Here is a 57671-nt window from a genome sequence, read left to right on the forward strand (position 1 = left end):
GTTGCCTATCCATAAGCAAGGCGCGATCCCTGCCTTTTTTGATTTATTTATCGATGTGCCAGATGAGCCTGGCGTTATTGCAGAAGTAACTGGACTGATCGGAAAAGCGGGAGTTTCTTTGATTAATTTGAAGATCCAAGAGACGCGAGAAGATATTTTAGGGATACTGCAAATCAGTTTCAAAAATCAACAGGATTTGTTACAAGCAAAAAGAACCATTTTGTCTAATACCAGTTATCATTGCTGGATCAAATAGGAGGCTGGATAAATGCGATTATTACAACAAATACATGGATTAAGAGGGACTGTTAGGATACCAGCAGATAAATCGATTTCTCATCGCAGCATCATGTTTGGAGCAATTGCTGAGGGAACGACGACTATACAAAATTTTTTGCGCGCAGAAGATTGTCTGAGTACTTTACATGCCTTCCAACAATTAGGCGTCGAAATCGAAGAAGAGGAAGAGGTGATCAAGATTCATGGTCGCGGTAGCCACTCCTTTGTCCCACCAACTGAACCCATCGACATGGGAAACTCCGGTACGACGAGTCGTTTATTGATGGGTATTTTGGCTGGTCAGCCTTTTACAACGACTCTGTTCGGTGACGCTTCATTGTCTAAACGTCCAATGGGGCGAGTAATGGAGCCTTTACGCGAGATGGGTGCTGACTTGCAAGGAAATGAAAATGACCAGTGTTTACCAATCACTGTGACAGGAACCCACTCTTTATCACCTATCCGATACAATATGCCTGTAGCTAGTGCACAGGTCAAATCTGCTTTGCTGTTTGCGGCACTACAAGCAGAAGGTACATCCGTAATCGTTGAGAAAGAACGTTCCCGTAACCATACGGAAGAAATGATTCGTCAATTTGGTGGAAGGATCACAGTGGAAGATAAAACAATCATGGTGACAGGACCGCAAAAATTAACCGGTCAGCAGATCACTGTTCCAGGTGATATTTCATCAGCTGCTTTCTTTCTAGCAGCAGGACTTCTTGTTCCGGAAAGCCAGCTGTTGTTAAAAAATGTCGGGGTCAATCCAACAAGGACAGGTATCTTAGATGTGTTGGAGGAGATGGGCGCAGCGATTACCCAGACGAATCACAATAAACAGAACCAATCGGCTGATTTAAGTGTCAAGACGAGTCATTTGAAGAAAGCGACGATTGATGGAGAAATCATTCCGCGTCTGATTGATGAACTGCCAATTCTAGCTTTAGTGGCTACTCAAGCAGAAGGAATCACGATCATTAAAGACGCAGAAGAATTAAAAGTAAAAGAAACCAACAGAATTGATGCGGTGGCAGAAGAATTGCAAAAAATGGGAGCAAAGATAAAAGCAACAGCAGATGGTTTGATCATCCATGGACCAACACCTCTGCATGGCGCAAAAGTTTCTAGCAGAGGCGATCATCGAATCGGGATGATGCTGCAAGTAGCTGCTTTGATAGCTGATGGACCTTGCGAACTAGAAGGAGCCGAAGCCGTTTCAATCTCTTATCCGGCATTTTTCGATGATTTAGCAGAACTTGTGTCAGGAGGAGAAGCTCATGGCTAGCATTTTGCTGATTGGTTTCATGGGCGCTGGAAAAACAACGATCGGTAAAGGGTTAGCTCAACGTTTACAAAAAGAGTATGTAGATTTAGATACAAAGATTGAGGAACATATCCAATTGTCGATTGCCGAATATTTTCACTATTACGGTGAAAACAGCTTTCGAAAAGTGGAGTCAAAGGTTTTAAGAAAGCTGTCAAATGAAGATAAAATTATCGCGACTGGTGGAGGAATCGTCCAATGTGCTGCCAATCGGCAATTTTTACAAACACAGCCAATTGTTCTTTACTTAGAGGCAGAAGCAGATTGTCTAATCGATCGTATCCAACAAGATAAAACGTCTATTCGACCGTTAGCTCTTGGAAAAACAAGAGAAGAAATAAAAGCCTTATTGGCACAACGACTTTCCTGGTATGAAGAGAGCGCGACACTTCGAATCAACACGACCAATGAAACACCAGAAAAGATCATCGATACCATTATAGAGAGGATCAAAAGCATATGAATGTCAGCTATCTAGGGCCAGAAAGTTCGTTTACTTATCAGGCGGCTTGCCAGCTATTTCCTACAGAACAATTGACTGCGTATGCTTCGATTCCTGCTTGTTTGCGCGCTTTGTTTCGCAAACAGGTCGATCTGGCTGTCGTTCCTGTAGAGAATTCATTGGAAGGATCTGTTCATCACACAATCGATCTTCTTTCCAAACATCCAGAAGTCGAAGTTAAAAGTGAAATCGTTCTTCCTATCAAGCAGCAGCTTTTAGGCAATGCAGCAACAAAGATTACAAAAATCCTTTCTCATCCCCAAGCACTAGCACAATCACAACAGTTTTTAGAAACGCATTATCCTAATGTTCCTTTAGTAGCAACAGAATCAACAACTGCTGCAGCAATGTATGTAGCAGAACATCCGAAAGAAGACGCAGCAGCGATTGCTTCATTAGAAACAGCACAGCACGTTGGATTGGAGATCTTAGCTGAGAATATCCAAGATAATGAGTTGAACCAGACACGTTTTTGGATCGTCGGTGACCGAAAGATGACCAGCCAGCAGCCAGCTCCAGTAAAGATGAGTGTCATCTTGACACTGCCTGCTAATCGGCCAGGGATGCTTCATAAAATGCTGGCAGCTTTTGGCTGGCGGGAGATCAACTTAAGTAAGATTGAATCTCGACCATTGAAAACTAGCTTGGGAGAATATTTTTTCGTAATCGATTTGTTATTGGACCGCCCAATGGCATTAGTAGAGAATGCGCTCCAAGAAATCAAGATGCTCGGAGGAAAAAGTCAAATATTGGGCTGTTATCCAGTATTGACAGTAGAATAGACGCGTAGATGAAAGTCAAGAATACTGATTGATTTATTTAACTTAAAATAAATCAATCAGCGCTTGGCTATTCTTTATTTTTAATATTCTGATTGATTTTTAGAAAGAAGCGGGAGACAAATCGTTACAGTCGTTCCTGTCCCAATCACTGATTGGATCGTTATGCCATATGCATCTCCATACATTAGGCGTATCCGCTCATCTACATGACTGATGCCGATTCCTGAGAAATGATCATTTTTTTGTTTGGTATTTTCAGTATCGAAGCCATCGCCGTTATCAATCACTTCGAATAAAAGAAGCTGATTTTTTGTTTTGCCGTACACCGTGATGAATCCTTGCGTTTTATTGTGAAAAGCATGAAGATAGGCGTTTTCGATAATTGGTTGAAGGATCATATTCGGCATAGATAATGTCTGCAGTTCATCAGGAATCATTATTTTAGCCGAGATTCTTTCGCCATATCGCATACTCAAAAGATCAATGTAACTTTGTACGCTTTTGATTTCTTCCTTGACTGGAATCACTTCTTCTTTTTTTCCAATCGTACTTCTTAGTAAAGTAATGAAACTGTCGATTCCCTGAACTGCTTCATCTGTTTTTTTCTGCCAAATCAAAAATTTCAAGCTAGTCAGCGTATTATAAATGAAATGGGGCTGTATCTGTGCTTGCATAGTTTGGATTTCAAGCGAACGTTTCTTCTTTTCGTCTTGGATGGTCTGTTCATAATGATGCTGCGCATTACTTAGCAATTGATTGATCGTATTCCCTAGCAATTGGACTTCATGGCTTCCTTGTACAGGAACAGTAGCTTTTAAGCCATCTTCCTCTAGCCAGTTTAGCGAATCAATCAAGCGGTAGATCGATTTTGTGTGTCGATCCAAATACATAAATGCCAATGAGCCAGCAAAAGCAAGTGTCACGATATTATACAAAATAATGGGGAAAATCACGCCCATTTGGTTAGACAAAGAATGAAGATCGACTTGACTGAGTAATGTACAATCCTGGCGGTACAGGGGAAGACGGGTCAACTGCTGTCCATTTGAAATCGTTGTTTCACCTACTGTTAGTTTTTTGAAAATCATTGATCGGCTCCCAATTCTATTTTCTTCATTTGATGCGATGATCGTCTGTTCTTCGTTCATGAAGGAGATCTTCGATATCTCAGGATTTACTACAGATTGAAAAAGATTCGCTAGTTGCTGAGATGAGATCGATAAAACAGCATATCCGTAAATGTGATTCAATGTGTTTTTCAGTTTTTTGACAAAGAAGACGCTGGGTGCTTTCTTATCGCGAAGAGTCAATCCGTATTGTGCAAAAAGCATTTGTGTATCAGCAGCACGTTCATTCACTCTCTGGGCAATCGCAGATTGAAAAAAAGAATCGGCAGATACGGCAGTGAGCATGTCGTTTCCGACAAAAGTTCTTCCGTTTTCTCCAAAGATCAACACATCGTAATCGATCATTGGATGGATTTTTGAAAGAGAGTCATTCATTTTTTGGATCGTTCTTAGCTGCTGAAGCTGTTCCATATGTTGGACTGGACCATTGGAAAAATAGCTTTCGACAGCTGGGTTGGAATCAAAAGCGGCTAATGTATTCTCGATTGCATCATTCAAGCCTTCAAATTCAGATTGGATCTTTTTTAGTACCACATCATTCGATTGATTGAACAGCTGGATATAGGCATCCCTTGATCGATGATAAATAAACAAAGAGATGACGATGGCCTGCAGAAAAAGACCGATGAACAAAATGAACAGAAGTTTGGTAAAGAGTTCATGCTCTTTGATTTTTTTTCTCATTTTACAAAAGTTCCTTTACGGTATTGAGAAGGTGTCATTCCTGTCTCTTCTTTAAAAACTCTGGAGAAATAACCCAGTTCGGTATAGCCGACTTTCTCACAGATTTCCGTCAAAGTAAGCCGTGTTTCCGTTAAAAAGAGCTTGGCTTTACTAATACGGACTTTTTTTAGATATTTTGAAAAGTTGATGCCAAATTTTTCAGTAAAGATAGCTGAAAGATAGCTATATGAAAAATGATATTTTTCGGATAGAAGTTGTAAATTGATTTCTTTCTCATAATTTTCCTGGACGAACTCGTAGATCAAAGTCAAGATATCGAAATTGTCTTTTATTGCATTTGCAGAAAAGTGGGTGAGTTTCTCAAGTGTTTCTTTGACAAGAATAGAAAAATCTTCCAAGTACTCAGCATCGGCTAATAAAGAAGGAAGGGCGATCTTGAGCAAAGAAAGTTCTTCATTCCCAACATATTCGTCAGCCAAAGCGTTGAGTAATGCATAGAAACGATTGATTGCCTCATGTTTCAAATAAGCTGGATCAATAGGCTGTTCCAATATTGTCGTGAAGAAACCCTCAAGTTCTTTGACAGCTAAAGCGTAGTCTTTATGAACGATTTTTGTTAAATAGCTACTTGCTTGCTGCTCGTGGTTGGTTGATAACGGAAGAAGTTCATGCTGATAAGCAAGGTTCTTTCCCTTATGATAGAAACGTTGTCCTTTGGTACAATTTCTGATTTCTTGGAATATTTCATTGATATCTTGGATTGCAAAAGAGTCAGAAACAACAAAAAAATCACCTGGAAAAATTTCTTGACGAAACTTTTGAACAAACTTCCTAAGCGTATCTTTGGAATCAGTATTGATCACATAGCCGGATTCTTCCGAAAAGGTAGAAAAGGGATAAATAGTAAATGAATCGTCGCTATCCATCAACGAATGGATGATCGACTGTTTTTGTTTAGAGCCTTGTTTTGAACTGAATGGCCGATTTTCGGTATATACCAGAAAAAACAAGGTGTGTTCAAAAAGAAGAGGGTCAAGCAATGGACGAGTTTGTCCAGCAATCTGCTGTGAAAGATTCTCGCAGATCTGCTCATAACGATCGGTGATTGGGCTTTTGTTGGGCTTTTTTTTGATTTTTTGTGAAACGGCAATTAAGGAATTTAGAAAAAAATCAGGACTCAATCGAGGCTTTAAAAGATAATCAGCGACGCCATATTTAAAAGAATCTTTAACCATATCAAATTCATCATAGCTAGAGAGGATAAGAATCTGTGTTTCAGGTTGTTGCTGTTTTAATAGCCGCGATAATTCGATCCCATTTAGTTCAGGCATCATTACATCTGTGACCACGATATCGATTGCATGTGCCAAAGAAAAGTCAAGCGCTTTCAACGGGCTGGAAAAAGTTCCTATTAATTGAAACCCGTGCTCAGACCAATTGATCAACTGTTTCATTCCGTCTAAAATCGTCTGTTCATCATCGATAAGAATTACGCGTATTGGCATTTTTTTACCCGCCTTAAGAATAGTCTTGTAATTTAAAAATACTTATTTCTAGGAGAAAATGCAAGGATATTTTTATTTTAAAGAAACCTCCACCCTTTCGATCTTTGGTCTAGATGCTAAGATTATTCCTTTTGTCATAGTTAATTTGTATTTTTTTATTATTTTAGGAGAAATTTTTGAAGTATCTGAATAACAAAGAAACCGTTTTCAAATTTTGGTATGATGAATGTAGCAAACGTAAACAACTAAGGATGGAAAAGGAGCGGATAAAAATGAACATCAGAAAGTTAATTGCTGGAGTCGTTTGTTTAGCGGCAGCATCAGGTTTCTTAACAGGATGCGGAAGTGCTAGTAGCACAGCAGACAACGAAGAAAAAGTCACTGTTTGGGCGTGGGATGAGACATTCAATATCAAAGCAGTGAATGAAGCAAAAAAAATTTATGAGAACGAAGAAACAGAGATAGAAGTTGTTACGATGTCTCAGGATGATATCGTTCAGAAACTGAACACCGCTTTAGCAAGTGGGAATACAGAAGGATTGCCCAATATCGTCTTGATTGAAGATTATAGGATACAAGGCTATTTGACTTCTTATCCAGATGCATTCGCTGATTTGTCTGCTATTGTAAAGGAAGATCATTTTGCACCGTATAAATTTGCGGTAAACAAAGTAGGAGAAAAAATATACGGTGTTCCTTTCGATTCGGGCGTAACAGCAAACTTCTATCGTACGGATCTGATGGCTGAAGCAGGATATACAGAAGAGGACATGGAGAATCTGAGGTGGGACGAGTATATTCAAGTGGCGCGAGATGTCAAAGAAAAGACGGGAAAGAAAATCGCTGAAGTCAATCCTTCTGATCTTGGTCGAGTAAGAATGATGATGCAACAAGCGGGAGAATGGTATACGTCCAAAGATGGGGAGACGGTCACGATCCAAGACAATGCATCTTTAAAGTATGGTCTTGAATTATTTGCCACTCTTTTGAAAGAAGACCTAGTCGAACAAACCTCTGACTGGAATGCTGGAGTAACTGCGATACAATCAGGAGCAGTAGCTTCTAGCCCAACTGGCGCTTGGTATTCTTCAACGATCCAAGGAGCAGAAGACCAATCTGGAAAATGGAAGATTGCGCCAATACCTGCACTGCCAGAAAGTTTACAAAAAGCGCAAGCTTCTAACCTTGGCGGCGCTGGCTGGTATGTGCTCAAAGGAGTAGCTGGAGAAGAATCAGCGAAAGATTTCCTCGAAGCAACGTTTGCATCGAATGAAGAACTGATGGGCACTCTTGCGAAAGAAATCGGACTGGTGTCTACGATGCTTAGTGCAAATGAACAAGAAGCTTATCAAGAAGCTTCAGAATTTTACAGTGGCCAAAAGGTCTTTGATGATTTTTCCAAATGGACATCAGAAATTCCAGAAGTGAATTACGGACATGAGACCTATGCAATTGAAGCAGTCGTAGCCGAAGCTCTTCATCGAATCATCAATGGAGAAGAGACAGACAAGGTACTAGCAGATACACAAAAACAAGTAGAAGCACAGTTGGCTAATTGATTGGTGATAAAAAAGCAAATTTCTTTGCTTTTTCATCAGACAACCGAAAAGACAAAAAAGATGGCGGCTGCCTTACAGACGTTGTCTTTCTTGTCTTTTCAATTAAATAATCAATGATAGAATTGGAGGGAAAAGAATGAAGCAGAAAGATTTATTCAAAAACGGGCATGCTTTTTTAATCTTGCCAGTCATTTTGATATCGATCATGGTTTTTATTCCGATGGTTTTGGCTTTGATCACGTCTTTTCAAAGTGGTCCCCCTGTCAATATGAGATTTAACGGATTAGGTAATTATCAGCGGATGCTGACAGATGCTACTTTTAAAAAAGCTTTTTTCAATACGTTCCTATATTTACTAGTTCAAGTACCAATCATGCTGTTTCTAGCGCTTTTTATTTCCAACCTCTTAAATGATAAAAAGCTGAAATATAAAGGGTTGTTTCGAACAGCTATTTTTCTTCCGTGTATCACTTCGATGGTCAGTTATTCTCTGATCATGAAAAGTCTATTTTCTCAATCTGGCCTTGTAAACAACTTGTTGTTGGGCATTGGTATGATTGATACACCGATTGGCTGGCTGACTCATCCAATTTGGGCGAAAGTTCTGATCATTCTTTCGATCACTTGGCGTTGGACTGGATACAATATGATTTTTTTCCTTTCAGGCATGCAAAATATTGATTTGGAGATTTATGAAGCAGCATCTATTGACGGTGCTTCTAAATGGCAGCAGTTTATCAAAGTGACGATCCCGAATTTAAAACCGATCATTTTGTTTACTTCCATTACTTCGACGATCGGGACATTGCAGCTTTTTGATGAAGTACAAAATATTACTGGCGGGGGTCCAGCAAATGCAACGACCACCTTGTCTCAATACATCTATAATTTGAGTTATAAATTCACGCCTAATTTTGGATATGCGGCAGCAGTTTCCTTTGTTATTGTTGCCTTTATTGTGATATTGTCGATAATCCAAACGAAAGTAGGAGGAGAGAGTCGATGAAAAGCATGGTAGAAAAAGAACCGATCGAACATCCCAACGTCAAAAAACAAGCCTTAGGACTTCGTTCGGCAATTGGGTCAGCATTAAAGTATACAGCATTAAGCATCCTATCATTTATTTCCATTTTCCCTTTTGTCTGGATGATTCTGGGAATGACGAATACACCCGTGGATATCACATCGGGAAAAATAAAGATTGGCAGTAACTTGATCATCAATTTTCAAAATTTGTTTTCCAATGAACTGAATTTTACTCGTTCCCTTTGGAATTCAGCAATGATCGCTTTAGTGACCACTGTGTTTGCATTGCTGATTTCCTCAATGGCAGGATATGGGTTTGAGATTTATCAAAGCAAGCGAAAAGACTTGATTTTCAATATTCTACTGCTATCGATGATGGTTCCTTTTGCGGCGTTGATGATTCCTTTGTATCGAATGTTTTCACAATTGAACGGAACGATTTTGGGAATCAATAGTTTCTTAGTTGTAATCTTACCATCTGTCAGCACTGCTTTTTTGATCTTCTTCTTCCGACAAAATGTTAAATCCTTTCCAAAAGATCTAGTAGAAGCCGCTCGATTAGACGGTCTAAAAGAACTAAGTATTTTTTTTAGAGTATATATGCCGACGGCTAAAAATACCTATGCAGCGGCAGCAATCATCACATTCATGAGCAGTTGGAACAATTATTTATGGCCCTTAGTGGCTTTGCAATCTCCTGATAAACGGACGGTTCCGCTTGTTTTATCTGCTATGGGTGCTTCCTATACGCCAGATTATGGAATGATCATGGCTGGATTAGTCATTGCTACTTTACCAACTGCCATCGTATTTTTTGTTTTGCAAAAGCAATTCGTTCAAGGAATGATCGGCTCTGTAAAATAAAAAACAATAGCAAGTGCGTCCCTACAAAGTCATCTTTTCCAAGTAAACATTATTTTATATGATTTATCATGAAAAACCTTGAATATCAATGTTTAAAAAAATCTTTTTTGTACACAAAAAAAGAAAATATCAGTTTGGTTCTCAAAATGTTCTCACGCCTAATATAAAAATAAGACAAGGAGTATTATCAGATATGATAGTACTCCTTGTCTTGTTTTTATAGTTAGAAAGTTAAAATTACGATACTCTTGGAAATATGATCCTAATACTATAATAAAACTTTTTACTTTAATTCTACTTTTTTGAGGAACTTATTACTTTATTGATATCTATAGTAAGTATAGTATATTAAAATAATTTTTCGTATATATATCTAGTAGCATAATTAGTGTATAATAATTTTATACAATATTTTTCACTTTTAAATGGAGGCACTAATATGGGTGAAGCTTTAAATCAAGAAATACATTTTATTAATACTCTATCCTATTATTCAGATTATATTAATCTAAATGATCTTTTAATTGAGTTACGAAGAATTAAGGATAAACATAAAACCACAGTATTAGATCCTATTTTAACTGTGGATCGATTCTCTGAAATTTCAAATTTTATGAAGAAAACAGCCATTCCGCTTGGCATACTTAGAGATTTGAATGATTCTTTGGTTAAACATATTATTTATCATAGTGTTTCTCATATCTATATGTATAATATAAACACACCATTAACAATAGAAACTATTGAGAAAAAATTAGTAAACAATATAGATAGTTTAACTGGGAATTGGAGTGATACGGCTCAAGCAAATATAGCAGAGGGTGATATGTACTATAATTTAATTGATAGCATTGCTCCTTCTCATGGCAATGAAATTTATTATCCTGCATTTTTTAAAACTTCATCTAATATCAATCTTTTTTCAGTATTTCGAGCTGTTACTAAAACAGGAGACTCTATTATCATACCATCATTGGCAGTGCTAGATACCAATAAATCAATTCTTATGATTTTAATACCCAATAAATTTAGAGGAAGAAAATCTGATGATGTAGTAATTTGGTCTCCAGAATCATACTGTAAAATTTTAATAAGTAAAATTTCGATGATATGTGATATTAGCATAAAAAAAATAGATGATAGCTATGAAAGGGCTTTGAAAAAAAATCTATTCACTTCTTGTGTAAAAATGAACAGAAAATTAGTAGAAGATTATGAGGATCAGCTTTTAGAAAAAATGCCCCCAATAAAAAAACATATAAATAATATTATAACTAATATTGGTAAAGTAGTTTGCCTTACTAGAAAAGATAAGGAAAAAATCGAAAAAAAAATTCTTTCTACTTGTGTCAGTGAGTATATGACTAAAGCAGTTAAACCAACTGATTTACAAAAAAAAGCTTTGGAAAAAGGTCTACAAGGATATCCAACAAAAATAAAATTTGATGGTTTAGATTCTTCAAGTGGCGGAACAAGATCAAGTAGTAGAAATTCACCACTACCAATACATGAAATTTTTCATTCTATAAATACAAGTTTTGTATATTTTGGTACTATAAAAGAATGCCGAATTGCATGGTTTAATAAATATCTTTTCCCTGATAAAGAAGAGTTTATTAATAAATCTAGTGTGAGTCAAGCCAATATTAAAATTTCATCTGATAGAGTATTTATTAATATCATGAGTAAAACAAATAAAAATGAGGTAATGATTAATTATGTTATTAGCGAAGTTATCAAAATTATCGATTTTGTATGATGAATGTAAAAAAGATAAAATTGCATCTACATTCTATGACCTTATGAATGAATTTTGTATGACAGATCAGAAGTTACGATATGAATATTATTTTGAGATGTTAGATAATAATATAAATGACCCGGAGACTTTTTTTATAAAAATGAAAAATGATAATTTTTTTTTCATTGAATATCAATATAAATGTGAAGAAGAGACCGAGGTATCTAATTTTTTAGATTCTACTTGTGAATGTGGAAAAAAAGTAAACCAGCATGCTTCTGTAATTGAGTTATACCAACTATCTAGTGATTTCAAGAAATTCATAAGTGATATGAATAAAAGTGCTTTAGATTATAATGGAACTTCTTGGGGGAAAAACAAGCTGATTTTAGAAGAATTAATGAGTGTCTATAACTTGGTACCCTTTTTAGGATCGGGACTGTCAAAACCTTTAGGATTTCCTTCATGGCCCGAACTCGTAGTACAATTTCAAGAAGGGTGCTCGGAAACAGCCTTACATGGTATTCAATATTTTTTAAATAAAAAAGATTATTTGGAATGTTTCAATATTATCATTAGTGATGAAGAAAACCAAAATATTAAAAATGTTGAACAGTTGAAACAAAAAATTTCGAGGTCATTTATGTCAAAAAAATTAGATGATGATAATAATTACAAAGATGTAATAAATCTGAATCTGCCATTAATTATTACAACGAATTATGATGATAATATTGATATAGCAGGGAGAGATCGATATTCATCCATATTATTCAAAGATATTGAAGACATAAGAAGTGTTGAAAATGACAATGTAATAATTCATCTTCATGGATATGCAAAAAATATTGCGAAATCTTCTATGGTTGTAACAAAGGAAGACTATGAAGAATTGTATGAAGATGAAAAAAGTATGAGAAAACTTCAGAGTTTACTTGGAAATAAAGCTATACTATTTATTGGATACTCGCTAGATGATTATTATTTTATGGATGAACTTATAAAAATATGCGAGGCAAACAAAGGTTTCTCAGAATATTACGCATTTATGATTAATGTAAGTCAAACTGAATTAAAATCTTATATGCCTGATTATTATAACATGATTAAAATTATATCAATTGATATATCAGAAACGGACTCAGGAAAATTTAATGAAGAAGTTATTAATCGTATAAGAAGTTATTTAAGATATATAAATAATAATCTATATCTAATGGATATTTAAGAGCGAGAGTAATTGCCATACTTAAATTTATGAAATTAAACTTTTTTAATGATTGTACCTCAGTTTAGTCAACAAAAAATCTTTGACAACGAGTATTTTTTTAATGTTTTTTGTTTATTATGCATAAATTTTACTAATAATTTGCGGGAAGATTTTAAAATATATGTTTTATGAAAAGAACTCTTGAATTTAAATTACGTAAAAATCAGCAAGGTATTTTGCGATTGATAGAGAGGGTTCCATAATGCCGTTTTCATAGTTCTCTATTTGGTCAATTGTAAATAACTGGCTGTCTGAGTATCTGCTGTTTAGTTGTTCTACTAGTTGTTCAACTGTCAAATTTCTTTTTAATCTATATTTTTTAAAATTATTGCATAGAATAACTTGATAATTCGATTTTAGATCAGATTCTTGATTAGGTTCTTCTATTCCTAATATAGCAAGAGGGGATATCGAAAGTGCATTAGATAGTTTCATGATTTTATCACACTCCATATTTTCAATTATACCGTTTTCCCATTTTCTAACTTTTGATTTGCCAACTCCAATCATGTTTCTAGCTTCTTCTAGAGCTAGCCCTTTGTTCATGTTTTTAGCGTAAAAAGACACTTTTGGGACGTGTGTTATTTTATGTTGAGAAAAATTAAATGATAACGTTTTAAGTTTATACTCGAAAACTCTTTCATTTTAAGGTAAACTTAAAGAGTAAAGGAGGAGGATACATGCTAAAAAATTTTAAAGAAGTGATTGCTGCCATATTGCCGATGACCGTCCTGATTGTCATTTTAACGTTTGTTTTTGCGCCGTTAGAAGGAGAAGACCTCGCTTCATTCTTGGTAGGTGCGGCTATCATGATGATCGGAATGACGCTCTTTTTGTTTGGGGCAGACTATTCCATGATGGAAGTCGGAGATCTAGTAGGGAAATATATGATTAAAAAGAAAAGTTTGGCTGTTTTGGTCAGTTTGGGGTTTGCTATCGGGATCGTGATCACGATTGCCGAACCTTCCGTGCAAGTTTTGGGACAACAAGTATATGATATATCTGACGGAGAGATTGGCAGAGTGTTGCTGATTGGGATCGTCAGCGTCGGCACTGGAGTATTTCTAGCCTTTGCGCTGCTTCGGGTCGTATTCAAGCTATCCTATTATCAATTGATGGCTATAGGCTACATAGGCGTTTTGATCGCCTCGTTCTTCACCAGTTCCGAATTCATGCCGATTGCTTTTGATTCGGGGGGAGTGACTACTGGTCCAGTAACTGTTCCATTTATCTTGGCCCTTGCCGGAGGGATGACTAGTATGATCAAACAAAAGAAAAATGAAAATGACAGCTTTGGAATGGTTGGTATTGCTTCATTAGGACCAATTCTTGCCGTAATGATTTTGGGGGTGATCTTCCAATGAATTTCTGGCAGCAAGTGATAGATGGTATCGAGATCGTTACTATGGAAGTTATTTTAGCAGTGGCCCCTATCGTGATTCTATTTGTTTTGATGAATATCATTAGTTTTCGTATGCGCAAGAAGCGTTTCTTTGACATTATGAAAGGCTTCTTGATAACGACTATTGGGTTGATCCTTTTCTTGCACGGAGTCAATATGGCTTACGTTCCGGTAGGACAGCATTTAGGTAGTACGATCGCTGGATTGCCCTATAATTATATATTGGTTCCACTTGGCTTTTTGATGGGGTTCCTAGTAGGGTTTGCTGAGCCGGCGATTCATGTAATGGTCAAACAGGTTGAAGAATTGAGTGAAGGGAGGATCCGGTCGAAAGTCATGCTGATGGTGATTTCGATTGGGATTGGCGCAGCAGTAGGATTGTCTATGTGGCGTTTGCTCGTCGGATTCTCTCTTTATTATTTCTTGATCCCAGGATATGGGCTAGCATTTATTTTAGGACGAAAAGTGGACAAGATCTTTTTAGCAATGGCTTTTGACAACGGTGGAGTAGCAACGGGTCCGATGTGTTCGACATTTATTTTATCAATGAGCGTGGCGATCGCTGCACAAATTGAGGGAAGAGATCCGATCATTGATGGGTTTGGTGTGGTTGCAATGATTGCATTGACACCAATATTATCCACTTTAGTACTAGGATATATTTATAAACGAAAAGATGAAAAAGACAGAATCGAAAAAGAAAGATTGCAAAAATTGGGGGGAAGCAAATGAAAGATCTTGTAGCATTGAATCTTCACATGATTGTGACGATCGTGGACGGAGGAACAGGTGAAGATGTCATCGACTTTTCAAAAGAAGCAGGTGCAGCTGGCGGTACAATCTTGCATGGTCGTGGTTCTGGTGTACATGATTCAGGGAAATTTTTAGGTTTGGACATCTCGCCAGAAAAAGATGTTGTTTTGACATTAGTACCAGATAGTTTGACGAATCAAGTGATGGATGCGATTGGTCAAGGTATCAACATCGATGTTCCAGGTAACGGGATTTGTTTTAGTATTGATGTAGATAAAGTAATTGGTATCACTAAGATTCATCAGTATCGGGAAATTATCGGGATGCAGGAACTTTTGGATGAAACTAACGATAGAGAAAATCCTGAATCATAGACAAGCATTTGAAGAAAAAATAAACCTAAATAAGAAGGCGGATGAACGTTATTTCCGCTTTTTTGTTTAGGTTTTTTTCGTGAATACTTATGAAATAGTAAATTTTTATGAAATTCTTCTCTAAGCATCAGACATTCTTTTCAAAATATGCTATTTTAAAAATGATGAAAAAAGGGGGAGAAAAATGAATTTTTTAGTTGTTTTAAAAGATACTCTGATTGAGCGGTCTACATTTCTATATGTTCAATTGCAGGAAAATAAAACATTGCTGCATTTTTCACCAGAGTTCCATCTAGAGGGACTAACATTAGGAGAAATTTATCAAGCAGAAGGACTATCGGCTGTTTTGCACTTTTTTGAGGCAGAATTGGAATTACCGGTAAAAGATTATATCGAGCTTTCTCTCGAATCTTGGGATCGAGCAGTCGTTGAGCTATTCCCAGAAGGTTTGATGATCGATACGAATGATGGGAAGATTCATTTGACTGCAGCAGAACTACAGAAACAAATGCGTTATCAAATAGATGATGAAAATTCTTTTTCTATTTTTAGACGTCAGCAAAAGATTCTAAAAAGCTTTTTAAAAGTAATCAGTAAAAAACGGAATTTGATCAAAACGACTCAACTGTTGAAAAAATATCCAAATCTGCTTCATACGTCCATTCAATTCCCTCAATTGATTACGATGATCCATCGATTTATACGTATGCAACAGCTACCATCTAAGAAGCTGTTTTTGCCATTGACGGACACATTCCGTGTAGTCAACAGAGAAGATAAAAAGAAAGTGATTGTGATCGACTTTACCAGAAATCGGAATGTCCTTCATCAAGTCGCAATGGAAAAGGCCAATTAAGGCTTTTTCTTTTTTGTTTTTTTTGTCATAATGAATGATAGATGATGGAGGAGATAATAGGATGCAAACATGGTTAGAAAGACTGATACGGTTTCAGCAGAACTATCAAAAACTTATGCAGGGAAGATATGCAAAATTTGATCAATTGAATCGGGTTCTATTGATTATCGCACTTTTTTTTAGTTTACTAAGTCGGTGGTTGCCATTTAGAATCGGGCAATTGTTGTTCATCGTCTTTTTCGGATGGATGCTATTTCGTTTTCTATCAAAAAAAATCTATCCTAGACTAAATGAAAATCAACGTTATTTGGAATATTTTGATAAAGTCAAAGAAAAATATCATCAGATGAGAAACAAAAAGCAAGCTAAAACGGAACGAAAAAGCTATACTTTTTTTGAGTGCCCGAATTGTCATCAAAAGCAGCGTGCGCCTAGAGGAAAAGGACGAATACGCGTGACATGCAAAACATGTGGCATAAAATTCGAAACGAATGTTTAAGGGAGAAAAAAATGAAATTAGTATTATTGCGTCATGGCGAAAGCGAAGCAAATTTTGAAAATTACTGGACAGGGTGGCTAGATGTCGCCTTAACAGAAAAAGGAAAAGAACAAGCAGCAGTAGCCGGTCAAAAAATGTATGAAGCCGGTCTTCAATTCGATGCGGTTTACACCTCTGTTTTAAAACGCGCGATTCTTACCGGTCAAGTCGCACTAGAAGAAATGGGGCAGTTGTGGCTTCCTATAGTAAAAACATGGCGTCTGAATGAACGGCACTATGGGGATCTTGTTGGTAAAAACAAGGATCAGATGAAAGAAATATACGGAAAAGATCAAGTAAAGAAATGGCGCAGAGGATATACAGAAGTTCCGCCGCTAACCGCAGAAAACCGATTTGACCGCAGATATGATCATTTGGATCCACATTTGATTCCGTACGGAGAAAGTCTAGAAATGACAGTGAATCGGATCATTCCTTTGTGGCAAGATCAACTAGCACCAAAACTGAAAGATCGGAAAGATTTACTAGTTGTGGGTCATGGGAATAGCATCCGAGCACTGACAAAATATTTAGAAAATGTTCCTGAGGATCAAATGGATACAATTGATATCCCGAACGCACAACCAATCCAATATACATTAACAGACGATTTGACGATTCTAGAGAAAACAATACTTTAATCAACGTATTTATCTATAATGAAAGATAGAAAAAAGAAGCAAAGGAATGGAACAAAAAACGTGAGAAATTATATATGGGACTTTGATGGGACATTGTTTGATACGTATCCCGCAATGGTAGATGGTGCTCAGCAAGCTCTAAAAGATTTTGGTATCAATATGGACAAAAAAGAGATCTACTTCAAAATGAAAAAATATTCCACCAGTTATTTGATCAATGAATCAAATTTGGACGCCAATGAGTTTAATGAATGGTTTCATCGGTATGAGAAAAAAAGCAAGGAAGCTTCCCGTCCATTTCCAGAAACGAAACAAGTACTTGAAAGGCTAAAAATCAATGGAGGACGTCACTTCATCTTGACCCACCGTTTGACAGAATCGACATGGGAACTGCTGAAAGAGTATCAATTAGCCCATCTGATTGAGGAAGTAGTAGGGATTGATCAGGATTTTCCTCGTAAACCGGATCCAGCATCTTTAAAGTATTTGATTGAGACTTTTCATTTAGAAAGAACAGACACGATGATGATCGGCGATCGCCGTTTAGATATTGAAGCAGGGAAAAACGCAGGAGTCGTTACTTGTCTTTACGATATCGATCATTTTCTGGGAGAGATTCCTGCAGATTATGTGGTAGGAAATTTGAATGAAATCCTATCCTTGCAGAGTAACGTAAAAAAATAGTATCCCCTTACAAAGGAGATATGTTATAATTTTTATAAAGGAGTGATAAAATTATATGGAAATCAGAAGACAAAAAGAAGTAGTAGAAGCATTTCATTATGATATGAGATTACCGAACCAAGAAGTAGAAACAGATTTGAAAGTGGGCTTCTCGCCTTTGAAAGAAACGATCGAAAACTATCCGAAAGAACATAGCATCGTAGGAGCACGCTTAGAGTTCCGTTTAGTGTTTGATACATATGTTTTATCTGGAAGTGTGAGTCAGATCAATCATATCCTCAATCGGAAAATTGAAGGTCAAAATGATGTCACACAAGAAGAAGTGGACGAACTAGTAGCACCTTTATTCGATATCGTACGCCGGATGTCTTATGAGGTGACAGAGATCGCCTTGGATCAGCCTGGGGTAAAATTGAATTTTCAATCAGAAAAACAAGAATAGACAGTAAAAACATGCCTGCGATAGTTTTAATCTATCACAGGCATGTTTTTTTATTACTAATTGTAAGCAAAAAGAATGTCATTTCGATAAAAATCGTCTAAAATATAAAAGTCACTGAAAAAAATTTTTCAGGAGGATGGTTGAAGAATCATTCTCGGGAACCTTTACTTCCTTCGATGGACTTGTCATTAATAATATGAGGAGGAGAAAAATGACAACACTCATCACAGTTTTAGTGGTTCTAGTTTTTGCGGCATTATTATATGTGTTCTATCGTATGCAAAAGCGCCATACAAAATTTTCAACACGCGTCTTTACAGCATTAGGAGTTGGTATCGTCTTTGGCGGTCTACTTCAATTGATCTTTGGGGTAGAAGACAAAGTCGTTACTCAATCAATAGAATGGATCGGGATCGTAGGACAAGGGTATGTATCATTCTTGCAAATGTTAGTTATGCCTCTAGTGTTCATTTCGATCATTGGTGCATTCACAAAAATGAAAGTTTCTGAAAAGCTGGGGAAAATCAGTGCAACTGTACTGACTTCTTTACTTGGTACAACAGCTATTGCAGCATTGATCGGAATCGGTTCAACGATGCTGTTCGGTCTTCAAGGAGCTAAATTCACACAAGGAGCAGCAGAAACAGCACGGATCTCTGAATTGGCGACACGTCAGGAAACGGTTGAAAACTTATCGATTCCGCAGCAGATTTTATCCTTTATCCCTAAAAACGTATTTGCTGATTTAGCAGGTAGCCGTGCAACTAGTACGATTGGAGTCGTTATTTTTGCAGCCTTTGTCGGTATCGCTTATCTAGGGGTGAAAAGAAAAGCGCCAAAAGAAGCAGCATTCTTTTCAGATCTAGTCGACAGTCTGTATAAAATCATTATGCGGATTGTGACGCTTGTTCTGCGTTTGACACCATATGGGGTATTTGCTTTGATGACAAACGTTTTGGCAACAAGTGATTTTGCAGCTATCGTCAATTTAGGTAAATTTGTCGTTGCATCTTACGTAGCATTGCTGGCTGTTTTAATTGCCCACTCACTGATTTTGATTGGTGCCAAAGTCAATCCAATCAACTATTTCAAAAAAGCTTTTCCAGTATTGAGCTTTGCGTTTACTTCACGTTCAAGTGCCGGAGCCTTGCCATTGAACATCGAGACTCAGACAAAAGCTTTAGGAGTAGACGATGCAACAGCTAACTTCTCAGCAAGTTTTGGTTTATCTATTGGACAAAACGGCTGTGCTGGTGTTTATCCAGCTATGTTGGCAACGATCGTCGCACCAGCGGCTGGAGTGAATGTCTTTAGTTTGGAATTTATTTTGATGCTTGTGGCGATTGTAACAATCAGCTCTTTTGGTGTAGCCGGAGTCGGCGGTGGTGCAACATTTGCTTCACTGATCGTTTTAGGGGCAATGAACTTGCCAGTAGCAATCGTTGGGTTAGTTATCTCTGTTGAACCATTAATCGATATGGCACGCACAGCAGTAAACGTCAGCGGTAGCATGGTAGCTGGTATCGTGACAAGTGCACGCATCAAAGATTTAGATCGCGATGTCATCAATGATGATTCAAAAGTGATCGATGTGAATGCATAGTTAAAAACATACTAAGATTAGAGGGGAACATCATTGATAAATGAGGTTCTCCTCTCTTAGTATGTTTTTTTATTCATTCCATATAAGTACAAAATATTTATTCCGAAAAGTGAAAGCCTGAATAACAAAAACAACCAACTTAATTTATTATTAAAGAGAAGCGTATTTAAGTAGGATGAATCGGTTGAGAGCTTTCGTAGATTTTCCCATTTTCCTATGGTAAACTGACAAAGTTGGGGATGTTAGAACAGATCGTTTAGGAGGAAACAGATGTTTACAAATGAAATAAAAATCATGCTGTATGTGGACGATGTAGAAAAAAATGCAGCGTTTTGGAGAGCAATTGGCTTTGCGGAAAAAGATCGTCAAGAAATGGATGGGACGCTTGTAATTGAAGTAGGGATTGAGGACAGTCAAACCTCATTCGTGTTATATGATCGAGCGTTTGTTGAGTCCCATTCACCTGGTACAGCTACTAGTGCCCCATCTTTGATGTTTTACAGCAAAGATATCTTTGGATTATATAAAAAAATGCAGACGCAATCAGTCACATTAGGTGATATGGTACAGCTTGGAGAAGAATATGTCTTCAACTTTGCTGATCCTGATGGCAATTACTTTGCGGTTACAGGTAAATAATAGAAACAAAGACTTTGTTTTTCTGTGCAAAACAGGAAAGCGAAGTTTTTTAATTCAAATAATAATATTATGTAAACAAAAAAATCACATGCGTAATTATACACAAGCAAATAAATCGTCAAATGCGAACGCCTTCTTTATACTGTTTAGGAACGAAAAGAAGGAAGGAAGAAATACATGGATTATCAAGTACTGCTTTATTACAATTATACAAAAATAGAAGAACCAGAGGAATTTGCCAAAAATCATTTAGCCTTTTGCAAATCTTTGGATCTTAAAGGTCGTATTCTAGTAGCTGAAGAAGGAATAAATGGTACTGTGTCTGGAACCGTTGAAAACACGACTGCCTATATGGAAGCAATGAAAGCTGATCCTCGATTTGCTGATACGATGTTCAAGATTGATCCAAGCGAAGGACATGCCTTTAAGAAGATGTTTGTAAGATACCGTCCAGAGCTTGTAAGTTTAAAGCTAGAAGAGGACATTGATCCAAACCAAGTGACAGGTGCTTATCTTTCACCGCAAGAATTTAAAGAAGCTATTTTAGACGAACAGACAGTGGTGATTGATGCACGGAATGATTATGAATATGACTTGGGGCATTTTCGAGGGGCCGTACGCCCAGATATACGCAGTTTTCGAGAGCTTCCAGACTGGATTCGCGAGCACAAAGAAGAATTTATGGAAAAACGGGTAGTGACCTACTGTACTGGTGGTATTCGTTGCGAGAAGTTTTCTGGTTGGCTTGTCCGTGAAGGATTCAAAGATGTCGGACAGCTGCATGGCGGTATTGCTACTTATGGTAAGGATCCTGAAGTCCAAGGAGAATTATGGGACGGCAAGATGTATGTGTTTGATGAACGAATCGCTGTCGATATCAACCAAGTAGATAAACAAATCGTCGGTCGCGACTGGTTTGACGGAACACCATGTGAACGATATATCAATTGTAGCAATCCTGAGTGCAATCGCCAGATTCTTGCTTCCATTGAAAATGAAGAAAAACATTTAGGAGCATGTAGCGTAGAGTGTGCGAAACATCCACGCAACCGCTATGTTCAAGACCATGGAATCTCTCCAGAAGAAGCAGAACTGCGGTTTGCAGCTTTAAATAAATAGAAAACAATAGTTTTGATTGTCGACCATTTCCAATATGCGCTATACTATCGTTGAGGATGGTGATCCACATGAAATCATTGATTTATGCTATTGGCGATGTCCATGGTAAATATGATCTTTTTGAAAAACTTATTCACTATTATGATCCGACGATCCATCAGCTTGTTTTATTAGGAGATCTCAATGATCGAGGACCTCGTACAAAGGAATGTTTTCTATTAGGAAAACAATTAGTCGAAGAAACAGGAGCCATTTATCTCCGGGGCAACCACGAAGAATATTTTTTGCAATTTCTGCAAGCACCGGAGGACTGGTATGCGCCTTATATCAGAAATGGTGGAAAAGAAACATTTGAAAGCCTACTTCACCCAGGTGCGTCGGAGGAATACTCCCCGACTGAAATCTCAATGATGATCCGATCGAGATACCCAGAACTGATTGAATTTTTAGTCCAGCGCCCCTTGTATTATGAATGGGAAAATTATCTGTTTGTCCATGCTGGAGTGGATTTGACAAAGAAAGACTGGCGTAAGACAAGTCCAAGCGATTTTATTTGGATACGGGAACCATTTCATGAAGGGAAAAACAATACAGGTAAGACAATTGTATTTGGACATACGATTACACCAATGCTCCATGGAGATATGCAGACAACAGATCTCTGGATTCAGGATCATAAAATCGGAATGGACGGTGGGGCTGTATTCGGAGGGTCATTGCATGGGGTTGTTTTTGACAAGGAAGGCATCCTTCAAGACATTGAATATCAGAACAACGAAGGATCTTGGCAAGGAATCTGACAAATGGAAAGAATGAAGGAGCTGCGACTTTGTTGCGGCTCTTTTTATTTGTATAGAGAATATTGTTTCTTTCAGCAGTTTAACCCATGATAAAAAGTATGATAGAATAAAGAAGCAATTTTTAGCAGAAAAGAGGCATTTTAATGACGGAAAATTTGAACCAGACAATCATTCAGCTTGTACAAAAAGAGCTTTCAGACTATCGTCCCAAGCAGTTGACGACTGTACTTAATTTGTTAAATGAAGGAAACACCGTTCCTTTTATCGCGCGTTATCGAAAAGAAATGACGGGAAGTCTTGATGAAGTCCAGATTCGTGAAATCGAAGAGCGGTATGCATATCTTGAAAACTTAGAAAAACGAAAAAACGAAGTGATTCGGCTGATCGATGAACAAGGGAAACTGACCCCTGAGTTAGAAACAGAAATCACGCAATCCGTAAAAATGCAACAAGTGGAAGATTTATATCGGCCATACAAACAGAAACGACGGACAAAAGCAACGATTGCTAAAGAAAAAGGACTTGAGCCACTCGCGCTGTGGCTGATGCAGCTTACAGATGGAGAGGTGCAATCGGAAGCAGAAAAATATATCGATAAAGAAAAAGAAGTCTCTTCTGCTGAAGAAGCGTTGCAAGGTGCGCATGAGATCATTGCTGAACAAGTCAGCGATAATGCAAAATTTCGGACTTGGATTCGGTCTTATACGTATAACAAAGGCATGTATGTCAGCCAAGTCAAGGATGAGAAAATAGATGAAAAAGGCGTATATGAAATGTATTATGACTTTGCAGAACCTGTCCATAAAATGGTTTCTCATCGGATATTGGCCACTAATCGAGGAGAAAAAGAAGAGGTTCTCAAAGTATTCCTTCAAGTAGACGAAGCAGCAGTTTTAGCTTACTTGGATCGCCAATTAGTGAAAAATCCTGCCTCACCTTCTTCTTCCTTTGTAAGAGAAGCCTATCAAGATAGTTATAAACGCTTTATACAGCCGGCAATCGAGCGAGAACTGCGTAATGAATTGACTGAAAAGGCGGATGAGCAAGCCATCGCTATTTTTGGAGAAAATCTTCGCAATCTTTTGTTGCAACCGCCGCTAAAAGGTAAAGTCGTACTGGGATTTGATCCGGCCTATCGTACTGGATGTAAACTAGCAGTCGTAGATGCGACAGGAAAAGTTTTGGCAATCGAAGTCATTTATCCGCATAAACCTGCAGCACAAGCGAAAAGGGAAGCTGCTGGTCCAGCTTTTATCCAATTGATCAATCAATATCAAGTAGATATGGTAGCTATCGGGAATGGAACAGCCAGTCGGGAATCAGAACTTTTTGTGGCTGAACAATTGAAATCAGCCGACCATAAAGCCTATTATGCCATTGTCAATGAAGCTGGCGCTTCTGTTTACTCTGCTAGCGAAATTGCACGAAAAGAATTCCCGCATCTACAAGTAGAAGAAAGAAGTGCTGTTTCTATTGCCCGTCGTCTGCAAGATCCTTTAGCTGAATTAGTCAAGATCGATCCTAAAGCTGTCGGTGTAGGACAGTACCAACATGATGTTTCTCAAAAACGTTTGGCTGAACAATTGGATTTTGTCGTGGAAACAGCGGTCAACCAAGTAGGCGTGGATGTGAACACGGCTAGTCCACAGCTCTTGCAGCATATATCAGGATTGAATAAAACGACTGCCCAAAACATTGTCAGTTATCGTGAAGAAAATGGAGAATTTACTGCACGAACTCAGCTGAAAAAAGTGCCACGTTTAGGACCAAAAGCATATGAACAAGCAATCGGCTTCTTGCGAGTTCCTGGCGGGAAAAACATTTTGGACAACACCGGTATCCATCCCGAAAGTTATTCTATTGCGAAAGACATATTAATGACCGTCCATCTTTCAGAAAAAGAGCTTGGGACAGAAGAAGCAGTAGAAAAATTGACACGGTTATCCGCGGAGAAACTGGCTGAAAGCTTATCAGTCGGAGAAGAAACGTTAGCCGATATTTTAGCTGGGCTGACAAAACCTGGACGAGATATGCGTGATGAGATGCCAGCGCCCCTATTGCGTACAGATGTGTTGAGTATGGAAGATTTGAAACCAGGTATGGAATTGACTGGAACGGTCCGTAACGTCATCGACTTCGGCGCATTTGTCGATATCGGTGTGAAACAAGACGGACTTGTCCATATCTCAAAACTTAGCAAAAAATTTGTCAAGCATCCAACAGACGTCGTGTCAGTCGGAGATATCGTGACGGTTTGGATAGAGCAAGTTGATACGAAAAAAGGCAGAATCAGTTTGACGATGCTTTCCCCTTATGAAGAGTAACAATGAGGAGTAACAAAAATTGACACAAGAAGAACTGCAGCAGTTAGTAGAAGAGATATCATTAAAAAGCTTCCAGCGTCCTTTCAAGCACCAAGCAATGTTCAATCCACGCTTGCGTACAACTGGCGGGCGCTATCATTTAAACGATCATCATTTAGATTTTAATGTAAAGCTGTTTGAAGAGTCAGACAAAGAAACAATTGCAGGAATCATCAAACATGAACTTTGCCATTATCATCTGCATCTAACTGGAAGAGGATATCGTCATAAAGATATGGATTTCAAGTATCTTTTGAAAAAAACAGGAGGATTGCGCTATGCGCCAGCCTTGACGAAGAAACAGATAAAGATCGAATATTATCAATGCCAAGATTGTTCTGCCACGATCTGCCGCAAAAGAAGAATCGATGTACACAAATATCGTTGTGGAAGATGTCATGGGGAAATCAAATGGATTGAGACAAAGAGAGAAAGCCTCAATGAAGTATAAAAAATCAAATGAAAGGATGAAGAGTTTTTGGAAAAAAACGAGCAGAGAAATCTAAAAGACTGGAATCAGTTATTAGCCTTTTTAGCCGCACCTGATGAGAAAGATTTTGAGAAATTGTCGGCACCTACACTTATTTTAGCTGGAAACGGTCTTCCTATCTTAGCTGATAAAGCAGCACAAATGTATGTAAATGGTCAAGTAGAACGTTTGTTTTTGGTCGGCGGGGTGGGTCATGCGACTAGGATCCTTTATGAGAATTTTGAAAAGCAAGGATTTCATTTTGAAGAAGGCATGAGTGAAAGTGAAATCTGTCGTCAGTATCTAAAAGAAGTCTATGATTTGCCCGATAAGGCTTTCCTGATAGAATCGAAGTCTACAAATTCTGGAGAGAACGCCACTTTTTCACTGGAGATTCTTCATTCCTTAGATGCTGTACCAGAAAAAGTCCTATTGATGAATGATCCGACACTGCAACGCAGGACTCGAGCAACTTTTGAGAAAGTATGGCAAAATGAACAAACTGTTTTCGCAAATGCTGTGCCATTTGTGCCGGAAATCCTTCACTTTTCTGAGGAGATCGTCTTTACAGTAAAAGAACTGAACCATCAATGGCCGAAGGAATATTTCTATGCACTGGTGTTAGGAGAAATGGAGCGACTCCACGACGATGAGAATGGCTATGGTCCGAAAGGAAAAGATTTTATTCCTCATATTGATATATCAGAAGAAGTTTGGTCTTCTTATACAAGAATCAAACAGTCAATAAAAACGGATTTTTCCCGTACATGACCTTTTTAGCAGGCGAATCCTCCTTTCTAAATAAATTTGGTTGAAATTTTCAATCGTTTATAAGATAATGAGGAGCGTGTTGAATGTAATAGCTAAAAGAATGGACGCTAGATAAGAGAAGAGGATTCAAATGGAAAATCAAAATAAATTGTATCATTTTGTTGGTATCAAAGGTTCAGGAATGAGCTCCTTGGCTCTTGTTTTACATGAACAAGGTTTAAATGTCCAAGGATCAGACATTGAAAAATATTTCTTTACACAAAGAGATTTAGAAAAAGCAAATATCACGATTCTGCCATTTAACGCAGACAATGTAAAACCAGGTATGACGATTATTGCAGGAAATGCATTTCCTGATTCACATGAAGAAATCCAGCGAGCAAAAGAATTAGGTTTGGAAGTGATTCGCTATCACGACTTTATTGGTCATTTTATCCAAAACTATACGAGTATCGCTGTAACCGGTTCTCACGGAAAAACAAGTACGACTGGTCTGCTCTCTCATGTATTGAGTGGTGTTCGTCCAACAAGTTATCTAATTGGAGACGGAACAGGGCATGGTGATCCGCAAGCGGAATTCTTTTCATTTGAAGCCTGTGAATATCGCCGTCATTTCCTTGCCTATTCACCAGACTATGCGATCATGACAAACATCGATTTTGATCATCCGGATTATTATACAAGTATCGACGATGTATTTACAGCTTTCCAAACAATGGCTGGACAAGTGAAAAAAGCTATTTTTGCGTACGGTGACGACGCTTATTTACGCAAATTAGAAGCAGATGTGCCGATTTATTATTATGGTGTCACAGAAAATGATGATATCCAAGCACGAAACATCGAACGTACAACATCCGGTTCTGCTTTTGATGTCTATCATGGGGATGAATTTGTTGGACATTTCACTGTACCGGCATTCGGCAAACACAATATTTTAAATGCTTTAGGTGTTATTGCAGTCGCGTATTTCGAAAATCTGGATCTGAAAGAAATTGCGGAAGAAATGCTGACTTTCCCAGGAGTAAAACGTCGATTCAGTGAAAAAATCGTAGCAGACATGACCGTAGTCGATGATTATGCGCATCACCCTGCAGAAATCAAAGCAACCATTGATGGCGCACGCCAAAAATATCCAGATAAAGAAATAATTGCAGTTTTCCAACCTCATACGTTTACGCGTACGATTGCATTGATGGATGAATTTGCAGAAGCACTTGATTTAGCTGATAAAGTTTACTTATGCGATATTTTTGGTTCGGCTCGGGAAGAACAAGGAAACGTTAAGATCGAAGACCTTGGAGCGAAAATCAAAAAAGGTGGAGAAGTCATCAAAGAAAATAATGTATCTCCATTATTAGATTATCATGATGCAGTAGTAATCTTCATGGGTGCTGGAGATGTTCAAAAATTTGAACAAGCGTATGAAAAACTTTTAAGCAGCACGACGAAAAATGTACTGTAATACAATTACTGCAGTGTCCTTATAAAAATAGAAAGAGGGAGAGTGGCAAAATTCTTGTCATGCTCCCTTTTTTACAACTTTTGATAAACGGCGTTCAAAAGCTTGCATCTGCGGTAATAAGCCTAGCCAAATCAAAAACATGAGAAGCTGTTTTTTCTTGGCTGTTCTTATTACTTGATGCAGGACAGCTTTTTCACGACCTCTTTAAACTATAGGAATCTGTTAAATCAAAGGAGCAGAACTTGCCTTTTGCGCTGCTTTTGGTACAATAATGTATGATTAAAAATAAACTGGAGGGTTTCTATCTTGAACATAGGTAAGCCGAGAAAACTAGGAAAAACAATAAATGAAATCGAGGAAGGCGACTCGTTATCTTTAACAGAATCTATTGAAGATAACCAGCTTTTGCTGTATTTGGGATTGACGAATGATGCAAATCCTTTGTATATCCAACATGACTTTGCACAAAAAACAGAATATCATCAGCCAATCGTTCCATCAGTGATGCTGATGGGGATCATCACAAGTGCAATTTCAAAGCATCTTCCTGGACCAGGATCACATGTTGTCAATTTTTCTGTCAATTTTATTGAACCGGTTTTCCATTATGAAACACTGACTTTTCAGTTTGAGGTCATAAAAGTAGATAAGATGAAGGACGTGGTGACGATTTCTGTAGAAGCGGAAAACACGAACGAAGATCGTGTGTTGGATGCTGTTGTTATGGTCCAACCGCCACAAGTTCCTGAATTGGAAATAGCAATCGAAAGTGAAGGTGAATTAAATGAATAATCCAAGTACATCAATGTCAGGCATCAATCGTTTTTATGCAAAAGTTTATGGTTTTTTAGGTATGGGGCTTGCCCTTAGTGCAGTCACTTCTTACTTGGCTCTTTGGGTATTTCCTTTACAACTAGCAACTTTTATCAATAACTTTCCATTAGGCTTTATGGGTCTGTGGATCGTTGAACTGATTTTGGTAATGGTTCTAGGCGTAAAAGCACAAAAGAATCCGAGCTTAGCGATCGGTGGATTCATTGCCTACTCTCTTTTGAATGGCGTAACATTAGCAGTTACTCTTGCATTCTACGATATTGGAACAGTAACACAAGCTTTCTTGACAGCTACCTTGATGTTCATGGGGATGTCTGTTGTCGGAGTGACAACAAAACGAGATCTTAGCGGGGTCGGAAGAGCAGGACAGGCTGCTTTGATCGGAGTGATCATTGCACTAGTCTTGAACATCTTCATTTTGAGAAGTAGCGCAGTTGAGCTGTTCATCTCACTGCTTTTAGTCGTCATCTTTGCAGGGATCACAGCTTATGATAACCAAAGCATTCGTAATATCTATGTCCAGACAAATGGAACAGCACATAGTGGCATTGCTGTATTTATGGCATTGAAGCTGTATTTAGACTTTATCAACTTGTTCTTGGCGTTTTTAAGAATCTTTGGACGGAACAACTAAAAAAGGAAAAAATTGATCAGTTGGGGCTATACCAAAATATTTGGTATGGTCCCGCTTTTTCTTTTCGCATTCCGCATGATTCTTTGTTAGAATGAATAAGAACTTTACAGTAAGGAGTTAAGAAGATGACAAAAAATAAATTATTACTCGTTGATGGGAACAGTGTGGCTTTTCGCGCATTCTTTGCGCTGCACAATTCCCTTGAACGTTTCAAAAACAGAAACGGTCTTCATACAAATGCAATCTATGCATTCAATACGATGTTTGAAAATGTTATGCAAAAAGAGCAACCGACGCATGTTCTGGTTGCGTTCGATGCAGGAAAAACGACCTTTCGGACAGAAATGTATGCGGAGTACAAAGGAGGAAGATCTAAAACACCAGGCGAATTCAAAGAACAAATGCCATATATCCGTGATTTGTTGACGGGATTAGGTGTACAGTATTACGAATTGCCCAATTATGAAGCGGATGATATTATCGGTACTTTGGCAGAAAAAGTAGATAAAAATCAATTTGATGTCGTCGTACTTTCCGGTGATCGGGATTTGACTCAATTAGCTAGTAAAGAAGTAAAAGTGGATATCACTGTAAAAGGTGTCAGCGATATCGAAAGTTATACACCAGAACATGTGGCGGAAAAATATGATGGATTGTTACCAAAACAGATTATTGACATGAAGGGACTAGCCGGAGATGCCTCTGACAATATCCCAGGTGTGACTAAAATTGGTGAAAAAACAGCTATCAAGCTATTGAAACAATATGGCTCAGTCGAAGGAATCTATGAGCATATTGATGAAATGAAGCAAAGCAAAATGAAAGAAAATCTGATAAATGACAAAGAGCAAGCGTTCTTATCGAAGAAATTGGCGACCATCAATACTTCAGCCCCTGTGGAGGTCTCTATCGACTCATTGAAGTATGAAGGGAAAAATCTCGATAAACTCGTTCCATTTTATAAAGAAATGGATTTCAATCAGTTCCTTTCTAAACTGAATATCGTTGAAGAAGAAGTAAAAATGGATGATATTTTATTTGAAGTCGTGCATGAATTTAAAGAGGAAATGTTTACTACGGATATGGCACTGTACGTGGAAATGATGGGCGACAATTACCATACAGAGGAAATCGTCGGAGTAGCGTGGGGGACAGAAAAGAAAATCTATGTCACGAATGATCTGTCTGTATTCGAAAACCAAGCGTTCCATTCTTGGATCACTGATCCGAACCGATTGAAAAAAGTATATGATGCGAAACGAACTTATGTTGCTTTAAATCGCTATACTGGAAAAACGAAAGGAATCGATTTTGATGTCTTGCTAGGTGCATACCTTCTCGATACGAATGAAAAAAGCACAGATATCGAAGGAATAGCTGCACATTACGGATACAACGATATCCAATCAGATGAAACTGTATACGGCAAAGGGGCGAAAAAAGGTTTACCAGAAGAAGAGGAACTCTTTTTTGCTCATTTAGCGCGAAAAGTAGCTGCAATCAATGCGTTAACACCAAAATTGAGCCAAGAACTGGCAGATAAAAACCAAGAAGATCTTTTCCGGAAAATGGAACTGCCATTGTCTATCATTTTGGCAGAGATGGAAATAAGCGGGATCAAAGTAGATGCGACTCGCTTACAAGAAATGAAGGGCGAGTTTTCTGCTCGCTTAAGAGAGATCGAACAAAAAATCTACGAAGAAGCCGGCGAAGAATTCAATTTGAATTCACCAAAGCAATTAGGAGTGATCTTATTTGAAAAAATGGGATTACCCGTTATCAAAAAAACAAAAACTGGGTACTCCACAGCCGTAGATGTACTGGAACAGCTTCGTGAACAAGCACCAATCGTAGAGGATATCCTAACCTATCGTCAAATCGCAAAAATTCAATCTACCTATGTCGAGGGACTGCTGAAAGTGATCCAATCAGATGGAAAAGTGCATACCCGTTATGTCCAGACATTAACCCAAACAGGACGATTAAGCTCTGTTGATCCTAATTTGCAGAACATCCCGATTCGATTAGATGAAGGGAGAAAGATACGTCAGGCATTTGTTCCGAGAGAAAAAGACTGGTTGATTTATTCTTCTGACTATTCACAAATCGAGTTACGCGTACTTGCGCATATCTCAAATGATGAACATTTGAAAGCTGCCTTCCTAGAAGGTCAAGATATCCATGCCAGCACAGCGATGCGCGTATTTGGAATCGAAAAGGCAGAGGATGTCACACCAAATATGCGTCGGCAGGCAAAAGCAGTGAATTTTGGTATCGTTTATGGCATCTCTGATTACGGACTTTCACAAAATTTAGGCATCAGCCGAAAAGCAGCACAGCAATACATCGATACGTACTTTGAAAAATACCCAGGTGTCAAAGAATATATGGAAAGAATCGTACGCGAAGCAAAAGATCAAGGCTACGTCGAAACGCTGTATCACCGCCGACGATATTTGCCAGACATCAATTCAAGAAATTACAATATCCGTTCTTTTGCGGAACGAACAGCTATCAATACACCAATTCAAGGAAGTGCTGCTGATATTTTGAAAATCGCGATGATTGAATTGGATAAACGATTAAAAGAAACAGGTCTTCAAGCTACGATGCTGTTACAAGTTCATGATGAACTTGTCTTCGAGGTACCTGAAAAAGAACTTGAATCATTAGATAAATTGGTGAAGGAAGTTATGGAACAAGCTGTTTCTCTCCATGTACCACTGATCACTGACAGCAGTTGGGGAAAAACGTGGTACGAAGCAAAATAAACATTGTTTAAGACAGAGCAATATAATGAAGGTGAAAAGAAAAAATGCCAGAATTACCAGAAGTAGAAACCGTTCGTAAAGGATTGGAACGGTTAGTAGTAGGAAAAACGATTCAGAAAGTGCAGGTCTTGTGGCCCAAGATCATTGAGCAACCAGAGACGCCCATCTTTGAGGCTTCTCTTGTTGGCGAAACCATCCAATCCATTGGACGTAGAGGGAAGTTTTTGATTTTTCATCTCGATCATTATGAACTGATCTCACACTTGCGAATGGAAGGAAAATATCAATTCACGAAAGAAAATACACCAATCGATAAACATACGCATGTACTTTTCTTTTTTGAGGACGGGAGCCAACTTCGCTACAACGATGTACGAAAATTTGGTCGTATGACAATTGTCGAAAAAGGAGCAAGTGCAACTTACCGAGGAATCATGAAATTAGGACCTGAGCCATTGCCTGACAGCTTTTTATTAGCAGATTTTGCAGCTGGACTGAAAAAATCGCACAAAGCAATCAAGCCTTTACTGCTAGATCAACGTCTAGTAACGGGACTAGGTAATATTTATGTAGACGAAGCATTATGGGAAGCGAAGATTCATCCAGAACAACCGGCGAATACATTACGTCCAAAAGAGATAGAACAATTACGTCTATCGATCATTGATGTTTTGAATCGTGCAATAGAAGCCGGAGGTACCACGATTCGCAGCTATTTGAATGCATTAGGAGAATCAGGCGGATTCCAAGTCGCACTGCATGTCTATCAGCAAACTGGCAAACCATGTATACATTGTGGGACACCGATCGTGAAAATAAAAGTGGCACAAAGGGGGACTCACTATTGTCCGAATTGTCAAAGGCTGAAAATCGAAAAGTAGGCTTTGTTTTAGGTTTGACGGGCGGAATAGCTACTGGCAAAAGTACGGCAGCCAAAGTCTTTCAGTCTCATGGATTTCCTTTGATCGATGGTGACGTGATTGCTAGAGAAACTGTTGAGCCTGGAACGCTTGCTCTGAGGAAGGTTGTGTCCGTGTTTGGCCAAGAGATATTGCAGTCTGATGGTCAGCTAGATCGAGGGAAACTTGGGATGATTGTTTTTCCATCAAAGGAGAAACGACAAAAACTTGATCAGCTATTAGATCCGTTTATCCGAAAAGCGATAAAAGATCAAATCGCCTATCTAAGTTCCCATCATCCTTTAGTAATTGTAGATATCCCATTGCTCTATGAAGGTCATTATGACCACTATATGGATGCAGTAGCTGTCGTTTATACCACGCCAGATATTCAACTCAGACGCTTGATGAAACGTAATCAACTAACACTAGAACAAGCACAGCAGAGAATTAGCAGTCAACTTCCAATCGAAGAAAAAAAGCAGCGTGCGGATATTTTGTTTGACAACAACGGAACAAAAGAGGAACTTGTGGAACAAATCGAAAATTGGCTTTCAGCTAATCGCTTTCTTTGAGTATCTGTGTCAAGTTTGCTATCCTGAGTATATAGAAAGCGAGGGATAGCGATGGGATCATTTAAAAACCAAAAGGATAAAGTCGTAGGTAACGCAAAAGAAAAAATCGGCGAAATACTCAATAAAGAAAATCTAATCGATGAAGGTCGTACGCAATCAGAAACAGCAGAAGAGAAAGAAAAGCAGTACCAAGCAAGAATCGATGAAATAGAAGACCAGCAGGCAGAAAAAGAAGCGAAACAGCAAGATTTGACTCAAGAACGAAAAAATCCGGTACCTGATCGTAGTAAGACACCGCTCCCAGAAAGTGAACACATTCCTGATGAACAAAAAATCGAGGAACAACGAATGAAACACTATACAGGAATCGAAGAGAAGTTATAAAACAATAAGAAATAGAGATGTGACTTGAAGCAGATGATAAGATGTTCATCTGCTTCAAGTTTTTTGTGCTAGCCGACTAAATCAGCTTTTGGGCGAGTCATTTCTCAGCAATCAAGGTCATCAGTACTGGAAAATTGAAATTGAATTAGGACAGGGAACATAATTACGCATGAAAATAGAAAAAATTGTTCTTATATCCGTGTTTTTTTGGGTAGGACAGTCGCGTTTGTGATTTGTTTCGTGTTATAATACAACTAGTTGTAAAGAAAGACACATCCTTTATATAAAAATGCGATGCAAGAGGTGAGACAAAATGAGATGTCCCAGATGTCAACATAATAATTCACGAGTAATCGACAGCCGTCAAGCAGATGATGGACGTGCGATCCGTCGCCGTCGCGAATGTGAGAATTGTTCGTTCCGATTCACTACTTTTGAACGAATTGAAGCTGCTCCGTTATTAGTCATCAAGAAAAACGGGGAACGCGAAGAATTCAATCGCGATAAAATTTTAAGAGGACTCATCCGCTCAGCAGAAAAAAGACCTGTAGCTATGGAGCAAATGGAACAAATCGTCAACCATGTCGAAAACCGCGTACGCAGTCTTGGGGAAAACGAAGTATCAACGAATCTGATTGGTGAATATGTGATGGAGGATTTAGTCGATTTAGATGAAATCGCGTATATCCGTTTTGCCAGTGTTTATCGCCAGTTCAAAGATATGTCTGTTTTCTTAAAAGAGCTGCAAGATATCGTGGATAAAGCAAAAGAAAATAATAAAGAGAATAATAAAGAGAATAATAAAGAAAACAATTAAGAAACAAAAAGGAGGCATTTCCTTGGAAAATGCTTGGAAAGAGCTTCAACCAAAAAATATTTACCAAGGAAGAAAAGAAGCTCCGCTGAGGGAAGACAGCAAGAACGCGTTGCTGTATCTTTATCAGCCACTGATCGGCGGAGAAGCCTTGAGTATCTATTTCACTCTGTTATCAGAGATCTCGCAAGAATCTGGTGAAGGTCCTGAAGGGATGCATGCAGATTTACTCAGTAGTCTAGGCTGCGGGATCCCTCAATTTTATGATGCAAGAAAAAAGCTGGAAGGAATCGGCTTACTGGATGTTTATTTTAAAGAAGATAGCGATCTGGGGCCTCGTTTTATTTATGAGTTGTTAGAGCCACTCATTCCTAAAGCATTTTTCAAAGATTCTGTTCTGGCATTTCTTCTTTTGGAAAAAGTTGGTGAACGACGATTCCAGAAGCTTACCCAGTTGTTTGAACCTAAAAGGCATACAACAGAGGGATATCAAAAAATCACAAAAAAATTTTTAGATGTTTATCGCTTCAATGAAGCAGTATACGCTGCTAATCAAGAAAACATCGAATCACTGAATAAATCTTTTGAAGAATCTGAGCCAGTAGCATTACTTGAAACAGATTCGACATTCGATTGGCAATTTTTGAATGATTGGCTGGCAAAAAAACATATGACTGTTCTTGATGATTCAATCATCAAACAAGTCGACATGTATCATCAGCTTTATGGATTCGATGAACTAACTCTTGGTGAACTCATCAGTCAATCTTATGATTTTAGTGAACAAAAAGTATCCATGAAGGAGCTGCAAAAAGCTGTTTTGGCAATGCAGAGACGACCAGTGAAGCAAATAAAGGAAACAGTAGCTGTTGCTGAAAACAGCAATGAATTTCCGACGAACGAACATTTGACAAATGCAGCGCTTCAGTTGATAAAAGAAGCACAGAGCATTCCGCCGATGAAATATCTGGAAGCAATCAAGTCAGAAAAAGGCGGATATGTTTCTAAACAAGAAACTTGGTTACTGCAAGACCTTGTTTCTCAATCAGGTCTTTCCAGCAGTGTGATCAATGTTTTGCTGAATTATGTATTGGTGATCAAAAATAATGCTAGCTTAAATGCTAGTTATGTGAATACAGTGGCAAATGAATGGGCACAAAAGAAAATCGCCACAGCAGAAGAAGCGATTCAGCATATTCGGCAAATAAGCAATCAAGCAAAACAATCAAAACAAAAAAAGCAAACAAATTATCCAAACGGCAAGCGAAATGTTCGGCGGGAAAAGCTTCCTGATTGGGTCAACCAGCCAAAAGATGAAAAACAGATCAGTAGTGAGAAAAAAGCAGAGATTGACCGCCGTTTTAAAGAATACCTGGCGAAAAAGGAGGGTGACATCTAATGGAAGACGTAGGCAAAGAATTGAAGAGGATCATCAGCAAACGTAATTATCAAGAAAAATATGCTGAAATGATTGCTGACGTCCTAAATGATACGGATGTTCAAGCTTTTCTAAGTGCACACCAAGAAGAACTGACACAAGCGGATATTGAAAAAAGCTACGCCAAATTGTATGAGTTCGTGCAAGAAAAGCGTAAATATCAAAAAAACGATCCAACGATGATCGCTCCAGGATACGAGCCGAAGTTGACGTTGAATTTTCATTATGTGGATGTCACTTATGTACCAACAGAAGCATTGTTAGCTCGGCAAAGACAAGAAGAAATTAGAAGCCGAGTAAAAGCAATGGATATGCCAAAAGATATTCAATCAGCATCTTTTGAAAACTTTGAGCGTACAGATGGACGAGGATATGCAAGCTTGGAAGCCCTAGATTTCGTAGAGAAATATACTGCAGATCCAAAAGGGTATCATAAAGGTCTTTATTTGGTGGGGAGTTTTGGTATTGGAAAAACATACTTATTAGGAGCAACAGCGAGAGAACTAGCGATTGCTGGATTCACCACGACATTAGTCCACTTTCCGACGTTTGCCGTTGAGATGAAACAGGCAATCGGAAAAGATCAAGTGGCAGAAAAGCTAGATGCAGTGAAGCGTTCCCCCATTTTAATGATTGACGATATTGGTGCAGACGCGATGAGCAGTTGGATACGGGATGAAGTATTTGGCGTCATCCTTCAATATCGGATGCAGGAACAGCTACCGACCTTCTTCTCATCAAATTTCACAATGGATGAATTGGAACAGCATTTGTCCGTCACTCAACGTGGAGATGAAGAGCCGCTGAAAGCAAAACGCATAATGGAACGCATACGTTATTTGACAAAAGAAATCGAAATGACTGGTCGCAACCGCCGCAATGGTTGAACAGTTGATAAGTCCAACTGATATTTGACCAAGTAGTAAAAGCAGGTCAGCGAATCTTTACATGGACAGAAATGACCGGAGACAATCACCGCAACAAGTAATGCAAAAACTTAAACGGAGGATTTTTTATGAGGGCTATTTTTTCTAGTATATATGTAGTTGGTCTATTTTTTATTTTAGCAGGATGCGGTAGTGCAGACAGCAACACAGGTTCTCTTGATTCGATTGATGCGGGTCAAACAATAAAAACAAGCAGTACGAAAACGGAGGGACAAAGCATATTTGTAGGAACGATTGAAAGCATCACTCAAGTAGAAGCGGAAGAAGAAACGATTCAACTGAAACTCGTCGATGTCATGGCCAAAGAAGATCCAGCGAATATGGGGACATCATTCAGCAATGACGGAGTGATTTTGAATGCTACTGCTGAAAAAATAAGCGTGGACATAGATGAACTGAAAATCGGTGACAAAGTCCAATTTACATTAGTTGAGATGCCGATCATGACGATGTCTATCCCACCACAAGTGCCTGGAGATTCGATCATTGATATTTCATTGAACAAATAATTAACAACATTTTTCAAAAATAAGAAAATGTTGTTTTATAGAACAAAAAGGTATAATTTTTAAGGAGATCTGGGAATTTTTTTATTCCTAGTCTCCTTATTTTATATGGAAAATGCTATAATTACCTAGAAGGAGTGAAGCTATGAACCATTTAGATTTATCTCAGCGCTTAGCGGCAGTTGGTGAATTTGTTCCTGAATCTGCTCGTTTAGCAGACATTGGATCAGATCACGCATACTTACCTGTTGCATTGATGCTAAAAGGAAAAATCAAATATGCAGTTGCAGGTGAAGTCGTTCAAGGTCCTTATGAATCAGCACGTAAGCAAGTCCAAAAAGATGGATTGGAAGACCGTATCACTGTACGTCTTGCAAATGGTCTAGATGCGATCCAACCGCAAGATGCTATAACGGCTGTCACGATCGCGGGTATGGGAGGTTCGCTGATCCGAGAGATCCTAGAAGCTGGCAAGTTGCATCAACGCCTAAGTGGACAAGAACGTTTGATCCTTCAGCCAAATATCGGAGAGCGTACGTTACGATCATGGCTGCAAGAAAATCAATACAAAATCCAATCAGAAAAAATACTTGAAGAAAACAAAAAAATATATGAAATTATTGTAGCCGAAAAAGAACAAAAACCAGTTACTTACAACGAAATGGAGCTGATGTTCGGACCATTTCTGCTCGAAGAGAAAAGTGAGATCTTCAAATCAAAATGGACAAGAGAGCTTCAACAAAGAAAAGCTATCCGTGAACAGCTCAAACAAGCAGCTAATCAAGAGGCACGTCAAAAACAAATCGAACAGGAAATCCAAATGATTGAGGAGGTTTTAGAGATATGACAATAAGCGGACGTACCTTCATCCAAAAGTTTGAGAGCTATTGTCCTCAATGGCTAGCTGAAGAAGGAGACCCAGTCGGACTGCATATTGGAACATTAGATAAACCGATTCAACGGGTAATGATGACATTAGATGTTCGCCCAGAAGTGGTCGAAGAAGCAATCGAGAAAAAAATCGATCTGCTGATTGCTAAACATCCCCCAATCTTTCGCCCTGTAAAACGGCTGACTACTGATCAGCCGCAAGAAAAAATGTATGCAGATCTGTTGAAACATGATATTGCCGTTTATGCGGCACACACGAATATGGATATTATTTGGGACGGACTGAATGACTGGTTTTGCGAACTGCTTGGTATTGAAGTGGAGAGTTATTTAGTGAAGACTCATGAAATCCATTATAAAAAACTGGCGGTTTATGTACCTGTGGATCATGCACAGAAAATGCGGGAAGCATTAGCTGTAGCTGGTGCTGGTACGCAAGGCGATTATACCGGTACAAGTTTTACCTCGATTGGACACGGTCGATTTACTCCGAATGTTGGTGCACAACCAGCGATTGGGAAAGTAGGGAAGGCAGAACAAGTCCAAGAAGCAAAAGTCGAGGTTATTTTGCCCGAAACAATCGAAAAACAAGTGATTGATGCCATGCAATCGGTTCATCCTTATGAAGAACCTGCGTACGATCTTTTCGCAATTGATGAACCAGTCGAAAAGTTTGGGCTAGGTCGAATAGGTGAATTACCGCAAGAAATCCCCTTAGAAACATTTGTGGAACAAGTAAAAAAAGTTTTCCAATTAGAAGGACTGAGAATCGTTCAGCCTCAAAAAACAAAATCATCCATCAAGCGTATTGCGATTTGCGGTGGAAGCGGCGAAAAATTTTATCCGCAAGCAATCGCTCAAAGAGCAGACGTCTATATCACCGGAGACATCTATTATCATACGGCTCATGATATGCAAAGCGCCGGGTTGATTGCAATTGATCCCGGACATTATATTGAATCGTTATGTAAGGAACGGTTCATCGAGAAATTTGAGACTTGGAAACAAGAAGAAAATTGGGATATTGACTTTTTCGTTTCTGAAACGAATACAAACCCATTTCAATTTAATTAAAGGAGAGAATACTATGTACGAAAATCTTTTGCCACGTTTTTTACGGTATGTCAAAACAGAAACACGCTCCGATGCAACAAGCAAAACGACCCCATCGACTCAGACACAAGTTGCTTTTGCACAAGAATTGAAAAAAGAATTAGAAGAGTTAGGTTTATCAGATGTTTTCTATAATGAAGACAATGGATTCGTTATGGGAACATTACCAAGCAATGTCGATCATGAAGTGCGTTCCATTGGATTTATTTCCCACATGGATACAGCAGACTTTAATGCAGTAGGAGTCAATCCACAAATCATTGAAAACTATGATGGAGAGTCTACGATCGTACTAGATGCGGAAGAACGTTACACGTTGAATACAAAAGATTTCCCAAATTTGAAAAATTATGAAGGCCACACGTTGATCACTACAGATGGCAGTACTTTACTGGGAGCAGATGACAAATCAGGGATTGCGGAAATCATGACTGCAATGGAGATCTTGATCAATAATCCTTCTATCCCTCATGGTACCATCAAAGTAGCTTTTGGACCTGATGAAGAAATCGGTGTCGGAGCGGATAAATTCGATGTTGAGCAATTCAATGTGGATTTTGCTTATACAGTCGACGGCGGTCCTTTAGGTGAATTGCAGTATGAAACATTCAGCGCTGCTCAAGCAAATATCACGATCCAAGGGAAAAATGTACATCCAGGGACGGCAAAAGATACGATGATCAATGCTTTACAGCTGGCCATTGATTTTCATAATCAGCTTCCAGCCGATGAAGTTCCAGAAAAAACAGAAGGATACGAAGGTTTCTTCCATTTGATGGCATTGAATGGGAATCCTGAAGAAGCTTCTATGAGTTATATCATTCGCGATCATGATCGTGAAAAATTCGAAGCACGCAAAGCACAAATCACACATATCCAAGAAGAATTGAATCAACGATTTGATCAAGAACGAATCAAAGTAGATATGTATGATCAATATTACAACATGAAAGAAATCATCGAAAAAGATATGAGCATCGTGGAATTAGCGAAACAAGCAATGATCGAGCTTGGGATCTCTCCAGTGATCGAACCAGTCCGCGGAGGAACAGATGGTTCAAAAATCTCTTACATGGGTATTCCGACGCCAAATCTATTTGCCGGAGGAGAAAATATGCACGGTCGATTCGAATTTGTTTCTTTACAAGTAATGGAAAAAGCAACAGATGTGATTGTTAAAATTGCAGAATTGAACACAAAGAGTTAAAATCGAAAAAGAACAGCTTATGACAAGGCGTTCGTCCGATGATGGAATGTCATCTGTCTAAGGCTAAAGGGCAGGACAATGGAATGGATTGTCCCGCCCTCTTTTTTGAAGAGTAAATAGGAGGTAAAGAATGAAAAAGCTGCTAGTTTTTTATAACAAAAGTTCAGGGAAAGATGAGGGGGAGAAATTAGCACGCTGGTTTCAAGATTATGTAAAAGAAAAGCAACCAGAATTATTTGTAGATTTAGCTGAAACTGGCCCGTCGATTGACCATGCGGATTTAGTCAAGAAAGCAGAAGCTATAGGAGCCGATACTTTAGTGATCATAGGAGGGGACGGAACGATCCATCATATCGTCCAAGCGTTCCAGCAAACGTTATCTCAGTATCATATCGGATTACTTCCAGGTGGAACAGTCAATAATCTCGCACGTGTCCTTGAGATTCCATTGAAGAAAGAAGAGGCTGCTGACGTGATTCTAGAAGGAAATGTCCGAAAAATAGACTATGGCCAAGTCAATGATGCAGTCATTATCTCTACACTGACAATCGGTATCTTAGCCGATACAGCAGTTTGGATCAGTCAAGAAGAAAAACAGCGTTATGGCTCGTGGATTTTTATCAAGAAATTCTTTAAGTTATTGCTGAAGAAGAAAAAATATCATTTGGATTTAGAAACAGACGAGGAGCATTGGAAAGGAAAATCTCAGTTATTGACAGTCACGATGTCTAACTCCGTGGGCGGCTTTATAAATTTCGACGATTCAGCGACCCCAGATGATGGAAAATTCCATGTAACGATCGTACCTTCCTTAGATATTTTCCGATTTATTTTTTATTTGCCTAGAATCATGAGAGGAAAATTCTATACGATACCTGGCATCACTTATTTCACAGCCAAACGCATGAAAATCAAAGCAAAGGAAAAATCTGTTGGCACTCGGACAGATGGAGACACGACAGATGATCTTCCAGTTGAATTATCTGTTGTATCAAAAGGATTAGCAGTTTATTCACCAAAAAAAGAAGAACAAGCTTAGAAATAGTAGTTAATAGAAAGTTGGAAGAAGAATAATGGATGTATTGTTGCACAATCCTTTGTGGTTTTATCTATTCATTGTAAATTTTTATTTATTTTGTCTGATGGGATATGATAAACATCAGGCTCGAAATGGCGGCTGGCGTGTACCTGAAAATAACTTGATATTTGTCAGTCTGTTAGGCGGTGGTTTGGGAGGATTGATTTCTCGGAAAGTTTTTCATCATAAAACAAGGAAAAAAAAGTTTACCGTAGGATTCACTGCGGGTGTGCTTGTTGATTTGATTCTCATTTATTTTTTCCATTAAGGAGCAGGAGATGTCATCTAAAGGAACGAAAATTAAAATCATTCTGAATCTGCTTTTGCTGATTGCGATTTTTGCTATTATTTATTATTTAATCAATCAATCATTTGCAGATATCTTTGCCGAATTAATGTCTACCAGTGTTGTCGTTTTGGCAGCCACTGTTATATTAGGGACAGTTTACCAAATCGCTGAAGGGCGCTCAATCAAAGAAATTGCTGAACCTTTCGCGCCGAATTTTACAACGAAAGATGGATTCTTGACCTCTAGCTATATTGCGTTTTACCGAATCGTTTCGTTTGGTACAGGAACATTGATCTCGGAAATTTATTTTTATAATAAAAAAGGAATGAAACTGTCTCAGGGAGCAGGAGTGACAGCACTCCATATGATCATGTACAAACTTGCAGTGATTACCTATGCGTTAGCTGGCTTGCTCATCCAATTCTCTCTTTTTTATTCTAATAGTCCGTCAATGATCTGGTTTATTATTGCTGGAATTCTTTTGACGATCGTGATTGTTGCCTTTTTATTGGTAATGTCCATCAGTCTGAATGTCCAAATATTTTTTGTCAGCTTATCGAATAAGTTATTTAAGAGTGAGCGTTTGCGAAAATGGGTGGATACATGTAATCAGCAGATCTACTCTTTAAGGGAAACGGTCCAAACCATTATCCAAGACAGGACTGCGCTATTGCGTATTTATCTATGGAATATGTTGAAACTTGTATTTTGGTATGTACTTCCCTATTTGATTCTGATTGAAAACCATCCTAAAATAGATTTTCTACTGACCATTTCGTTTATCAGCTTTGCAGTAGTGCTTTCAGGGGTTATTCCTACGCCAGCTGGTATTGGCTCCTTTGAATTTGTCTACTTGTTATTGTTTAGACCAGTTGTCGGAACAGTTGACGCAGTTTCTTCACTTTTGTTGTATCGTTTCAGTTCCTTTATCTTGCCATTTCTCTATGGATTTGTGTATGTGATTGCTGAACGGCGAAGAGTGATCAAAGAAGAAATAATAGAAGTAAAAAAAGAGAATAAAGAAAATCAAGGGTAGGTCTTTTATAAGATCTACCCTTTTTATCAAATCAAAGAAAAACGTTATGGGTAAGATAATTTTACGTTTGTTTTGCTCTTTTTTTGTATGTATACAATCAATTTTGTTTTTTTAAGATTTATATAAGACGAGAAAAAAAGTCAAAAAAACATGTGTATATTTTGACCAAAATTGACCAAAGAGATATAATAGTTTGTGTAAAGATCAAAGAAATAAGTGATCTTACCTTTAATTAGGAGGTATACCTGTATGAATATTGAGAAAATGACTACGACGCTTCAAGAAGCGATTGCTGAAGCTCAACAGATTGCGGTCACTCGAAAACACCAAGATATCGACATTGCCCATGTATGGAAAATCTTTTTACAACCTAATCATTTTGGTCGAAATTTCTATACGGATGCCGGATTGGATGTCGAATCTTTTGAACATGAAATCGATCGTCTACTGGATGAGTATCCAGTTGTTTCTGGTGGAAACGTCCAATATGGACAAAACCTCAGCCAGAATTTCTTTCGATTATTGAATGAAGCAGACCAAATACGTGAAAGCTTCGGCGACGAGTTTCTTTCAACGGAAGTCGTTATTTTAGCGTTGATGAAATTAAAAAATTATCCGTTAACTGTTTATTTGAATAAAAACGGATTATCTGAAAAAGAATTGCGTAAAAACATCGAAGAGATGAGAGGAGGAGAAAGGGTGACCTCGCAAAACCAAGAAGAACAATACAAAGCATTAGAAAAATACGGCGTTGATTTAGTACAGCAAGTCAAAAGTGGAAAAATGGATCCAATCATCGGTCGTGATGAAGAAATCCGTGATGTCATCCGTATTCTTTCACGAAAAACAAAAAATAATCCTGTTCTGATAGGAGAACCAGGTGTAGGTAAAACGGCGATCGTTGAAGGACTTGCTCAACGTATCGTACGCAAAGATGTGCCTGAAAATTTAAAAGATAAAACGATTTTTTCATTAGATATGGGTGCATTGATCGCTGGAGCAAAATTCCGCGGTGAATTTGAAGAAAGACTAAAAGCGGTCTTGAAAGAAGTCAAAAAAAGTGATGGGCGGATCCTCTTGTTCATTGATGAAATTCACAATATCGTAGGAGCAGGAAAAACAGAAGGAAGTATGGATGCCGGAAATCTGTTGAAACCAATGCTTGCTCGCGGTGAATTACATTTGATCGGTGCCACAACTTTAGATGAATACCGTCAATATATGGAAAAAGACAAAGCGTTGGAACGTCGCTTTCAAAAGGTATTAGTCAAAGAACCAACAGTGGAAGATACGATCAGTATTCTGCGTGGATTAAAAGAACGTTTTGAGATCCACCATGGTGTTAACATCCATGACAACGCACTGGTCGCAGCAGCTACTTTATCTGACCGTTATATTACTGATCGATTCTTACCAGACAAAGCAATCGATTTGATCGATGAAGCCAGTGCAACGATTCGGGTAGAAATGAACTCTATGCCAACGGAATTAGATCAAGTGACCAGACGTTTGATGCAGTTGGAAATCGAAGAAGCTGCACTGAAAAAAGAATCAGATGATGCAAGTAAAAAACGACTGAAAAATTTGCAAGAAGAATTAGCTGAACTTCGTGAAGAAGCAAATGCAATGAAGATGCAGTGGGAAACAGAAAAAGAAGAGGTCAATTCTGTTTCAGCAAAACGTGCTGAAATCGATAAAGCAAAACACGAATTAGAAGATGCAGAAAATAACTATGATCTGGAACGCGCTGCTGTATTGCGCCATGGTACGATACCTCAATTAGAAAAAGAATTGAAGGAACTAGAAACCAAAGCAAAAGACAGCGAGATCAAGATGGTTCAAGAGTCCGTTACCGAAAATGAAATTGCTCAAGTCGTTGGCAGATTAACGGGTATCCCCGTAACGAAACTTGTAGAAGGCGAACGAGAAAAACTGATTAAATTGAATGAAACGCTTCACAAACGAGTGATTGGTCAAGATGAAGCAGTTGATGCGGTGAGTGACGCGGTGATTCGTTCACGGGCTGGATTGCAAGACCCAAATCGTCCTCTAGGTTCTTTCCTTTTCCTAGGACCAACTGGTGTCGGAAAAACCGAATTAGCGAAAGCTTTAGCTGAGAACTTGTTTGACTCAGAAGATCATATGGTACGGATCGATATGAGTGAATATATGGAAAAACATGCTGTGTCTCGTCTAGTCGGAGCTCCTCCAGGCTATGTAGGTTACGAAGAAGGTGGACAATTAACGGAAGCTGTCAGACGAAATCCTTATACAATCGTCTTGTTGGATGAAATCGAAAAAGCGCATCCCGATGTCTTCAATATCTTGTTACAAGTCCTAGATGACGGACGCCTAACCGATTCAAAAGGGCGAGTAGTTGATTTCAAAAATACGGTTCTGATCATGACTAGCAATATCGGTTCACAGTTACTGTTGGAAGGTGTGACTGCTGATGGAACGATTCCAGAAGCAGTGGCTGAACAAGTCAACACGCTATTACGTGGAAACTTCAAACCAGAATTCTTGAACCGAATCGACGACACGATTTTATTTACACCATTGAGCCTAGACAACGTGAAAGGAATCGTTGACAAAATGGTGGCGCAATTGGCACAACGTCTGGAACATCAAGAAATCCTACTAACAATCAGTGATGAAGCCAAAACGTGGATCGCTGAAAATGCTTATGAACCAGCATATGGTGCCAGACCATTGAAACGATTTATCACTAAGGAAGTAGAAACACCATTAGCTAAAGAAATCGTTGCAGGGCATGTTATGCCTAAATCAAAAGTAACGATTACTTTACTTGATGGACAACTTCATTTCAAAACAGAAGAGCTAGAAGAAATCGTCTAATCTTCCATTGAGACTATAAAAGAAAAAGGGGTCTGACACAACTACTGTCAGACCTCCTTTTTTTCAAATAAACAGTGTTCCAGAAGTAGCTTTTTCGGATATAAGCCGAAATTTTTTGAGCTGTCCACTTCTGTCACGACCTTTGTTATTAAGTATTTTTCACTTTTTCTAATTTATAACTTTCAAAGTAACGCTCATCTTTTTTACTTTGAGACCAAGCAAACAATCCCATCAAGGCAGCACCTATCGTATTTGTCAGCAAGTCGCCCATCGTATCCATCAATGCTGCTCGTCCAACAAACAGTGTGCCATCAGAAGCAGCAAAACGTTGAAGATTCATGCCTAAGAACTGGTCGCATAAGAATTCCCAGAACTCCCAAAACACGCCGCAAAGTCCAGCAAACGCAAAGCCGAATAAGAGGAACAACCAAGGACTGGTTTTTGATATCTCCGCATCTTTCATCAAGTAACCAATCAATCCATAGCCAAGAGCTGTCAGAACCATTGGACTCACTGCATGTAAGATTTTGTCCCAAAAAGAGATGATACTAATCAAATGCATCCCTGTACCTAAAAAGACAGAGATAAATAAGAAAAACCAGTAAAACAAAACGATTGCTGCTGGAATTTTAAGTTTGAAAACTGTCAAAATGACTTGTGGCATGAAAATCAATGCAATCCCTAATAAAGATTCCACGATAAATGTGATTCCTTGAGAAGTCGAATACTTTTGGGTGATAAATTCATAAAAATTATAACAGACAACGAATACACCAAAAGCAAGTAAAGCTATTTGAACCTTTTTGATTTCTTTAATCACTGAAAGTCCCTCCATCTAAAAATCTTTTTACTTCTGAAAGCAACTCAGTCTCTGAAGAAACCACTTTTCCGTTCAATTTGATCAGTCCTACTGTATATAAGTTCAGATAGTGAAATTGATTCTCAGCTGTTTCCTGTAGCGCAGCGATTTTTTTCGGGTGGGCTCCGCCTTGCTGCCGGGTATCAGTATACAAGCCAATCACTGGGATACCTTTCGCATAAGCCACACCGATTTCTGATGCTACGCCAGCATCAATCGTCAATCCATCTAATAAAGCGATCATCAAATCGCTTTCCAGCACTTTTTCTGTATCTGCAAGAGCAATCATCCGACTGTCTGCATAAGCAGTTTTGTCATTGATTGCTTCATTTTCTTGAGGAAGATAAATTGAAAGTTTAGAAGAGATCGCTCTGACTTCTTTAACTATCTGCTCGTTATATAACAAATCACTTTTAGCAAACATTGGTGCGGCAAAATAAATTTTCATCTAAACATCATCCTTTTTATTAAAAATAATCGCTAAAGTAAGCTTCCATATTTGGAATAATACGCTCTAGTGACTTCAGTGTTTCTTCATCTGTTTCTAACCGTTCGATTCTTGCCAAATAAGAAGCACGTCGATAATTCATCATCAAGCATGTCAATGTTTGGATATTCAATCGAACAGGTTTTCCTATAGGTTCATTCAAGACACGGACTTGTCCTTGTTCATCCCATGTTAAGGCGAAGATGCCATTATTCCAAGGAGCGACAGGATCTTCAATGATGAAATGAAAAGCATCAGCTGTTCCAACAAACGGAAAATGTTGTAGGAATTCTTTTACATCAACGATCCGAGCCATAAAATATGGTTCGATCTGCTCTTTGATCTGACTGTCTTCAATCAAAAAAGCTAAGGGTTCATTTTTGTAAATATCTCCATGTACCCAGTAAATCATGGAAAAATGTGCGGAAATAAAGTTCCATAAGCCATTTCGAGCTTCTTGATCAAGATAGAACATTTCTTTTACGTGAAATATTTCTTCAGCTACCCAGTAGAATAGAACACCTCTTGGTTCATGATTGCTATCGTAGTAGACAGCGGCTGTGCGCTCATCTTCATTTTCGAAACGCCAATATTCTTCCCAATGAAAATTACTGCGGAATAAAGCACCATGGTTTCGTTGGGCAAATTTGTCATAAACGGCAAATACATCTGGATGATCAACTGGTAATCGTTCAACCATCCCACTTACTGGGACTTGTTTAGGTAGCTGTGTATCTCTGATTTTAAAGGAAAGTTTATCAGACATAATCTCCCATCCTTTGCGCCGATAATAGGGGATACTGTAAGGATACAAATAAGAGATCCATTGCTTGTTCTTGCGCATATTATCCAATGCAACGATGATTAAATCTTGCATCAATCCGTGGTTCGCATATTCTGGATAAGTTCCAACTCCAGTCACGCCTCCCATTTTATAACGTGCACCGTGAATATTGACTTCACAAGGATAGATAGCGATTTGAGAGATTAGTTTGTTTTCATGAAACCACCCGAACACTTTTGATACTTCTAAAATCGGTCTTTTGGAACGGATAAAAGCTCGTTTATTCTCAAACCCGCTTTCCTCGATATCTGCTTCAGTCACTTGGAACACATAGGAAAGTAATTCGTTGAACTGATCGATATGTTCTTGAGTGACTGGTTTTAATTCAAGATTTTCTCTAAAATCTTTTTGATCCATTTTTTCATCTCCATTTATTAGCTTGATAACAGTATAGCAAAATTCTACCAAAAAAACTTCTAAAGCTGACTAATTAAAAAGTCTTTAAATTACTGCTTTTCGTTGGTATAATGGAAAGTGCTGATTATATGAAAAGAGGAGACGCTATGGATATAAAGAAAATGAAAGAACGCCAAGAGCAGATTCGTAATTTTTCGATCATTGCTCATATCGACCATGGAAAATCTACATTGGCCGATCGTATTTTAGAAATGACGCACACTGTGACGTCTCGCGAAATGCAAGATCAGCTGTTAGACTCGATGGATTTGGAACGTGAACGTGGAATCACGATTAAATTAAATGCTGTAGAACTCAATTACACAGCGAAAAACGGAGAAACATATATCTTTCACTTGATCGACACTCCAGGGCACGTCGACTTCACCTATGAAGTCTCTCGAAGCCTTGCTGCCTGTGAAGGCGCCGTTTTAGTGGTTGATGCAGCCCAAGGAATCGAAGCACAAACATTGGCCAATGTTTATTTAGCGTTAGACAATGATTTGGAGATCCTGCCAGTCATCAATAAAATCGACCTACCCGCAGCAGATCCCGAACGTGTCCGTCAAGAAATCGAAGACGTAATCGGAATCGATGCTAGTGAAGCTGTATTAGCTAGTGCAAAAGCAGGGATTGGAATTGAAGATATTCTCGAGCAGATCGTGGAATATGTTCCAGCACCAAGTGGAGACTTAGATGCACCGCTAAAAGCTTTGATCTTTGATTCTATTTATGATAGTTACCGCGGTGTTGTTCTAAATGTCCGGATCACGGACGGTATGGTCAAACCCGGAGATAAAATCAAACTGATGAGTAATGGCAAAACATTTGATGTTACAGAAGTCGGGGTCTTCTCGCCAAAAGCAGTTGCTAGAGACTTTTTGATGGTCGGTGATGTTGGTTATATCACAGCAAGTATCAAAACTGTCCAAGATACTCGAGTAGGGGATACAGTAACATTAGCAGACAATCCTGCCGCTGAAGCTTTACCAGGTTACCGAAAAATGAATCCGATGGTTTATTGTGGTCTTTATCCAATTGATACTTCTCGTTACAACGATTTGCGGGAAGCTTTAGAAAAACTGCAATTGAACGATGCTGCTTTACAATTCGAACCAGAAACTTCTCAAGCATTGGGATTTGGGTTCCGCTGCGGGTTCTTAGGACTTCTTCATATGGATGTCGTCCAAGAACGTTTGGAACGAGAATTCAATCTAGAATTGATTACGACTGCACCATCCGTTATTTACCATGTTAATAAAACAGATGGTACGACTGCTACAGTTGATAACCCGGCAGATTTTCCTGAACCTGTAACGATCCAAGATGTAGAAGAACCATTTGTCAAAGCACAGATTATGGTGCCCAATGATTTTGTCGGTGCAGTCATGGAACTTTCTCAACGAAAACGTGGAGAATTCATTACGATGGATTATTTAGACGATTACCGAGTAAATGTCGTCTATAATATTCCGCTTTCTGAAATCGTCTTTGACTTTTTTGACAAATTGAAATCAAGTACAAAAGGCTATGCCTCATTGGATTATGAAATGTCTGGTTATCAAAAAAGCAAGTTAGTGAAGATGGACATCTTGCTGAATGGAGAAAAAGTCGATGCATTAAGCTTTATCGTTCACCGAGACTTTGCCTATGAACGTGGAAAAGCAATCGTTGAAAAACTGAAAAAACTAATCCCACGCCAACAATTTGAGGTGCCAATCCAAGCAGCTATTGGACAAAAAATCGTTGCCCGTTCAGACATCAAGGCCTTGCGTAAAAACGTCTTGGCTAAATGTTATGGTGGAGATGTTTCTCGTAAACGTAAACTCTTAGAGAAACAAAAAGAAGGGAAGAAGCGGATGAAACAAATCGGCTCCGTCGAAGTTCCGCAAGAAGCCTTCATGGCCGTTCTGAAAATGGACGAAGAAGAAAGTAAGAAGTAGTAAGAGGTCTATTTGACAATACTGAAAAAAATACCATATTTACATGGGTTTGCCACCGGAATGTCACCGGTGGTTTTTTTGTTGGTAAAATTCTCCATGATATCTACCATTTCAATTCTCATTTTATTTGTAATATGAGAATAGGTGTCCATCTAATCATGTTTTGGATGCCATGGAATCAGAGGATTAGTCGGAAACAACTTTGGATTAGTCAAAAGAATCCATGTATAAACTGAGTGATGTCGCTTAAGTTAGCGCAAAATTCTTAGCTGTTTTAAAAAATAGTTTGGCTATAATCTTTCAAAAAGTGTATTTATTCAAGTAACTTTTTCAGAAAAAATAGACTAGAAACAAAAAAAGCCAGCCCTAAGAGCTGGAAAACTTAATTTTTTGTATTCAGATAAATTAGTATGCAAATAAAAAATACTATCGAAAATACTAAACCAACTAAATAATTGGATAAAAAAAGGGGATCAGTATCTGAATCATCCCAAATCTGAATCATGAAATAGATAAATGGGAGGGATGAGACGATCAGTAAACAATCTTTTTTACGCCATGTTTTTAAACAATGTAGAACAATAATTTTATATGCACAAGTAACCCAGAATAAAATTTTACTAATAAATAACAAAGTTATATCCCCTTTATTTTTTCTCTTTTGCAATATATTTATCTTATCATTATTCATTGATTATGAGAAAAAAATGAGATTGAAGGGGGGATCGGTAATAAAAGACTTATACAAAAATGAAGGGTTGCTTAGATACGTAGATTACTACAGTATAATAAGAACGGTTTCAAGCTATATGATCATTGATACATAAGTTCAGAAAATCGACTTAAAATGTTATTGATTAATGAGAATTGGAAAAACGGCAATGAATAAATCGAGTAAACAAGAATCGAACGTACTGAAGGCAACATTTGAAAAAGAATACGGAGTTTCTACAGAAGAAGTATATAAAGTGGCAAGTCAGGGTGTTGCTATTGCAAGTGAGGTTATTCGTAAGCTTGGATTTCTATATAAAATGATGCTCGTCAATGGGAGGGAGCGGAATGAAAAAAAAGACAGATGTTACGCTAGTAGTCATGGTATAGACGGTTTAATACTAGATATGCCGATAAAGTACCCTAATTAATTCGGATTGAAAGAATGATGAAATGCGATAGACAGCAACGGTTGAAAAATAGTAAGAACAATTATGAAGAGTTGAAATTCACATCCTTGTTTCCTAGTATGTTTTTACTATTTCCGTTGCTGTCTATTAATTTATAAACATCGGAGTTACGCATATTTAAAACACATCAATTACTTATTGTCAAAGATAGATATAATACGCATCAGCTTCCGAAGTAGCAGAATTTACCTTATGAAGTCCTTCTAATTTGATGTGGAGTTCTTTGGCAATTTCTTGAATATATTTGTTAAATATACTATTTTCTAATTTTAAATAATTAGCAATCTCTATAGAAATAACTTTTTTACATTCTTTTCCTATAAACTGAATATTAAACTGTCTTATTACACTGTTTCTATCACTTTCATTAGGAAAGCTACTTATCATCGATACATATTCTTTTATAGACATAAGAGTACTTTTTATCATTTGGAATTCATCCATAATTTCACCTTCTCTAATTATTTTAATTTTAATTTAATTATACATGATACTTTTGTTTCTATCCATTTTTTTGCTGAAGAGAAAATAAGGTAAGGAAAGTTTAGCGACTATCGCTAGGTGAAAAGATAAACAGCTTCTTTTTTATTTTTTAGTTACATAGACATTCAGAAAAAAAGACAATCAACTAGTGATCGTCTTTTAGAAAGTTACCAATCAATTTTATAATATTGCTAGAAAATAAGATAAGAGCAAGACCTAAAATATTTATAAAAAATTGAAATCTAAAAAAATAGCATTAAGGATAACAAGAATCATTTCGATGTATAATAATTAATCATTCTTATAAAGATATCGCAAAACAATGATGAAAAGAATAAGTGATAAAAACAACCCAACTACGTAAAAAAATAATGCTGAAAGCGATTGATAAAATGTATATTTCACTATTTTTATGATAAAAATTGCTGTAGGAAGAAAAGAAAGCATTAATATAACTGTTTTTCTAGAACGTTTAGTGAAGTAAAAAAAAGAGCTGATACCAATACAGACTGGAATCCAAAATAAAAGCATGCTAAATGTGACCACCGTATCATCTCCCATATCGTCTTATGTCAATTAGGATAATAGCACTTTATCAACTAATAACCAAATATTAAGGATAATAGTTCCGAATGGACTACAAACACACCAGAATGGAAAAAGTCAGAAAACCGGAACTAACTGAAATAAAAGCAAAGTTTAAAAAATACGGTGTTCCTACAGAAGCAGTGGATAAAATTGCGAGCAATTGTATTGCCGGCCATCATTCAGGTTGAAAAAGTAAGTAGTTAACGAAGAACAAAAAGAAAGTAGATAGATATGAGATTTTTAATCGGAGATCATACTCGTTCATTAAACAATTGTTGTGATTTTTCTGAAATTTTACATCTTTTAAACCTTATATCGAGTGATTATCCTTGTGTTAGTATTATATCCGTGTTACAGTAAATAAGTAATCTAATTTGAAACGTAATCTGAGCGATATATTCACACTATAAAAACTCCTTTTACCAAGTAATATTAATTGCAATAAAACACGTATTATATACGTATCAGGAGGAAATATATATGAATAAAGGTACAGTAAAATGGTTTAACTCAGATAAAGGTTTTGGTTTCATCACTGGTGAAGATGGAAATGACGTATTCGCTCATTTTTCAGCAATCCAAGGAGAAGGCTTTAAGTCTTTAGATGAAGGCCAAGCAGTTACTTATGATATTGAAGAAGGTCAACGCGGTCTTCAAGCAGTAAATATCGTAAAATAATGTTGAATGTTAACCGCCTCATATGAGGTGGTTTTTTTGTTTATGTTGGTAGAAAAAATCCTTCACTGTAATATTAGGTGAGGGATTTTTTTCGTTCATTGATTAAGTTTAACACTATTGTTTGATTTAGTTTGTTTATTTTCTGTTACTCAGTTTTTACTTGCTTTGATATTTTTTTCTGAAACCGTCAAATCATAAAGAAGATACTTTTCTGAGCAAAGGAATTTACATATTTTACCAAATATGGTTTAATGGTTTAAACATATAAACCAAAGAGGTGAGCTACAATGATTAGACATGATCGTTTAAAAACAGAACTAGAATCATTGAGTGGTTTTTTAGCAGCGTTAGGTGACACAAAAAGACAATTGATCTTGATTAGACTATTAAATGAAAAAAGCTGTCATGGTTTGCAAGTAGGAGAACTAACTGACGATACAGGTTTATCAAGACCAGCAGTATCACACCACTTGAAAATTTTAAAAGACGCCGATTTATTAGAGGTCAGAGAAGAAGGAACTAAAAATTTTTACTATCTAAAACACGAAAATAAAAATATATACAAATTAAGAGATTTTTTGAATGATGTAATAACTGAAATAGAGGAGCTAAAAGACAGTGAAGAAAATTCTGATCGTTGAAACAAACGTCAATCAATATAAAGGAACAAATAAAGCTACTGGGCTTTGGCTAGGAGAAACAGTAGAATTTTTAGCAGAAATCTATAAATATCAGTTTGAAGCTGATTTTGTTAGTCCGTTAGGTGGCTATGTGCCGATTGATCCTAGAAGTATGAAAAATCTAGATTCTGATGTTATGGACATTTATTCTAATGCAACATTTATTGAAAAAGGTTTGAGGAATACGTTGTCTCCTGCAAACGTAAAGAGTGAAGATTATATTGCTATTTACTTTACCGGAGGACATGGTGTGATGTGGGATTTTCCAGAAAATAACGCATTACAAAAAATAGCGAGTGATATTTATGAATCAAATGGCTATGTATTATCTGTGTGCCACGGTATAGCAGGTTTATTGAATATCAGACTTGCTAATAATGACTATTTAATAGCAAAAAAAAATTGACTGGTTTTACTAAAACGGAGGAACGATTAGCGATGAAAAGCAAAGTAGTTCCTTTTGATAATGAAGAGATGACTGTAAAGAGAAAAGGACATTTTATCAAGAAGCGTTTCTTTAAGAGTCATGTGGTAAAGGATGGACATCTGATTACTGGACAAAACCCGTATTCAACAAGAGAACTAGCACGAACATTCATCAAGGAGGTTATCTAAATGCAAACAGTTATTGGTAGTAATGGCCAAATTGGATACGAATTAGCAAAAGAACTCAATCAAACGTACGGGAAACAGTTGCGCTTAGTTAGTCGAAATCCGAAATCAATCAACGATACAGACGAACTAATCTCAGCGGATATTTTAGATCGTGAGGCAACTATTCGTGCTGTAGCAGGAAGTGAGATTGTTTATTTTGCTGCAGGATTACCGATGGACTCCGAACAGTGGAAAACAAAATTTGAAATCATGTTAGAAAATGTCATACAGGCTTGTAAAGAAACAAAGGCGAAATTAGTTTTTTTCGATAACACTTATATGTACGAAAAAAATGACACGGAACAATTTGAGGATAGCAAATTTATTTATGATGGTATCAAATCCACTGTTCGAGCTAAAATGGCAGATCGGCTAGTGACTGAAATGGAGAATCCTGACATCGATGTGATGATTTGTCGCGCTCCTGAATTTTATGGACCTAATAAGACGCAAAGTATTACAAACAGTTTATTGTTTAACCGAGTGAAAGACGATAAGACTGCTTTGGTACCAATTTCTGATCAAACTTTAAGGACCTTGATTTGGACACCTGATGCTAGTAAAGCCATGGCACTTTTAGCAAATCATCCTGACACTTATAACCAAACTTGGCATCTACCTTGTGATGTAAGTCGAACATATGAAGAGATGATAAAGTTGATGGAAGAAAAGTTGTGCAAACCGGTAAAATATAAAGTGATCAAACAATGGATGTTTGATCTTGGTTCTATATTCAATAAAAATATGCAAGAGCTAAAAGAGTTACTACCTAGATATCATTATGATAACAAGTTTAATTCTGATAAATTTAAAAAGAAATTTCCAGATTTTGAAATAACAACATTCTCCAATGCGTTAGACGAATTATTCAAATTAGAAAAGTAATGCTACTCGAGAGAAAAAGCGATAGTTGCCATCCACTAAATATGGAAAGTCAACTATCGCTTTTTCGTTTTATCTCATGACTAGAATAACAGTTGCCAAGTAAAGCCAAACTTGTCAGTCACCCAGCAAACTTCCGTATACTTTTCGTAATTTTTTTCATGCATCATTACGGTTCCGCTATCTTTTAATGTATTAAATGCCTGATCAAATTCTTCCTGATTATCTACTTCAATCAAAATGGTAGATGCCCAGGTGGAGACAGGCGCAGGGAAATCTTTTGACATATCCAAAAATCCAATTACTTGATTGCCTAACTTAAGTTCACCTTCAAGGATAAGATCCGATTCCTCTTTGCTCGCATCCCCATACCGATTCAACTTAGTGATTTGGGAGTTAGGAAAAGCTTTGTGATACCAATTGATTGCTTCTTCTGCTTGACCATTATATGTCAAAAACGGTAATAGTTGCTTCATCTTTTTCCCTCCTGCTTCCTTTTTTGAGATCGATTGCAAAGCGATTGTAACATGGAATGGGTAAAAAAGACTAAAGACAGGAACTGAATCGAAATGGTCATTCATCAGTCTAGTATTTATATAAAAAGGCAGACAGCAAATATAATAGGGCAATATGTGCCGGATAAAAAATATAAAAGAAATATTTTATTCCTTTTCCTTTTTGTCCGTTATATAGCAAGATTGGGATGATTGAAAAGATCATTATCCACTGGGTCGTACCTAAAAAGAAGAATATTCCAGCAACAATCGAAATGATGACACATTGAATGTTACGATGATTTCTTGCTAAATAAAGCAAAGGAATCAAAAGAACCATAAAACTATTTTCTGCCAAAAGCAGTGCAGGTAAAAATGATGTAATCAGCATAAAAACAACTTTGTTTTGAAGGATAACAGGACTAGAAAATAACAACGGGATAAATAATGAGAGCAAGATTGGTAAAATGAATAAGAGAATACTTGTAACAATCTTTTTCCAACTTCCTGTATTTTTTCCCTCAGTGAAAAGATCGATTGCATACATCATGACCGTACCAATAAACAGATCTCTGAAAATGTTATTCATTAATACTACTTCATCATAATGAACGATATTACCTAAAAAATAAGTAAAAAAGGCCATAAGAACCATTGAGAGATAAAGTCGCTGCATATATTTCTTTTTATCATGTGTATGTGAGAAGCCTACAACGCTTATAAAAAAGAACAAAGTAGCAACTGGTCTACCAAACCAATCCAGCCAGTCGGGGACACCAAACGGATAAAACATTTGATGAATGTGATCGACAAACATCAATGTAATCCCTAAAATTTTCAAGTCAAAGGTAGAAAGTCCTCTTTTCAAACGAACAGTATTCAAATTTTCCCCTCCTAATGATTAAATAAATGAAACAAGTGACAATCACATTATTAATGAATTGAAGTAAGAAATACAATCGAAAAGTCGAACATTTTTGTCATGTGAATCACTGCAAAAATCAAAACAAAGTAGAAATTATCTTTGGAATATCAGAGAATGAGGGGGGAAAATAGTATGTAACTATAATTAAATGATGTAAACTTATAATTTGCAAATAATTTCTATGCCAATGTATCACGAACCTAAAAGTAATCCAATTTGTCTAAACGTTTATCTATAATAAAAATGTGCGAAATACCGCACTTTTTTATCTTTTTATTTGGTTTTAATGCAAAAAATCAAGTTACAAGATAAATTAGTTGGGACAAACGTGTTTATACATTATTTTTTATTCAAAAAAATAGCACAATGGCAAAGAACATAAGTGAGAGCATAAGCCCCAAGGAATGACTAAAAAGAAAAGCAGAATCACATGCCATGTCATCCTAAATTTCTTCCAGAAAATAAATAAGCGGAAAAAAGGGAAGAAACAGCAAAACATAGATCCAGCACCATTTTCCCCCCTTTTGAAGTAACATAAAACAATAAACATGAATGTGCAGGGAAGTAAAAATAAAGCTTTACTCATAGCTAACAAAATACCAGCTCCTTTTATTCTTTATCCCTCACATTCAAAGAGTAACAATGGTATGTACTTAATAATAGAAAAATGGATCAACTTGTATGAATATCAAATGAAAAGTTCTACGCCAAAATAAAAAA

58 protein-coding genes and 3 pseudogenes (1 of these 61 cut by a window edge) are annotated in these 57671 nt (G+C 37.6%); 49 read left to right on the plus strand and 12 right to left on the minus strand.

Going from position 1 to position 57671, the window contains the following annotated elements:
* The 4 genes in view from OZZ83_RS00505 to pheA are tightly spaced (at most 12 nt apart) and all read left to right on the plus strand, a layout consistent with a single transcriptional unit that may run on beyond the window.
* Nucleotides 1-256 carry the 3' end of a prephenate dehydrogenase gene (locus tag OZZ83_RS00505; RefSeq protein ID WP_278023309.1) on the plus strand. It extends 836 nt beyond the left edge of the window, so 256 of the gene's 1092 nt are visible here — the last part of the coding sequence; its start codon lies beyond the left edge, outside the window; its stop codon occupies nucleotides 254-256.
* Nucleotides 257-268: 12 nt separating this feature from the next.
* On the plus strand, nucleotides 269-1564 hold the full coding sequence (gene aroA, locus OZZ83_RS00510) for a 3-phosphoshikimate 1-carboxyvinyltransferase (RefSeq protein ID WP_002309041.1): 1296 nt from the start codon (nucleotides 269-271) through the stop codon (nucleotides 1562-1564).
* Nucleotides 1557-2066, plus strand: a complete 510-nt coding sequence (locus OZZ83_RS00515; protein WP_002292022.1) for a shikimate kinase — start codon at nucleotides 1557-1559, stop codon at nucleotides 2064-2066. Before aroA ends, OZZ83_RS00515 begins: the two co-directional genes overlap by 8 nt.
* Nucleotides 2063-2887: a prephenate dehydratase gene (gene pheA, locus OZZ83_RS00520; RefSeq protein ID WP_002309043.1), complete on the plus strand. Its 825-nt coding sequence runs from the start codon at nucleotides 2063-2065 to the stop codon at nucleotides 2885-2887. Before OZZ83_RS00515 ends, pheA begins: the two co-directional genes overlap by 4 nt.
* A gap of 80 nt (nucleotides 2888-2967) precedes the next feature.
* Here pheA and OZZ83_RS00525 read toward each other — a convergent pair whose 3' ends face one another.
* The 3 genes and pseudogenes from OZZ83_RS00525 to OZZ83_RS00535 all read right to left on the minus strand — a co-directional run.
* Nucleotides 2968-4698, minus strand: coding sequence for a cache domain-containing sensor histidine kinase (locus OZZ83_RS00525; RefSeq protein ID WP_065763788.1), 1731 nt, complete (start codon nucleotides 4696-4698; stop codon nucleotides 2968-2970).
* Nucleotides 4695-5624, minus strand: coding sequence for a helix-turn-helix domain-containing protein (locus OZZ83_RS00530; protein WP_025476918.1), 930 nt, complete (start codon nucleotides 5622-5624; stop codon nucleotides 4695-4697). Before OZZ83_RS00530 ends, OZZ83_RS00525 begins: the two co-directional genes overlap by 4 nt.
* A 318-nt stretch (nucleotides 5625-5942) precedes the next feature.
* Nucleotides 5943-6203, minus strand: a pseudogene (locus tag OZZ83_RS00535) (response regulator); the annotation flags it as partial.
* A 272-nt stretch (nucleotides 6204-6475) separates the two neighbouring features.
* On the opposite strand from OZZ83_RS00535, the gene OZZ83_RS00540 reads away from it, so the two are divergent.
* From OZZ83_RS00540 to OZZ83_RS00560, 5 genes are all read left to right on the plus strand, one after another.
* Nucleotides 6476-7762, plus strand: a complete 1287-nt coding sequence (locus OZZ83_RS00540; protein ID WP_002306538.1) for an ABC transporter substrate-binding protein — start codon at nucleotides 6476-6478, stop codon at nucleotides 7760-7762.
* A 136-nt stretch (nucleotides 7763-7898) separates the two neighbouring features.
* A complete protein-coding gene (locus OZZ83_RS00545) occupies nucleotides 7899-8768 on the plus strand; it encodes a carbohydrate ABC transporter permease (RefSeq protein WP_325065995.1) in 870 nt (289 codons plus the stop codon).
* Nucleotides 8765-9652, plus strand: a complete 888-nt coding sequence (locus OZZ83_RS00550) for a carbohydrate ABC transporter permease (protein WP_002316317.1) — start codon at nucleotides 8765-8767, stop codon at nucleotides 9650-9652. The genes OZZ83_RS00545 and OZZ83_RS00550 overlap by 4 nt, the downstream gene beginning before the upstream one ends.
* A 439-nt stretch (nucleotides 9653-10091) precedes the next feature.
* The gene (locus OZZ83_RS00555) at nucleotides 10092-11411 is read left to right on the plus strand and encodes a hypothetical protein (protein WP_278023307.1); all 1320 of its coding nucleotides are present in this window, start codon (nucleotides 10092-10094) and stop codon (nucleotides 11409-11411) included.
* On the plus strand, nucleotides 11371-12621 hold the full coding sequence (locus OZZ83_RS00560) for an SIR2 family protein (protein WP_278023305.1): 1251 nt from the start codon (nucleotides 11371-11373) through the stop codon (nucleotides 12619-12621). Before OZZ83_RS00555 ends, OZZ83_RS00560 begins: the two co-directional genes overlap by 41 nt.
* Before the next feature lie 189 nt (nucleotides 12622-12810).
* Here OZZ83_RS00560 and OZZ83_RS14715 read toward each other — a convergent pair whose 3' ends face one another.
* The gene (locus OZZ83_RS14715; RefSeq protein ID WP_373195990.1) at nucleotides 12811-13173 is read right to left on the minus strand and encodes a helix-turn-helix domain-containing protein; all 363 of its coding nucleotides are present in this window, start codon (nucleotides 13171-13173) and stop codon (nucleotides 12811-12813) included.
* Between the two features lie 170 nt (nucleotides 13174-13343).
* Here OZZ83_RS14715 and OZZ83_RS00570 point away from each other — a divergent pair, with 170 nt between their 5' ends.
* The 33 genes from OZZ83_RS00570 to clpB all read left to right on the plus strand — a co-directional run bounded on the left by OZZ83_RS00570 (nucleotide 13344) and on the right by clpB (nucleotide 45857).
* A complete protein-coding gene (locus tag OZZ83_RS00570) occupies nucleotides 13344-14027 on the plus strand; it encodes a DUF1538 domain-containing protein (protein ID WP_002292009.1) in 684 nt (227 codons plus the stop codon).
* Entirely contained in the window at nucleotides 14024-14797 is a 774-nt protein-coding gene (locus OZZ83_RS00575; RefSeq protein WP_002306549.1) for a DUF1538 domain-containing protein, read from the plus strand. Before OZZ83_RS00570 ends, OZZ83_RS00575 begins: the two co-directional genes overlap by 4 nt.
* Nucleotides 14794-15192: a P-II family nitrogen regulator gene (locus OZZ83_RS00580; RefSeq protein WP_002292005.1), complete on the plus strand. Its 399-nt coding sequence runs from the start codon at nucleotides 14794-14796 to the stop codon at nucleotides 15190-15192. The genes OZZ83_RS00575 and OZZ83_RS00580 overlap by 4 nt, the downstream gene beginning before the upstream one ends.
* Nucleotides 15193-15376: 184 nt before the next feature.
* Nucleotides 15377-16048 carry a hypothetical protein gene (locus tag OZZ83_RS00585; RefSeq protein WP_002292003.1) on the plus strand — a complete coding sequence of 224 codons (672 nt, stop codon included), beginning with the start codon at nucleotides 15377-15379 and terminating at the stop codon, nucleotides 16046-16048.
* Nucleotides 16049-16109: 61 nt separating this feature from the next.
* Nucleotides 16110-16547 (plus strand): hypothetical protein, encoded by a 438-nt coding sequence (locus tag OZZ83_RS00590; RefSeq protein ID WP_002292001.1) that lies wholly within the window; start codon nucleotides 16110-16112, stop codon nucleotides 16545-16547.
* 11 nt (nucleotides 16548-16558) lie between these two features.
* Nucleotides 16559-17227 carry a 2,3-bisphosphoglycerate-dependent phosphoglycerate mutase gene (locus OZZ83_RS00595; protein WP_002309053.1) on the plus strand — a complete coding sequence of 223 codons (669 nt, stop codon included), beginning with the start codon at nucleotides 16559-16561 and terminating at the stop codon, nucleotides 17225-17227.
* A gap of 60 nt (nucleotides 17228-17287) precedes the next feature.
* Nucleotides 17288-17911, plus strand: coding sequence for an HAD-IA family hydrolase (locus OZZ83_RS00600; protein WP_002306550.1), 624 nt, complete (start codon nucleotides 17288-17290; stop codon nucleotides 17909-17911).
* 55 nt (nucleotides 17912-17966) lie between these two features.
* Nucleotides 17967-18353: a DUF1149 family protein gene (locus OZZ83_RS00605; protein WP_002291995.1), complete on the plus strand. Its 387-nt coding sequence runs from the start codon at nucleotides 17967-17969 to the stop codon at nucleotides 18351-18353.
* Nucleotides 18354-18564: 211 nt separating this feature from the next.
* Nucleotides 18565-19956 (plus strand): L-cystine transporter, encoded by a 1392-nt coding sequence (locus OZZ83_RS00610; RefSeq protein WP_278023304.1) that lies wholly within the window; start codon nucleotides 18565-18567, stop codon nucleotides 19954-19956.
* Nucleotides 19957-20226: 270 nt separating this feature from the next.
* Nucleotides 20227-20595 carry a VOC family protein gene (locus OZZ83_RS00615; protein WP_002291991.1) on the plus strand — a complete coding sequence of 123 codons (369 nt, stop codon included), beginning with the start codon at nucleotides 20227-20229 and terminating at the stop codon, nucleotides 20593-20595.
* Nucleotides 20596-20772: 177 nt separating this feature from the next.
* The gene (trhO, locus tag OZZ83_RS00620) at nucleotides 20773-21714 is read left to right on the plus strand and encodes an oxygen-dependent tRNA uridine(34) hydroxylase TrhO (RefSeq protein ID WP_002291988.1); all 942 of its coding nucleotides are present in this window, start codon (nucleotides 20773-20775) and stop codon (nucleotides 21712-21714) included.
* A 68-nt stretch (nucleotides 21715-21782) separates the two neighbouring features.
* Entirely contained in the window at nucleotides 21783-22514 is a 732-nt protein-coding gene (locus OZZ83_RS00625) for a metallophosphoesterase family protein (protein WP_002291986.1), read from the plus strand.
* Between the two features lie 143 nt (nucleotides 22515-22657).
* The gene (locus OZZ83_RS00630) at nucleotides 22658-24838 is read left to right on the plus strand and encodes a Tex family protein (protein ID WP_002313701.1); all 2181 of its coding nucleotides are present in this window, start codon (nucleotides 22658-22660) and stop codon (nucleotides 24836-24838) included.
* Nucleotides 24839-24857: 19 nt separating this feature from the next.
* Nucleotides 24858-25328 carry a SprT family protein gene (locus OZZ83_RS00635; RefSeq protein ID WP_002306555.1) on the plus strand — a complete coding sequence of 157 codons (471 nt, stop codon included), beginning with the start codon at nucleotides 24858-24860 and terminating at the stop codon, nucleotides 25326-25328.
* Between the two features lie 27 nt (nucleotides 25329-25355).
* Complete coding sequence (locus OZZ83_RS00640) at nucleotides 25356-26117, plus strand: YdcF family protein (protein ID WP_002336444.1); 762 nt, start codon at nucleotides 25356-25358, stop codon at nucleotides 26115-26117.
* A 130-nt stretch (nucleotides 26118-26247) separates the two neighbouring features.
* The gene (gene murC, locus OZZ83_RS00645; protein ID WP_252706656.1) at nucleotides 26248-27582 is read left to right on the plus strand and encodes a UDP-N-acetylmuramate--L-alanine ligase; all 1335 of its coding nucleotides are present in this window, start codon (nucleotides 26248-26250) and stop codon (nucleotides 27580-27582) included.
* A 306-nt stretch (nucleotides 27583-27888) separates the two neighbouring features.
* Complete coding sequence (locus tag OZZ83_RS00650; RefSeq protein ID WP_002291977.1) at nucleotides 27889-28374, plus strand: MaoC/PaaZ C-terminal domain-containing protein; 486 nt, start codon at nucleotides 27889-27891, stop codon at nucleotides 28372-28374.
* Nucleotides 28367-29050, plus strand: coding sequence for a Bax inhibitor-1/YccA family protein (locus OZZ83_RS00655; protein ID WP_002306560.1), 684 nt, complete (start codon nucleotides 28367-28369; stop codon nucleotides 29048-29050). The genes OZZ83_RS00650 and OZZ83_RS00655 overlap by 8 nt, the downstream gene beginning before the upstream one ends.
* A gap of 125 nt (nucleotides 29051-29175) precedes the next feature.
* Nucleotides 29176-31821, plus strand: a complete 2646-nt coding sequence (gene polA / locus OZZ83_RS00660; RefSeq protein WP_252706654.1) for a DNA polymerase I — start codon at nucleotides 29176-29178, stop codon at nucleotides 31819-31821.
* A gap of 44 nt (nucleotides 31822-31865) precedes the next feature.
* Nucleotides 31866-32702: a DNA-formamidopyrimidine glycosylase gene (mutM, locus tag OZZ83_RS00665; RefSeq protein WP_002345952.1), complete on the plus strand. Its 837-nt coding sequence runs from the start codon at nucleotides 31866-31868 to the stop codon at nucleotides 32700-32702.
* Complete coding sequence (coaE, locus tag OZZ83_RS00670; protein ID WP_002291970.1) at nucleotides 32666-33295, plus strand: dephospho-CoA kinase; 630 nt, start codon at nucleotides 32666-32668, stop codon at nucleotides 33293-33295. Before mutM ends, coaE begins: the two co-directional genes overlap by 37 nt.
* Nucleotides 33296-33346: 51 nt before the next feature.
* Nucleotides 33347-33679, plus strand: a complete 333-nt coding sequence (locus tag OZZ83_RS00675; RefSeq protein WP_002291968.1) for a hypothetical protein — start codon at nucleotides 33347-33349, stop codon at nucleotides 33677-33679.
* Between the two features lie 313 nt (nucleotides 33680-33992).
* On the plus strand, nucleotides 33993-34496 hold the full coding sequence (nrdR, locus tag OZZ83_RS00680) for a transcriptional regulator NrdR (RefSeq protein ID WP_002291966.1): 504 nt from the start codon (nucleotides 33993-33995) through the stop codon (nucleotides 34494-34496).
* A gap of 22 nt (nucleotides 34497-34518) precedes the next feature.
* The gene (locus tag OZZ83_RS00685; protein ID WP_278023303.1) at nucleotides 34519-35892 is read left to right on the plus strand and encodes a replication initiation and membrane attachment family protein; all 1374 of its coding nucleotides are present in this window, start codon (nucleotides 34519-34521) and stop codon (nucleotides 35890-35892) included.
* Entirely contained in the window at nucleotides 35892-36818 is a 927-nt protein-coding gene (dnaI, locus tag OZZ83_RS00690; RefSeq protein WP_002306563.1) for a primosomal protein DnaI, read from the plus strand. Before OZZ83_RS00685 ends, dnaI begins: the two co-directional genes overlap by 1 nt.
* A 128-nt stretch (nucleotides 36819-36946) precedes the next feature.
* Nucleotides 36947-37387 carry a hypothetical protein gene (locus OZZ83_RS00695; RefSeq protein WP_002291962.1) on the plus strand — a complete coding sequence of 147 codons (441 nt, stop codon included), beginning with the start codon at nucleotides 36947-36949 and terminating at the stop codon, nucleotides 37385-37387.
* 142 nt (nucleotides 37388-37529) lie between these two features.
* Nucleotides 37530-38231, plus strand: a complete 702-nt coding sequence (locus OZZ83_RS00700) for a tRNA (adenine(22)-N(1))-methyltransferase (RefSeq protein WP_002309061.1) — start codon at nucleotides 37530-37532, stop codon at nucleotides 38229-38231.
* Nucleotides 38228-39349: a Nif3-like dinuclear metal center hexameric protein gene (locus OZZ83_RS00705; RefSeq protein ID WP_002309063.1), complete on the plus strand. Its 1122-nt coding sequence runs from the start codon at nucleotides 38228-38230 to the stop codon at nucleotides 39347-39349. The genes OZZ83_RS00700 and OZZ83_RS00705 overlap by 4 nt, the downstream gene beginning before the upstream one ends.
* A gap of 13 nt (nucleotides 39350-39362) precedes the next feature.
* A complete protein-coding gene (gene pepT / locus OZZ83_RS00710) occupies nucleotides 39363-40595 on the plus strand; it encodes a peptidase T (protein ID WP_002291957.1) in 1233 nt (410 codons plus the stop codon).
* A gap of 130 nt (nucleotides 40596-40725) precedes the next feature.
* On the plus strand, nucleotides 40726-41634 hold the full coding sequence (locus OZZ83_RS00715; RefSeq protein WP_278023302.1) for a diacylglycerol/lipid kinase family protein: 909 nt from the start codon (nucleotides 40726-40728) through the stop codon (nucleotides 41632-41634).
* Nucleotides 41635-41668: 34 nt separating this feature from the next.
* Nucleotides 41669-41941 (plus strand): DUF1294 domain-containing protein, encoded by a 273-nt coding sequence (locus OZZ83_RS00720; RefSeq protein ID WP_002306567.1) that lies wholly within the window; start codon nucleotides 41669-41671, stop codon nucleotides 41939-41941.
* Nucleotides 41942-41951: 10 nt separating this feature from the next.
* A complete protein-coding gene (locus OZZ83_RS00725; protein ID WP_002306568.1) occupies nucleotides 41952-42998 on the plus strand; it encodes a lysylphosphatidylglycerol synthase transmembrane domain-containing protein in 1047 nt (348 codons plus the stop codon).
* Between the two features lie 249 nt (nucleotides 42999-43247).
* Nucleotides 43248-45857: an ATP-dependent chaperone ClpB gene (gene clpB / locus OZZ83_RS00730; protein WP_002291951.1), complete on the plus strand. Its 2610-nt coding sequence runs from the start codon at nucleotides 43248-43250 to the stop codon at nucleotides 45855-45857.
* A 148-nt stretch (nucleotides 45858-46005) separates the two neighbouring features.
* On the opposite strand, the gene OZZ83_RS00735 is transcribed toward clpB, so the two are convergent.
* From OZZ83_RS00735 to OZZ83_RS00745, 3 genes are read right to left on the minus strand one after another with little or no spacing between them, the layout of a single operon-like run.
* Nucleotides 46006-46692: a hypothetical protein gene (locus OZZ83_RS00735; RefSeq protein WP_002316308.1), complete on the minus strand. Its 687-nt coding sequence runs from the start codon at nucleotides 46690-46692 to the stop codon at nucleotides 46006-46008.
* The gene (locus OZZ83_RS00740) at nucleotides 46670-47164 is read right to left on the minus strand and encodes a nucleoside 2-deoxyribosyltransferase (protein ID WP_002291949.1); all 495 of its coding nucleotides are present in this window, start codon (nucleotides 47162-47164) and stop codon (nucleotides 46670-46672) included. The genes OZZ83_RS00735 and OZZ83_RS00740 overlap by 23 nt, the downstream gene beginning before the upstream one ends.
* Nucleotides 47165-47183: 19 nt before the next feature.
* Nucleotides 47184-48404 carry a GNAT family N-acetyltransferase gene (locus tag OZZ83_RS00745; RefSeq protein WP_002291948.1) on the minus strand — a complete coding sequence of 407 codons (1221 nt, stop codon included), beginning with the start codon at nucleotides 48402-48404 and terminating at the stop codon, nucleotides 47184-47186.
* Between the two features lie 146 nt (nucleotides 48405-48550).
* Here OZZ83_RS00745 and lepA point away from each other — a divergent pair, with 146 nt between their 5' ends.
* Entirely contained in the window at nucleotides 48551-50386 is a 1836-nt protein-coding gene (gene lepA / locus OZZ83_RS00750) for a translation elongation factor 4 (RefSeq protein ID WP_002291945.1), read from the plus strand.
* 881 nt (nucleotides 50387-51267) lie between these two features.
* The gene (locus tag OZZ83_RS00755; RefSeq protein WP_002329257.1) at nucleotides 51268-51528 is read left to right on the plus strand and encodes a hypothetical protein; all 261 of its coding nucleotides are present in this window, start codon (nucleotides 51268-51270) and stop codon (nucleotides 51526-51528) included.
* A gap of 180 nt (nucleotides 51529-51708) precedes the next feature.
* On the opposite strand, the gene OZZ83_RS00760 is transcribed toward OZZ83_RS00755, so the two are convergent.
* Together OZZ83_RS00760 and OZZ83_RS00765 are read right to left on the minus strand one after the other, a co-directional pair.
* On the minus strand, nucleotides 51709-52011 hold the full coding sequence (locus OZZ83_RS00760; RefSeq protein ID WP_002313710.1) for a hypothetical protein: 303 nt from the start codon (nucleotides 52009-52011) through the stop codon (nucleotides 51709-51711).
* A 330-nt stretch (nucleotides 52012-52341) separates the two neighbouring features.
* Nucleotides 52342-52596 (minus strand): hypothetical protein, encoded by a 255-nt coding sequence (locus OZZ83_RS00765; RefSeq protein WP_002306574.1) that lies wholly within the window; start codon nucleotides 52594-52596, stop codon nucleotides 52342-52344.
* A gap of 86 nt (nucleotides 52597-52682) precedes the next feature.
* Between OZZ83_RS00765 and OZZ83_RS00770 the strand changes: the two genes are divergently transcribed.
* The 5 genes and pseudogenes from OZZ83_RS00770 (at nucleotide 52683) to OZZ83_RS00790 (ending at nucleotide 55535) form a co-directional block, all read left to right on the plus strand.
* On the plus strand, nucleotides 52683-52826 hold the full coding sequence (locus OZZ83_RS00770; RefSeq protein WP_002291935.1) for a hypothetical protein: 144 nt from the start codon (nucleotides 52683-52685) through the stop codon (nucleotides 52824-52826).
* A gap of 292 nt (nucleotides 52827-53118) precedes the next feature.
* Nucleotides 53119-53316 carry a cold-shock protein gene (locus tag OZZ83_RS00775; protein ID WP_002291933.1) on the plus strand — a complete coding sequence of 66 codons (198 nt, stop codon included), beginning with the start codon at nucleotides 53119-53121 and terminating at the stop codon, nucleotides 53314-53316.
* A 287-nt stretch (nucleotides 53317-53603) separates the two neighbouring features.
* Nucleotides 53604-53957, plus strand: coding sequence for an ArsR/SmtB family transcription factor (locus tag OZZ83_RS00780; protein ID WP_002306577.1), 354 nt, complete (start codon nucleotides 53604-53606; stop codon nucleotides 53955-53957).
* A pseudogene (locus OZZ83_RS00785) lies at nucleotides 53935-54611 on the plus strand (type 1 glutamine amidotransferase domain-containing protein). Before OZZ83_RS00780 ends, OZZ83_RS00785 begins: the two are co-directional and overlap by 23 nt.
* On the plus strand, nucleotides 54612-55535 hold the full coding sequence (locus tag OZZ83_RS00790; protein WP_002291928.1) for an NAD-dependent epimerase/dehydratase family protein: 924 nt from the start codon (nucleotides 54612-54614) through the stop codon (nucleotides 55533-55535). It abuts the pseudogene before it with no gap.
* Between the two features lie 80 nt (nucleotides 55536-55615).
* Here OZZ83_RS00790 and OZZ83_RS00795 read toward each other — a convergent pair whose 3' ends face one another.
* From OZZ83_RS00795 to OZZ83_RS00805, 3 genes and pseudogenes are all read right to left on the minus strand, one after another.
* The gene (locus tag OZZ83_RS00795; protein WP_002291926.1) at nucleotides 55616-56008 is read right to left on the minus strand and encodes a VOC family protein; all 393 of its coding nucleotides are present in this window, start codon (nucleotides 56006-56008) and stop codon (nucleotides 55616-55618) included.
* A 109-nt stretch (nucleotides 56009-56117) separates the two neighbouring features.
* Nucleotides 56118-56909, minus strand: a complete 792-nt coding sequence (locus OZZ83_RS00800) for a TraX family protein (protein WP_002291925.1) — start codon at nucleotides 56907-56909, stop codon at nucleotides 56118-56120.
* A gap of 392 nt (nucleotides 56910-57301) precedes the next feature.
* Nucleotides 57302-57537, minus strand: a pseudogene (locus tag OZZ83_RS00805) (hypothetical protein).
* Nucleotides 57538-57671: the final 134 nt, after the last annotated feature.

Source organism: Enterococcus sp. E5-162, assembly GCF_035725965.1.
Classification (GTDB): domain Bacteria; phylum Bacillota; class Bacilli; order Lactobacillales; family Enterococcaceae; genus Enterococcus_B; species Enterococcus_B lactis.

Coding starts and splice junctions, on each gene's coding strand:
- aroA (WP_002309041.1), top strand. CDS start 269: ATGCGATTATTACAACAAATACATGGATTAAGAGGGACTGTTAGGATA.
- OZZ83_RS00515 (WP_002292022.1), top strand. CDS start 1,557: ATGGCTAGCATTTTGCTGATTGGTTTCATGGGCGCTGGAAAAACAACG.
- pheA (WP_002309043.1), top strand. CDS start 2,063: ATGAATGTCAGCTATCTAGGGCCAGAAAGTTCGTTTACTTATCAGGCG.
- OZZ83_RS00525 (WP_065763788.1), bottom strand. CDS start 4,698: ATGAGAAAAAAAATCAAAGAGCATGAACTCTTTACCAAACTTCTGTTC.
- OZZ83_RS00530 (WP_025476918.1), bottom strand. CDS start 5,624: ATGGATAGCGACGATTCATTTACTATTTATCCCTTTTCTACCTTTTCG.
- OZZ83_RS00540 (WP_002306538.1), top strand. CDS start 6,476: ATGAACATCAGAAAGTTAATTGCTGGAGTCGTTTGTTTAGCGGCAGCA.
- OZZ83_RS00545 (WP_325065995.1), top strand. CDS start 7,899: ATGAAGCAGAAAGATTTATTCAAAAACGGGCATGCTTTTTTAATCTTG.
- OZZ83_RS00550 (WP_002316317.1), top strand. CDS start 8,765: ATGAAAAGCATGGTAGAAAAAGAACCGATCGAACATCCCAACGTCAAA.
- OZZ83_RS00555 (WP_278023307.1), top strand. CDS start 10,092: ATGGGTGAAGCTTTAAATCAAGAAATACATTTTATTAATACTCTATCC.
- OZZ83_RS00560 (WP_278023305.1), top strand. CDS start 11,371: ATGTTATTAGCGAAGTTATCAAAATTATCGATTTTGTATGATGAATGT.
- OZZ83_RS14715 (WP_373195990.1), bottom strand. CDS start 13,173: ATGATTGGAGTTGGCAAATCAAAAGTTAGAAAATGGGAAAACGGTATA.
- OZZ83_RS00570 (WP_002292009.1), top strand. CDS start 13,344: ATGCTAAAAAATTTTAAAGAAGTGATTGCTGCCATATTGCCGATGACC.
- OZZ83_RS00575 (WP_002306549.1), top strand. CDS start 14,024: ATGAATTTCTGGCAGCAAGTGATAGATGGTATCGAGATCGTTACTATG.
- OZZ83_RS00580 (WP_002292005.1), top strand. CDS start 14,794: ATGAAAGATCTTGTAGCATTGAATCTTCACATGATTGTGACGATCGTG.
- OZZ83_RS00585 (WP_002292003.1), top strand. CDS start 15,377: ATGAATTTTTTAGTTGTTTTAAAAGATACTCTGATTGAGCGGTCTACA.
- OZZ83_RS00590 (WP_002292001.1), top strand. CDS start 16,110: ATGCAAACATGGTTAGAAAGACTGATACGGTTTCAGCAGAACTATCAA.
- OZZ83_RS00595 (WP_002309053.1), top strand. CDS start 16,559: ATGAAATTAGTATTATTGCGTCATGGCGAAAGCGAAGCAAATTTTGAA.
- OZZ83_RS00605 (WP_002291995.1), top strand. CDS start 17,967: ATGGAAATCAGAAGACAAAAAGAAGTAGTAGAAGCATTTCATTATGAT.
- OZZ83_RS00610 (WP_278023304.1), top strand. CDS start 18,565: ATGACAACACTCATCACAGTTTTAGTGGTTCTAGTTTTTGCGGCATTA.
- OZZ83_RS00615 (WP_002291991.1), top strand. CDS start 20,227: ATGTTTACAAATGAAATAAAAATCATGCTGTATGTGGACGATGTAGAA.
- trhO (WP_002291988.1), top strand. CDS start 20,773: ATGGATTATCAAGTACTGCTTTATTACAATTATACAAAAATAGAAGAA.
- OZZ83_RS00625 (WP_002291986.1), top strand. CDS start 21,783: ATGAAATCATTGATTTATGCTATTGGCGATGTCCATGGTAAATATGAT.
- OZZ83_RS00630 (WP_002313701.1), top strand. CDS start 22,658: ATGACGGAAAATTTGAACCAGACAATCATTCAGCTTGTACAAAAAGAG.
- murC (WP_252706656.1), top strand. CDS start 26,248: ATGGAAAATCAAAATAAATTGTATCATTTTGTTGGTATCAAAGGTTCA.
- OZZ83_RS00655 (WP_002306560.1), top strand. CDS start 28,367: ATGAATAATCCAAGTACATCAATGTCAGGCATCAATCGTTTTTATGCA.
- polA (WP_252706654.1), top strand. CDS start 29,176: ATGACAAAAAATAAATTATTACTCGTTGATGGGAACAGTGTGGCTTTT.
- mutM (WP_002345952.1), top strand. CDS start 31,866: ATGCCAGAATTACCAGAAGTAGAAACCGTTCGTAAAGGATTGGAACGG.
- OZZ83_RS00675 (WP_002291968.1), top strand. CDS start 33,347: ATGGGATCATTTAAAAACCAAAAGGATAAAGTCGTAGGTAACGCAAAA.
- nrdR (WP_002291966.1), top strand. CDS start 33,993: ATGAGATGTCCCAGATGTCAACATAATAATTCACGAGTAATCGACAGC.
- dnaI (WP_002306563.1), top strand. CDS start 35,892: ATGGAAGACGTAGGCAAAGAATTGAAGAGGATCATCAGCAAACGTAAT.
- OZZ83_RS00695 (WP_002291962.1), top strand. CDS start 36,947: ATGAGGGCTATTTTTTCTAGTATATATGTAGTTGGTCTATTTTTTATT.
- OZZ83_RS00700 (WP_002309061.1), top strand. CDS start 37,530: ATGAACCATTTAGATTTATCTCAGCGCTTAGCGGCAGTTGGTGAATTT.
- OZZ83_RS00705 (WP_002309063.1), top strand. CDS start 38,228: ATGACAATAAGCGGACGTACCTTCATCCAAAAGTTTGAGAGCTATTGT.
- pepT (WP_002291957.1), top strand. CDS start 39,363: ATGTACGAAAATCTTTTGCCACGTTTTTTACGGTATGTCAAAACAGAA.
- OZZ83_RS00715 (WP_278023302.1), top strand. CDS start 40,726: ATGAAAAAGCTGCTAGTTTTTTATAACAAAAGTTCAGGGAAAGATGAG.
- OZZ83_RS00720 (WP_002306567.1), top strand. CDS start 41,669: ATGGATGTATTGTTGCACAATCCTTTGTGGTTTTATCTATTCATTGTA.
- OZZ83_RS00725 (WP_002306568.1), top strand. CDS start 41,952: ATGTCATCTAAAGGAACGAAAATTAAAATCATTCTGAATCTGCTTTTG.
- clpB (WP_002291951.1), top strand. CDS start 43,248: ATGAATATTGAGAAAATGACTACGACGCTTCAAGAAGCGATTGCTGAA.
- OZZ83_RS00735 (WP_002316308.1), bottom strand. CDS start 46,692: ATGGAGGGACTTTCAGTGATTAAAGAAATCAAAAAGGTTCAAATAGCT.
- OZZ83_RS00740 (WP_002291949.1), bottom strand. CDS start 47,164: ATGAAAATTTATTTTGCCGCACCAATGTTTGCTAAAAGTGATTTGTTA.
- OZZ83_RS00745 (WP_002291948.1), bottom strand. CDS start 48,404: ATGGATCAAAAAGATTTTAGAGAAAATCTTGAATTAAAACCAGTCACT.
- lepA (WP_002291945.1), top strand. CDS start 48,551: ATGGATATAAAGAAAATGAAAGAACGCCAAGAGCAGATTCGTAATTTT.
- OZZ83_RS00755 (WP_002329257.1), top strand. CDS start 51,268: ATGAATAAATCGAGTAAACAAGAATCGAACGTACTGAAGGCAACATTT.
- OZZ83_RS00760 (WP_002313710.1), bottom strand. CDS start 52,011: ATGGATGAATTCCAAATGATAAAAAGTACTCTTATGTCTATAAAAGAA.
- OZZ83_RS00770 (WP_002291935.1), top strand. CDS start 52,683: ATGGACTACAAACACACCAGAATGGAAAAAGTCAGAAAACCGGAACTA.
- OZZ83_RS00775 (WP_002291933.1), top strand. CDS start 53,119: ATGAATAAAGGTACAGTAAAATGGTTTAACTCAGATAAAGGTTTTGGT.
- OZZ83_RS00780 (WP_002306577.1), top strand. CDS start 53,604: ATGATTAGACATGATCGTTTAAAAACAGAACTAGAATCATTGAGTGGT.
- OZZ83_RS00790 (WP_002291928.1), top strand. CDS start 54,612: ATGCAAACAGTTATTGGTAGTAATGGCCAAATTGGATACGAATTAGCA.
- OZZ83_RS00795 (WP_002291926.1), bottom strand. CDS start 56,008: ATGAAGCAACTATTACCGTTTTTGACATATAATGGTCAAGCAGAAGAA.